The organism is Allocellulophaga tsushimaensis, assembly GCF_055383085.1.
This window is the reverse complement of sequence record NZ_AP039451.1, coordinates 2,595,215-2,652,885: the sequence shown is the minus strand read 5'-3', so window position 1 is coordinate 2,652,885 and position 57,671 is coordinate 2,595,215. Positions and strand designations below refer to the sequence as shown.

The window sequence follows — 57,671 nt, the reverse complement described above, 5'->3', positions numbered from 1 at the left end:
CTGTTTGTGTTCTTTCCAAACAACCAGATTCTTCAGCATTAACAAAATCATCCATACCAAAACCACTGGTGCCACCATTAATTGGTGTATTGGTACAAATAGGAATTGCCGTGCTACAGTCCGAAGATATTTGTGCTGCAACTTTATACTGCATAATTAAGAATGCTACACATAAATAGATTATTCTGTATTTCATTATAATAATTAGATAAGCTTTGGTACCTTAAAATTATAAACAACATTTTAGAGTTACCAATTTATGTTGTGTATGACTGTAAACATGATATTAAATAGCAGATTATGTATATCTTTGCAGCTACTAAGTAAGTATTTAAATGAATATTAGTAGTAACATAGAAAGTAGTACAGTTACCGCACAATATGGTGGTAAATTTAAAGAAGAGGCCACACGCCAAGAATTTTTGAATTTTATTAAATTAGATACTAAGTTTTAATAGTTTCTCATCTCCAAAGAATGCAATTATATAAAAATCAGAACTTAAGAGTTTATAATTCCTTATCAGGTAAAAAAGAAGTTTTTAAACCTATAAATGAGAGTCATGTAGGCATGTATGTTTGTGGCCCTACAGTTTATAGTAATGTACATTTAGGCAACTGCCGTACATTTATGTCTTTTGATATGATTTTCAGGTACTTAAAGCATTTAGGATACAAAGTACGGTATGTACGGAATATAACAGATGCGGGCCATTTAGAAAATGATGCAGAGGATGGAGAAGATAAGATTGCAAAAAAAGCACGTATAGAACTTATAGAACCTATGGAAGTTGTGCAGCGCTATACAGTAGATTTCCATACTATACTACAAAAATTTAATTTTTTACCACCAAGTATAGAACCTACAGCTACTGGGCATATTATTGAGCAGATAGAAATCATAAAAGATATTTTAGCTAAAGGCTATGCCTATGAAATAAATGGTTCTGTATATTTTGATGTACAGAAATTTAATGAAACAAATGAATATGGAAAGTTAAGTGGTAGAAAGCTAGAAGATATGATAGCAAATACCAGAGAACTTGCTGCACAAGATGAAAAGAAAAACCCACAGGATTTTGCGCTTTGGAAAAAAGCAGAACCAAAACATATTATGCGCTGGCCTTCCCCATGGGGAGATGGTTTTCCGGGTTGGCATTTAGAATGTACCGCCATGAGTACTAAATATCTTGGTGAAGCTTTTGATATACATGGTGGTGGAATGGACCTTAAATTTCCGCACCACGAATGCGAAATTGCTCAAGCGGAAGCCACTAACGGGAAATCACCTGTTAAATATTGGTTACACGCTAATATGCTTACGATGAATGGTAAAAAAATGGCAAAATCTACTGGAAATAATATTTTACCAAATGAAATATTTTCTGGAGAAAATACTATTTTAAGCAAAGCATTCTCGCCATCTGTTGTACGCTTTTTTATGATGCAAGCACATTACACTAGTATTTTAGATTTAAGTAATGATGCCTTACTTGCTTCTGAAAAAGGCTTTCATAAATTAATGGACGCCATAAAACATATAGATGCTATTGAAACATCTAATAGTTCTAGTTTTGATGTAACTACATGGAAACAGAAATGCTATGACGCTATGAACGACGATTTTAATTCTCCAATTCTTATCGCTAGCCTTTTTGAAGCTGTAAAACATATTAACCTCATAAAAGACAATAAAGAAACCGTTACAGAAGCTGATAAAATAGTTTTAAAAGAAACCTTAAATGCTTTTGTTTTTGATGTATTAGGCCTAGAAAATAAAACCGTAGCAGCCACTGGTGATTCAGACAAGCTCTCTGATGTAGTAAAGCTTTTAATACAGTTACGTAAAAATGCACGTGATAATAAAGATTTTGCTACTTCGGATGAAATAAGAGATCAATTGTTAGCTTTAGGCATACAGCTTAAAGATGGCAAAGATGGCACTACTTTTAGTGTATTATAACAATACTTTTTACCGTCTTGAAGATAACACTGAAATAAATTCAGCGTAAATGAAAAAAATACTTATAGCGCCATTCATTTTTCTAGTACGAATATATCAGCGTGTTATTTCTCCATTAACACCTCCAAGTTGCAGGTACTCTCCAACTTGTTCACAATATACCTTAGAAGCCCTAAAAAAACATGGGCTTTTTAAAGGCGGGTGGTTGGCTATAAAACGGATTTTTAGCTGTCACCCTTGGGGTGGTAAAGGCTATGACCCTGTACCCTAAATTTGTACTTTATTAACCATAGTGTTATTCTTCTCATAATTATTTATAGCGTGAAACTATTAAACAAATAAACTTTTTTATCTTAGCTTACTTAAAATAGAATACATGCACTTTTTAAGTTTTATATGGAATCCTGATGGCACATTATTTAAAATAGGATTTTTACAAATTAAATATTACAACCTTTTATGGATTGTGGCCTTTGCTTTTGGTTGGTTTATTATGAAAAAGATTTTCTTAAAAGAAAAGAAAACCGTAGAGCAACTAGATTCCCTTTTTATTCATTGTGTAGTTTCTATCATGCTAGGAGCTCGTTTAGGGCATGTCTTTTTTTATGATTGGGCGCATTACAAAAATAATCTTATCGAAATATTATTACCAATAAGAAAGCTTCCCAAAGGCTCTGAAGAAGCTTTATTTGGTTTCATAAAAGGTTATGAATTTACTGGTTTTACTGGCTTGGCAAGTCATGGTGCTACCATAGGAGCTATTATTGGGATCTATTTATTTGCCAGAAAACAGAAATTAAATTTTTTATGGGTAATAGACAGAGCTGTAGTTGCATCTGCAATTGGTACTTTCTGTGTGCGTTTAGGAAACTTTTTTAATTCAGAAATTGTTGGTACTACAGTAGATAAGTCTTTTATTTTTGCAACTCAATTTATCCGTAATTCTGATGATTTATCTGCTAGCGAGGCAAAGCGGCTTACTGGCACAAAAACGGCTAGTAAAGCATATGAACTTATTGAAACAAGTGAAAAATTTGCAGATCGGTTAGCTGAAATCCCCTATAGACATCCAGCGCAATTATATGAAGGAATCTGTTATGTTTTTATGTTTTTAATACTGTATTTCTTATACTGGAAAACTGATAAAAGTGAAAAACCAGGCTTTTTATTTGGAACTTTTTTAGTCTTACTATGGACCATCCGATTTTTTATAGAATATGTAAAAGAACGTCAGAACGATCTTGATCAAAGCATGGAGCTTTTAGCTATAGGACAATGGTTAAGTATCCCTTTTATTTTAATAGGACTTTATTTAATGTTCCGACCTGTAAAAAAATAGTTTACGTTTTAAAATGATTCATAAAACACTTTATTGCATTTGTATCCTATGTATCATTTTTGGTATTTCCTGTAAAGAAAAACAGAATTCAACCGTACAAACCGCTCCAATACACTTTAAAAAAGAAGGGGAATTACAGCTTTATAGCGCAACAAAAGATAGTTTAATCACTACTTTTAATATTGAGATTGCTGATACCGATTACGAAACACAAACTGGTTTAATGTACCGGAAAAGCATGAAGAAAAACAATGGAATGTTCTTTATTTTTCCAGACGAATCAGTACATTCTTTTTACATGAAAAATACAGAAATCCCTTTAGATATTATCTATATTGATAAAAATTTAAAAATAGCAAGCTTTCAAAAAAATGCTATTCCTATGGACGAAAGCAGTTTACCTTCTAAAGTTCCTGTACAATATGTACTAGAAATCAATGCAGGTTTAGCAGAACAACTATCACTAGAAGTGGGAGATCGTATTGTTTATAAAAGACTTTAAAATGAATTATCTTTTAGAAAATCAAGAAACTGAAAGATTATCATTTAGAAAATTACTGCCCTCAGATTTTGATGCTTGGTTAGCTTTTCATCAAGACCCTATCACCTCCAAATTTTGGAATGGGTTACCTCCAGATCCAATAAAAGCGTGTGAGCAAGATTTTGAGCGAACTTTTTATAGGTATCAGAATAATTTAGGTGGTAAACTAGCACTAATTTTAAAAAGCAGCAATACGCTTATTGGTTTAGCTGGTCTTTTAATCCAAGAAGTAAACAACAAAAAAGAACTAGAAATTGCATATTCCCTATTGCCTAGTTATTGGAAAAAAGGATATGCTACTGAAGCAGCTAAACAATGTAAAGTATTTGCTAAAACCGAGCAGTTAGCCAATTCTTTAATTTCTATCATCCACATGAACAATATCCCTTCTCAAAAAGTAGCTGTAGCTAATGGCATGTATTTAGATGAGGCTACTACGTACCATAATAATCCAGTTTATATTTATAGGGTTAAAATTTAAAATCATATTACTAATTATTATGGTAAAACCTATTAGAAAGCATTGGGCAATTTTTACTGATACAAATTCTGATATTGATTTTTTTACATGCCAGTTATTAAAAGGAGAATTTTCTGATGAATTTAAATCTCTAAAAAATAAGCGAGGAGTTTTATTTTCAAAAACAACAATAGATCTACTCATTAGAGAAGAAGAGATACACGATATTAAATTAGCAACAAAACATACAACACAGCGCTTAAAATCAATGTCTAGTGGTGAACAAAAGAAAGCTGTACTAAACTACATACTAACTAAAAAACCAAATTTTATCATTTTAGACAATCCTTTTGATCATTTAGACATCAGCTCTAGAGTACAATTAAAAACACAACTAGAAAAAATATCAAAAACAAAAACACTTATTCAATTGATCCATAGAAAAGAAGATCTATTAGTTTTTTGTTCAGAATTTATTTTTTTAAATCGTAAAAAGTTAGAAGTACATAATTCTATTAGCAGTATTTTTAAACAAAAAAAGAATTCTGTATTCCAAGGAAAAATACCTCCTCCACTAAAAAGTATTCCATATCATAATACTACTTTAATATGTTTAAAACTGGTTAATGTATATTATGATGATAAACCAATTTTAAAAGAAATTAATTGGGACATTAAACAAAGGGAATTTTGGCAGCTTATTGGACCAAATGGGAGTGGTAAAACCACATTACTATCTATGATTACAGGAGAAAATAGTAAAGGATACGGACAAGAACTTTATATTTTTGGAAAGAAAAAAGGAACGGGTGAGAGCATATGGGATATCAAAGAAAAAATCGGTTATTACTCCCCTTCAATAACTTATAATTTTAAAGGCAACCACACTGTAGCGCATATGCTAATTTCTGGTATAACAGATTCTATAGGCTTGTACCAGATACCAACTGAACTCCAAAAAAAATTAGCGCATAAATGGCTTGAAGTATTGGATATGCTATCGCTAAAAAATAAATTATTTAATGAATTAAGCATTGGAAAGCAACGTCTCATTATGGTTGCAAGAGCAATGGTGAAGCATCCTCTATTGTTAATTTTAGATGAACCTACAGAAAATCTGGACGACGCTTCTGCATTATTAGTTGTTACGCTCATAAACAAAATTGCCAAAGAAAGTAATACTGCTATTTTGTTTGTATCCCATAGAAAAGAAAAAAAACTAAACCCAGAATATATATACGAACTACAAAAAACTGAAACAGGTACAATTGGTCGTATGATACAAAACTAAAAAGAGCTGCAAATTGCAGCTCTTTTAGATCTATTAGCTTTTAAAAAAATTATTTCTTAACTGATACGCCTTCTTGTGTTTTTTTCTTTAAACTATCAAACATTATTGGTGTTGCAATAAATAAAGAAGAATATGTACCCACTACAATACCAATGATCATTGCAAACATAAATCCTTGAAGTGATTCGCCTCCAAAAGTAAATATGGCTAATAATACCACTAAAGTAGTTAAAGAGGTGTTTAAGGTTCTACTTAGAGTACTATTTAAAGCAGAATTAATATTCTCTCCTGCTTTCCAGCCTCTTTCCCTAACCACTTCACGAATACGGTCAAAGACCACCACGGTATCATTCAATGAATATCCAATTACGGTTAGTATTGCTGCAATAAACGCTTGATCTATCTCCATATTAAATGGCATTATTTTACCAAAAATAGAGAAGATTCCCAGTACTAATAAAACATCATGGAATACTGCCACTACAGCTCCTAGTGAGAACTGCCATCTACGGAAACGCAATAATATGTATAAGAATACAACTGCTAAGGAGCCTAATATCGCTAAAAATGCATTATTTTTTATATCATCCGCAATGGTTGGTCCTACCTTTTTAGACTGCATAATTCCAATGGTTTTTTCTTCCCCAGAATCTAGACCAAATTGCGCTTGTGTAATTCCATCTGGAAGGTATTTTTGTAATGCCGTGTATAATTTTCCTTGAATTTCGGTATCGACTTCAATTCCTTCTATATCAACTTTATAGGGCGTAGTAATTTTTAATTGATTAGCCCCACCAAATGTTTTTACATTTGTTCCACTTCCAAAAACAGCCTCATCGTTTAATACAGATGCAATTTCAGATGCATTCACATCATTCTCAAAACGCACCTGATACGAGCGTCCACCAATAAAATCTACACCTTGTTGCAAGCCTGGTCCAAAGAATAAAGAAAATAAGCCTATGCCTACTAATACAAACGAAAGTACATAAGCAATTTTACGTTTAGATAAGAAATTTACATTAATATTACGGAATAAGTTTTTGGTTGCACCGGTATAAAAATCTAATTTTCTGTCTTTTCCAGATAAGTACCACTCTATTAATAATCTGGTAATAAAGATTGCTGTAAATAATGAAGTAAGAATACCAATTATTAAGGTAGTTGCAAAACCTTTTATAGGACCTGAGCCAAAAATAAATAGAATAACTGCGGTAAGACCCGTAGTAATATTGGCATCTAAGATAGAAGATAATGCATTACTAAAACCATCCTCTATAGCCAAGGATTTTCCTTTTCCTTTAGCTATTTCTTCTTTGATACGTTCAAAAATAAGTACGTTTGCATCCACAGACATCCCTATTGTTAAAACAATACCTGCAATACCTGGTAAGGTTAATACAGCTTTTACACTTGTTAATACTCCAAATATTAAAAGAATATTGAATAATAAAGCAATATCAGCAAAAATACCAGCTCTACCATAATAAAATACCATCCATAGCAATACAATTGCCATGGCTATCATAAATGAATTTAAACCACTATCAATAGCTTCTTGTCCTAAAGAAGGTCCAACAATCTCTGATTCAATAATTTCTGCTGATGCTGGCAACTTACCTGCTCTTAATACGTTAGCAATATCTTTTGTTTCTGCAATTGTGAATGTACCTGTAATTTCGGTACCACCACCAGTAATACCCCCCACTACAGAACAACCTGGAGCAGTGTATACTTTATTATCTAAAACTACTGCTATACCAGTTCCGTTAACATTAGCATCACTAGTAAGTTTCTGCCATGATTTAGAACCCTTCGTATTCATACTCATGCTTATTGCTGGTCTATTACGCTGATCAAAAATATCTCTAGCACCACTAACCACATCTCCGCTCATCCTAGCTTTACCTTCTCTATTAGATTTTAAAGCATATAAACCTACTATAGTAACGCCTTCTGAGGGTCTTTCCCATGCAAATTTTGCGTATTGTAATTCTCTAGGTAACAAACGCTTAATCTCTGGCATTTCTAAATACTCACTTATCTTTTTAGTATTATTGATATCTGCTCTAATAAAAGCATAACTCCCTGGTGCAGGAGGAATCATTAATTCAAATAAAGGATTTACTTGTTTTGCAACATCTAAAGTATCTTCTACACTAGAAAGTAATGAATCTATTTCAGACTCTTCTTTCACTTCCTTTTCTGGAGTTTCAACCTCAACTAAGGTTTTTAATTTTTCATTAGCCGCTGCTAAAAACTGGCTTAATGCTGCATTTTCTGGCTTATACGTTTCCCAGAATTCTAATTCTGCTGTTGTAGATAGTAATTCTTTTATTCGTTTTACATCTTTAGCACCAGGTAATTCAACCAAGATACGACCAGAGGTACCTTCTCTTTGTATGTTAGGTTGTGTAACCCCTAAACCATCTATACGTTCTCTTAATACCTCAAAGGCAGAAACAATAGATTCATCTAACTTTTCTCTAATGACCCTTTTAGTAACCTCATCAGAGGTTTGGAAATTTATTTCGTCACTTAAGCCCTTATTTGCGAAAATTTCTGGTGATGCTAATTTGGTATCGCCAGAAATTTCATCAAAAGCTTCAAAAAACAGATTAATATAAGTATCATCATTATTTTTTGATGCTTCATCTGCTTTATCTAATGCATCATTAAAAATTTTATTGGTAGAATTATTTGCTAAGCCTTTTAATATATCTTTTACTGATATTTGTAGGGTAACATTTATACCACCCTTTAAATCCAGACCTTTATTAAGTGCTTTAGATTTAGCGGCATTATATGTAGTAAAACCAAAAGCAGTACTATCTCCAATAGATTGTAAATATTGTGCTGCTGATTCTTCTCTTAAATCTTTTAGTTGTTCTTTATTATCTTCTGTTTCAACAACATTTGTAATTGCTTGCGCAACTGCATCTTCTTCTATTTTATCTGTTATGTAAGTATATGATAACTGATAAATACTTACTAGTCCAAACAAAAAAGCGAAAAGCTTTATAAGTCCTTTATTTTGCATTTTATTCGTTTTTAAATTAAAGTATATCATTCAGTATCCATTAGGATATGAATTTCTTTACTAAATAATGTATGTATATGTGTAATATTAATCTCCGTAATGTCTTAGCATATTAATGCTAAGCATGTTTATTTTTAGCATGCTGTATTAACTTTTTATAAAAAAGTGAATGACTTAGCTAAAGGCAAAGGGGCCTGCCCTTACCTCTGGTATTTGATGTGAAGTATGATCTATTGCTATTGCAATAGCCCTATTTATTTTGTATGCAACTGTTGTAAAATTATCTTCTTTGCTGCTAACGCTATCAAAAAAGAATTGTAGTACAGGTGGGTTAGAAAACCTTTTGTAATCATCATTTAACTCAAAAGCAAATTTTCCATTTAAGCTTAATGCGTTATCAGATTGTTCTTTAAGATCATAAACTGCTAAACTGTAATTTTCAGGAGCTTCATCTTGAGGAATTTCATCAAGAGGTTTCGTTTTTAATGGTTCAGATCCTATTGATAGTCCTTCTTGGGTAAGCAATTCTTTAACACTAAGAGCATCTATATTACTGTAATAACGGATACTTAATGCTGCACGATCTTCATCTATTATTTCGATGTTGTCTATGCCTAATACTTGTAATTTTTCTGTGATTTTTGCTATGATATCATCATGAGCAGTAGAAGAAGTGTTTGCTACATCAGTAAATTCTAATAGAATCTGCTGATTAGCAAGCTTAGTTTGCTCTGTATTTAACCCTATTAAGGTTAAAATAATGATTAAAGTACTGATGTACCATTTTGCATTCATGCCGCAAATATAAAAATAAAGATTCTATAACATAAGATATTTGTTGTAATATGTATTAATTAAGTGGTCATAAAACAAAAGAGCTTCATATAATGATATGAAGCTCTTATATTATTTTTAATACTGAAATTTATAGATCCAACAAGGTGTTTGTTTTAGACACACCTGCTGCACTTTCTTGCATTTTAGCTTTCTCCGCATCTGTTAATTCAATTTCAACGATTTTTTCTATTCCGTTTTTCCCAAGTATTACTGGAACTCCAATACAGATATCATTTAAATGATACTCTCCTTCTAAAAAAGTTGAGCATGGAAACATTTTCTTTTGATCGCATGCTATTGCCTGTACCAATCCAGAAACAGCTGCACCAGGAGCGTACCAGGCACTAGTTCCTAATAAACCCGTTAAGGTTGCGCCTCCTACTTTTGTATCTTGTGCTACTTGTTCTAAACGTTCTTCTGACAAAAATTCAGAAACTTTAACACTATTTCTTGTTGCATGCCCAGTTAATGGAACCATTCCTTTATCACTATGACCTCCAATTACCATTCCATCTACATCAGAAATAGGTGCTTCTAAAGCTTCTGCCAAACGGTACTTAAAACGAGCACTATCTAAAGCTCCACCCATGCCTATAATTTTATGCTTAGGCAATCCTGTAGTTTTATGAACTAAATAGGTCATGGTATCCATAGGATTACTTACTATTATTAAAGTAACATTTGGAGATTGCGCTACTAAGCTTGCAGAAACAGACTTTACAATGCCAGCATTAATTCCTATTAACTCTTCTCTTGTCATTCCTGGTTTACGTGGAATACCAGATGTAATTACTGCAATATCACTTCCTGCAGTAGCAGAATAATCATTAGTAATACCCGTTATTTTTGTATCAAAGCCATTTAAAGAGGCTGTTTGCATTAAATCCATTGCTTTACCCTCTGCATAACCTTCTTTTATATCTAATAAAACAACTTCTGAAGCAAAATTCTTTATTGCAATATATTCTGCACAACTTGCACCAACTGCACCTGCTCCTACTACCGTAACTTTCATTTTTCTATATTTTTAAAATTGATTTTCTGCCATCAAAAGTACTGAATTATAATAGAAAAAAAATATGGATTTATGGTTTAAAAAAGATTTTAGCATAAGTTTCACTTAACCGATCATTCTATTTTGTTAAAAAAAATAGTAATTCAACGAAAAAAAATCAATCAAGCTGCATTACATCGAAAGAATTGTGCTTTATCTCCAAGCTTTTATATATTTATGATCCCAAATACATTTAAAACCTACTTATAATGAGAAAGTATTTCCCATACTTAGCAATTTTTGCTATACTTTTTTTTGCAAGTTGCACAAAAATTGAAGTCAACAATGACCCTATTATTGGCATTTGGTCTAACGAAATCAACAATACTACCAGTTCTAAGACATTACAAGGTCAATCTGAATGGATTTTTAATGATGCTTATTTAGGTAGACTTCATGTAAGAGAACAAAAAAAGATTGTATTGCAAACAGATTTCAGATGGGAAAGGGACGGAGATAATTACATTATATCATATCCTGGCACAGATTTACCAGATGATATTGTTATTATGGCTGATCAAAAATTACAATATGAAAATGGTTACATTTTAGCTATTAGACAATAGACTGATGAAACAATATACATAAAAGACCTATGAAGAATTATAGGTCTTTTATGTATATTGTTTTTCTTATCTAAAACCAAAATTAACACCTATAGATAATGTGTTAAATGCTGCTAAAGTGTAATCAGCATTTAATCTAAAAAAGCCTAATTTTAGTTTTGTACCAACATTAGCAGTAACACCATTTACAGATTTAGAAATTGAAATAGGATCACTTTCTGTTCTAGAGAAAGGACCAACTCCTACGGTATAATCCCCCAAAACATCAATTGTAGATTTTCCAGAAATATAACCTACTCCTCCGTAAAAATTAATTATAGGTAATTTAGTTGAAATTACAGCATTAAAGACTAATGAAGAAAAATTAAGCGCTATAATTTGATCTGAGCCTCCAATACCAGAAATATCGTTAATATTAAATTCACCATCTAAACTTGTATATCCAATGACGCCAGATATCGCAATTGGTAAAATTTTATCTGCTGGTAATAATGATGTAAAATCGTATTGCAAGCCAGCCCCAAATAAGCCTGCTTCTACATCGTCTGTATTTATTTTAGGAATATAACGTGCTTTTACTTCCAATCCCTTTATTAAACCTACACTAGCTTGTAAAAAGCCAGAAGGTAAAAAGTTTAGATTCTCAGCAGCTAAACCAGACGGAAGCGTAAATTGTTGTCTTTGAGTTCCTATACCTCCGGGACCTTCTGCTTCTACAAAAACTTCTATTCCTGTAAGATCTCCTAATACAGAGGCAACTGTTTGTGAAGTACTACCATCTACAAATTGTAAATTTTGGTAATCAGCAGTATTTAAAACAAAAGTCTTTTTATCTTCTTTATTTTTAAATCCTGTTACATTCCCAATAATAGAAATTTCGAACCCACCTAAAGGTTTAGATTTTCCAGAATTATACCAACCAGTAGAAATACCATATACAGTAGCTTCTGATAAAGGTGAGAAATAATCGTTTGCAAATTGATTTGCATCTTCTAAGCCAGCTGAGAAGATATCATTAAAATCTGCTTGAGCCATACTTAAAGAAGTAATACCCATAAAAATTAAGAAAAGTATTTTTTTCATGCTATAAGAATTTAAAATTATGATTATCAATTTAATTTTAAATGTAAAATTACCGTTATATGGTATTTGATCGTAATTTTTAATCCTTATAACCGATTTTTTTACTTCCTCAAAACTAAAAAACTCGTACCTATGGTACGAGTTTTTGTTGTGAAACTAGTATTATTTATGCATCAATGTTCGCATACACGGCATTTTTCTCTATAAACTCTCTTCTTGGAGGCACTTCATCTCCCATTAACATAGAAAAAACACGGTCTGTTTCTGTTGCATTATCTATTGTTACTTGTCTTAATGTCCTAAAATCTGGATTCATTGTGGTGTCCCATAATTGTACCGCATTCATTTCTCCAAGACCTTTGTAACGTTGAATATTTACACTACCATTAAAACTTTCTGCTATTTCATCTCGTTCTTCATCATTCCAAGCGTACCTTTTCTTAGCTCCTTTTTTAACTAAATACAGTGGGGGTGTTGCTATATAAACATGCCCACCTTCTATAAGCTCTCTCATATAACGGAAGAAGAATGTTAAAATTAAAGTTTCAATATGACTCCCATCTACATCGGCATCACACATAATAACTACTTTATGATACCGTAGTTTTTCTAAATTTAAAGCCTTACTGTCTTCTTCTGTTCCAATAGTTACTCCGAGCGCCGTATAAATATTTTTAATTTCTTCGTTCTCAAAGACTTTATGGGTCATTGCTTTTTCAACATTCAAGATTTTACCACGTAAAGGTAAGATTGCTTGAAACTTTCTATCTCTTCCCATTTTTGCTGTTCCACCTGCAGAATCTCCCTCTACTAGAAATACTTCACAAATTTCTGGATCTTGCTCTGAGCAATCTGATAATTTACCAGGCAAACCACCAATACTCATTACGGTTTTTCGCTGTACCATTTCACGCGCTTTAGTAGCAGCATGCCTAGCAGTAGCAGCAAGAACAACTTTCTGAATAATTACTTTAGCATCTTCTGGATTCTCTTCAAGATAGTTCGTTAACATTTCTGAAACTGCCTGACTTACCGCTGAAGACACCTCTCGGTTTCCTAGCTTTGTTTTTGTCTGACCTTCAAATTGTGGCTCAGAAACTTTTACAGAAACAATAGCAGTTAAACCTTCTCTAAAATCGTCTCCTTGAATTTCAAATTTTAGTTTATCTAGCATTCCAGAAGCATCTGCATACTTTTTAAGTGTACCAGTTAATCCTCTTCTAAAACCAGATAAATGTGTTCCTCCTTCATGTGTATTGATATTATTTACATATGAGTGCAAATTTTCTGTGTAAGATGTATTATACATCATTGCAACTTCAACAGGAATACCGTTTTTCTCGCCTTCCATAGAAATTACACTTTTAATAAGTGGTTCACGATTACCATCAAGGAATTTTATAAATTCCTTAAGCCCTTCTTCAGAGTAGAAGCGTTCGCCTAAGAAACCAGAATCACTTTCTTTGTCTTTTACTCTTTTATCAGTGATCGTAATAGCCACTCCTTTATTTAAAAATGAAAGTTCTCGCATTCTATTTGCAAGTGTCTCATAATTAAATTCTATTGTTTGTGTAAAAATAGTATCATCTGGATAAAAAGTAACTTCGGTACCTCTACTATCTGTTTCTCCAATACTCTTTACTGGGTATTGCGATTTACCTTGCTTATACTCTTGCTCATAAATAGTCCCATTTCTAAAAACAGTAGCTTTTAAATCTTTAGATAAGGCATTTACACAGGAAACACCTACACCATGAAGACCACCTGAAACCTTATAGGAATCTTTATCAAACTTACCTCCTGCTCCAATTTTTGTCATTACTACCTCTAGTGCAGAAATGCCTTCTTTTTTATGAATATCAACGGGAATACCACGTCCATTATCCCTAACCGTTAAAGAACCATCTTCATTAATCGTTACAGAAATAGTATCACAATGGCCTCCCATTGCTTCATCAATAGAGTTGTCAACTACTTCATATACGAGATGGTGTAAACCACGTACTCCTACATCCCCAATATACATGGATGGTCGCATTCTAACATGCTCCATTCCTTCTAGTGCTTGAATACTATCAGCAGAATAATTATTTTTCTTTTGCTCGTCTTTATTTGCTTCTTCGCTCATAAATTTAAGATTGTTATTTATACTCATGGTCGTTGCAAAATAAAAAACATAAGTTGATTATTTAAACTTGTGTTTTTTTGAAAATTTAGCAATCTTACAAATATAACGAATCCCCCATCCATTAAAGGGTTTGCATCAATACTACACCCTTAAGTTATCAACAAAAATTGTGGACAAAATGAACCTTAATTTCCTTTTTAAAATATGATTAATACTCTAAACAAAGAAACACCCTAATTGGGTGTTTCTTATGGACTAATTATAATTAAAACTGAATGAGGACAGTTGTTAATTCAAAAAAATAAAAATTTAATTTACATAAGCATCATCATGTACATTAGCTACTGCTCTTCCAGAAGGATCGTTCATATTTTTAAATGCTTCATCCCACTCTAATGCTATTTGTGTACTACATGCAACAGATGCCTCTTGCGGTACACAAAGAGCTGCTGCATCTGAAGGAAAATGCTCTTCAAAAATAGAGCGGTAATAAAATTCTTCTTTTGAGGTTGGTGTTTGCAATGGAAAACGGAATTTTGCATTGGCAAGTTGTTCATCAGAAACCGCTTCTTCTACCACTTCTTTTAAAGTATCTATCCAACTATATCCTACTCCATCTGAAAATTGTTCTTTTTGTCGCCATGCCACACTTTCTGGCAGCATATCTTCAAATGCTTTACGAACTACCCATTTCTCCATACGTTCGCCATTAATCATTTTATCTTTTGGATTAATGCGCATTGCCACATCCATAAATTCTTTATCTAAAAATGGCACACGTCCTTCAATACCCCAAGCTGCTAAAGATTTGTTTGCACGCAAACAATCGTACATATGAAGTTTGCTTAATTTACGTACTGTTTCTTCATGAAACTCTTTATCATTTGGCGCTTTATGAAAGTATAAATACCCTCCAAATAACTCATCTGCTCCTTCTCCTGATAAGACCATTTTTATCCCCATAGATTTTATAACTCTTGCCATTAAATACATAGGAGTTGAGGCTCTAATAGTAGTAATATCATAGGTTTCTAAATTATACACTACATCTTTTATAGCATCTAAACCTTCTTGAATTGTAAATTTAATTTCATGATGAACTGTACCAATATGGTCTGCTACTTTTTGAGCCGCTGCCAAATCTGGAGAGCCGTCTAAGCCTACTGAAAAAGAGTGTAATTGAGGCCACCAAGCATCTTTAGTATCATCTGATTCTATTCTTTTTTGAGCGTATTTTTTTGCTATAGCAGAAGTTACAGAAGAATCTAAACCTCCTGATAATAATACTCCATACGGCACATCTGACATTAACTGACGTCTTACAGCCGCTTCTAAAGCTTCTTTAATCTCTTTGATACTGGTTTCGTTTTCTTTTACTGCATCATATTCCATCCAATCACGAGCATACCATTTCTTTAATTCTCCATCTTTACTATGCAAATAATGACCTGGAGGAAAGAGTTCTATCCTAGTACATGTACCTTCTAAAGCTTTTAATTCTGAAGCCACATAAAATGTTCCATTCTTATCCCAACCCATATACAATGGTATAATACCCATATGATCTCGAGCTACAAAATATTCATCTTTTTCTGTGTCATAAATGGTGAAACCAAAAATACCATTCATTTCATCTAAGAAACTAGGTCCTTTTTCTTGATACAGTGCCAGTATTACTTCACAATCAGATTCTGTCTTAAAGTTATAGCTTCCATTAAATTGCTTACGCAATTCTCTATGATTATATATTTCACCATTCGCTGCTAGAACTAGTTTATTATCATCACTAAATAAGGGTTGTTTTCCAGAAGCGGGGTCAACAATAGCTAAACGTTCGTGTGCTAATATTGCTTTATCATTTGCAAATATACCACTCCAATCTGGCCCTCTATGTCTGATTTTTTTAGACATTTTTAATAACTGAGGGCGTAATACCTCCGTATTTTCTTTCACATCAAATGCACAAACTATTCCACACATAAAACTTATATTAATACAGCAAATATGCGTTTAATGTTTCATTTAAAAAACATAATTACCAAAAATGATTACAATATGAAACTATAATATGTATATTTATTAAAAAAAATAATTTAAAATCAAGTAATTAGCTATAAACCAAGTATTTTGTAAGTTGTACATTCAAGTACCGACTATACTGGTTAAAACAAAAAAATTAAATAAAAATAAAACAAACAAAAATGAAAAACTTACTTAAAATTGTATTTACAGCATTTGTAATGGTTTGCACTACGCAAATGAATGCTCAAAAATTTAGTGGATTAGATAAAAGCCCGGCTGATATTGTTTCTTATCCTAGTAGTTATAGAATTGCTGATAAGACTGTTAAAATAACATATAGTAGACCTCAATTAAAAGGGCGTTCTATCTCAGAACTTGCACCTTTGGGGAAAGTATGGAGAACTGGAGCTAATGAAGCTGTAGAAATTACATTTTACCATGATGCAACTTTTGGTGGTAAAGCTGTTAAAGCTGGCACCTATTCTTTATTTACTATACCTGGTGCAAATGAATGGACTGTTATTTTAAATACAAATTTAAATCAATGGGGGGCCTACTCATACCAAGAAGCTGCTGATGTATTACGTGTAAAAGGAAGTGTTTCTAATGGTGATGAAAGTTTAGAAGCCTTTTCTATGACTTTTAAAGATGTTGAAAACGGAACTCATTTAGTAATGGGGTGGGGAAAAACAAGAGTTTCTGTACCTATTTTAGTGACCAAAATGGATAAAAAAATGTAACATAAAGTATTTAATTACTTTATGACTTATAAAAAAACCAATGAATAACATTATTCATTGGTTTTTTTATTTTAATATATTTTACACTAAGCTTTACCAGGTGAAATCTAGCTTAGTTTATTTAAACTTTCTATTAATTTGGTTGCTTTCTCTTCTAGTTCTACTCTTACTTTTTTCAAATGCGTTTTACGATTATCTACATTTTTTTTGTTCACCTTTTCAATTAAATCATCAAAAATAGTAATAGCTTTATCAATGATTGCAGACCCTTCTTTTGAATTTTTTTTATTATTTGATGCTTCCCAGAAATATACAGCTTCTATAATATCTCCTAAAACGTAATTAATATCTTTTTTTAAATCTCTAATATTTGCCATTGTTATATAATTTATATGGTGCAAAAGTAATCATTGTTCATTATAACAAAATTATTTTTCACAACAAACTGTAATTCCTTAGATAGTAACTTCTAAAAGTGTCACCTCGTTCGTTTTTATTTGAATTTGATCTGTATTAGCTGGAACCAAAATAGTTTCTCCTTTTGCTATTGACGTTGTTGTATTAGAGGATGTTATTGAAGCCTTACCTGCTACACACATAAATATTGTAAATGAATCTCTATTAGATACATCTTTTACAGCATCTTTATCTAAATTTAAATAATTTGTGTTGAAATAGGGACAATTTACCATTTTATTAGTTTGGTTCTTTTTTTTAGTATAGTTTACCCTAAAATCGTCCTTCTTTTTGTAGTCTATTGCATCTAAAGCTAACTCAGTATGTAATTCTCTTAAATTACCCTCCTTATCTTTTCTATTAAAGTCAAAAACACGATACGTTACATCTGAAGTTTGTTGGATTTCCGCAAGAACTACTCCTGCTCCAATAGCGTGTATTTTTCCTGTGTTTATAAAAAAAGTATCTCCTTTTTGTACTTTTTCATAGTGTAACAATTCTAAGAGTGTATTGTTTTCAACACTATTTTGATATTCTTCTTTCGCAACATCCTTATTAAACCCAATAATTAAGTTGGCATCTTTTTCGGTATCCATAACGTACCACATTTCGGTCTTCCCAAAAGAATTATGCCTTTTTTTAGCCAAATCATCGTTTGGATGAAGCTGAATAGATAAGTCTTGCTTTGCATCAATAAATTTAATCAGAATTGGAAATTCTGTACCGAAGCGTTCTGCAACACTCTTTCCAAGAAATTCTTCTGGATACATATCTATCAACTCTTGTAAAGAAGTACCAGAGAAGCTTCCATTAGCAATTACAGAAACATCTCCTTTAACTGTAGATACCTCCCAACTCTCTCCTGTGTTATCAGCAGTAATAGGCTTTCCAAAAACATCTCCTAGCTTAGAACCACCCCATAAACGTTCTTTTAAAATAGGTTTAAATTTTATAGGATAAAAGTTCATTGTTAAAATGTATTAGTTCCCTGTAAAAGTTACGAAATTTCTTGGTGTCTCATACAAAACAACTTCAAGTTCATTTTTAATAGCAATATGCGGGCGTAATTTATTCCAAATAACAACAGCTATATTTTCTGCTGTTGGGTTTAATTCTTTGAAATCTGGAACATCAATATTCAAATTTTTATGATCAAAAGCATTTTCTATTTCACTTTTAATTAAATCTTTTAATATTTTAACATCTATAACAAATCCTGTTTCTTTATCTATTTCTCCAGTAACACTTACAATTAATTCATAGTTATGCCCATGAAAGTTTGGGTTATTACATTTGCCAAAAACAGCATCATTTTTTTCATTACTCCAATCCTTATGATATAATCTATGCGCTGCATTAAAATGAGCTCTTCTACTAACTTTTACTTTCATGATTAAAAATTATTTTGACTTATATGATTATAAAATTTTTCAAAAATAATTTTAAACCATGCTGTATAACGCTCAGGAGATTTGGCAATATCTTTTTGTATTGCTTCGGGTTTCATCCACTTCCAATCTGCTACTTCTTCTTTATTAATTATCGGTTTTTTCACATAATACCCCATCATAACATGATCTAGTTCATGCTCTGTAAGGCCATTATCAAAAGGGGCTTTGTATATAAATGAAAATAGTTCTTTAAGTTCTGTGGCAAAACCCATTTCTTCTTGTAATCTTCTTTTCCCTGCCTCTATATTAGATTCTCCTACTCTCTGATGACTACAACATGTATTGGTCCATAATAAGGGCGAATGATACTTATGTGCCGCACGTTTTTGAAGCATTGTTTCACCTCTATCATTCATTACAAAAACTGAAAAAGCCCTATGCAAAACAGCTTTTTCATGTGCTTCCATCTTAGGCATTATACCTAATTGCTCATCTAATTCATTAACAAGTATTACGTGTTCTTCTTTCAAATTATAATATTTTCATAGCTAAAACAACTCATTTGCCTTAATTACAAAAATAACATCTTTAAAAGTAGTATCAAATAATGTTTAAGATAATAAAATGGGAAAGTACTATTAAAAGAAACGTGGAGATTTTAATTTTCCTTTAGAACTTATAAAATCATATCGAAGGAGCACTTCAAATGAACCATTATTAAATGCAGTACTTCCTAATGCAGTTGTTTCTCGGTCATATGCTATTCCTATAAATAGGCCATCTTCTAATTGAAAGCCAACCATAGCACTTACTGCAGCATCCCATCTATATGCGGCACCTGCAATAAATTTTTCATTAAACATAAAATTTGCCGATACATCTACCTGAAGTGGTGCTCCTTGTACTGCCTTGGTAAGTATAGTAGGTTTAAATTTGGTAAACCTATTAATATCCCATACATAACCTCCTATAAAGTACAAATTCACTTGTTCTTTAGCTGCTGACAAAGAAGATTCATCAAAATGAGTGGTTTCTAGAAATCTAGGTACTGATAAGCCTAGGTAGTAGTTCTCAGTATGATAATAAACTCCTGCTCCAATATTAGGCGCAAATCTATTATCAATATTTTGTTGTAATAATTGATCAATTGGTACTGGGGGCAAAGAGGGATCCGTATTTGGTTCCCTAAATTGATTAAGTAATGAAAAATTAACATCTAAAAGATTAGCACTTGCTTTTAAGCCAAAACTTAACCTATCTTCTTTGGACGTCCAAATAGTGTATGAAAAATCTAAATCAAAATTTGTTTCTGATGATGGTCCAATTTTATCATCTACGATTGATAAGCCTAAGCCTACTCCCCTATATCCTATTGGAGAATGGACATTTATGGTTCTTGTTGATGGAGCACCGTCTAGACCTATCCATTGTGATCTGTGTAAAGCAGCAACACTGACATGACCACGAGAACCTGCATAACCAGGATTAATACTAACAGTATTATACATATACTGTGTATATTGCGCATCTTGTTGTGCAACTATTGCATTAGATATAAACAAGAATATACTACATACTATTGCTCTAATTAGCACTTTAAAAAAGTTATGTTGATTTACAATATTCATGTACTCTATTATCTGTTTATATATAAATATCCTGAAATTGATCTTCTATTTCCTAAGTCATCTCCAAAGTCTATAATGTAGAAATATGTACCTACAGGTAATTTATTATTTGGTTGCAATGTAACTCTACCTGTAGATGTACCATCAAAAACATTTCCTGTGGTATTATATGCTTTTGTAACATATACTAAAACGCCCCATCTATTATATATTTTAACCGTATTATCTGGGTAATTTTCTAAACCACGTATAGTTAACTCATCATGAACACCATCTCCGTTAGGGGTTATTACATTGAATACTTCAATATCTAAAGGTCTAGGATTTACATCTAAATAATCTGGTACTCCATTAGAATTTGAATCATCATTAGCATAATCGCCATCTAAATTCACATCTTCTTCTTCTGTTGGAATCCCATCATTATCATCATCTGTATCCCTATAATCTACTTCTTCATCACCATCTGTATTAGGTAAATCATTTATTGGATCATTTATTTCATCGTTAACATCATCATCTATAGCAATATCTCCTTCATAAGCATCATCTAATCCATCGTCATCTTTATCAGAAGCTAAATAATCTACATCAGAAACACCATCTTGATTAATGTCATTTGCTTCAATACGATCTGGAATATTATCATTGTCACTATCTGTATCTAAATAATCAGGAAGATCTTCTCCGTCTGTATTCTCTGGAATTATTCCAAGATTACCATCTTGTTCATATGCATCGTCTAACCCGTTGTTATTTGCGTCAACACCACTTGGCGGAACATAACCTGCTGTAGTTTGGGCTTCAACATTGTCAGGAATCCCATCATCATCACTGTCAATATCTAAATAGTCCGGAATGGTATCTCCATCAGAATCTGTAGGATTTGTAGCAGGATCGTTATCACCATCCAAGTTTAAATCTTCAAATGTGTCCAATATGCCATCATTATCACTGTCTAAATCTATTACATCTGTCACAATCACGGTAACTGTTGCTGTACTACAATTTGGTACAGGCATATTATCACAAAGTGTATATGTAAAAGTATCCGTTCCAAAATAACCTGGGTCTGGTGTATACGTTATTGTGTCATCCGAAATATCTCCTGGAGTACCATTATCATCTATATTAATAGTACCATTTGATGGATTAGTTGTAGTTAAAGTTCCAAGAGGAGGAACATCATTATCATTTGATAAAATAGAAATCGTTATCGCTGTATCTTCATCCGTTGTCACCATATCATCAATAGCATCAACTATTGGAAGTACATCCACATTCACAGTTGCGGTACTACAATCTCCTAATGAATCACAAACTGTATAGGTAAAAGAATCTGTCCCATTATAATCTGGATTAGGTGTATATGTAACAATATCATCTGATGGGTCATTAGGCGTTCCGTTATCAGCTACATTTACAGAACCATTTGCAGGTGCAGATGTTGTTAGTGTACCTGAAGTTGGTATATCACTATCATTATCAAATATAGGTACTACTATAGAATCGTCCTCATCTACTACTACTAAATCATTCATTAAGACAGCTGCTTGATTCATACAAACCACAGTAAAGCTTGGTAAATTACTAGTATTCCCTGCTTTTGTAATTGAAGCAGTATAACGAGTTACCGTTTGCGTAGCTATCACTACTGGCCGTAATTGATCTCCTGTTAAAATAGGAGTCCAATTTACTGTATTTGGATCTGTTACACTTGCTGAAATATCTAAAGTGACTTCGTTTTCTGGAGAAGTACAATCTGTTAAAATAAAATAGCTTGTGGCATTAGATCCACAAATGGTTCCATCATACACTGCAAAATATACTCCAGGTGTACTAACTTCATAAAAGAAATTGGTTCCTAAAACTGTATTTGTATCGGATGCATTATACCATCTGTAATTATTTTCATCTGTATTATTTGGTGCTTGCAATAGAAACTGAGCATTAGATACAATAACTCCAAATATTGTAAAAACAACACTTAAAAGTAAGGATTTATATGTAGGTTTAAATTTCAAATTTATTTGGTATATCGTTATACTAATTCAATTATTTTACTACAAATACTACATTAATTAATGAATTTAAATCTGCTGGAGATCCTACGATATCATAGGTTAACACACCATCTTCATCAATACTAAGATTTGCAAAAACTGCTGGATCTGCATAAGTAATATAATAGTATAATTCATCAGCTAAATAGGTAGGGATCGCTCCTGGAGCATTTGTACTTGAAGCTGTCAAAATTGGCAATCCACCTATAGTTCCTGGGTTAAGAGTATACTGATCTAAATATTGTTGATAAAGATCTATAGTTCTTCCTGTACCAGTTGTAGAAGCATCTACAGCAATTGATGGTGGATAGAAAATTCTGGCTGCCTTAGATGTAATTGGAGCTATTGCTTCAATTACTTCTTGCACCGTTGTTTCTGCTACACCAGCCGTTGCAGGGCCAGCTCCGTCTGGATCAACACCTAAATCACCATCAACATCTGTAGCTGTACTTAAGCTTACTTCTGTTGTATTTTGATCATCTGTATTGTCTAAGAAAGTACTTAGATCAACGTCTGTACCTGTTCCGTTTTCTATAGATAGTACCAAATCATTTCCTGATAACACAGCACTAGTTAAGTTCTGATTATCGGTACCTGAATTATTCAAAGTACTTAAATCTACACTTGTTCCTGTTCCGTTTTCTATAGATAGTACCAAATCATTTCCTGATAACACAGCACTAGTTAAGTTCTGATTATCGGTACCTGAATTATTCAAAGTACTTAAATCTACACTTGTTCCTGTTCCGTTTTCTATAGATAGTACCAAATCATTTCCTGATAATACTGCACTAGTTAAGTTCTGATTATCGGTACCTGAATTATTCAAAGTACTTAAATCTACACTTGTTCCTGTTCCGTTTTCTATAGATAATACTAAATCATTTCCTGATAACACAGCACCAGTTAAGTTCTGATTATCGGTACCTGAATTATTCAAAGTACTTAAATCTACACTTGTTCCTGTTCCGTTTTCTATAGATAGTACCAAATCATTACCTGATAACACAGCACCAGTTAAGTTTTGATTATCGGTACCTGAATTATTCAAAGTACTTAAATCTACACTTGTTCCTGTTCCGTTTTCTATAGATAAGACTAAATCATTTCCTGATAATACTGCACCAGTTAAGTTCTGATTATCCGTGTTGATACCTGCTATGTTTACTGTATTACCACCAGCAATACTTAAATCAGTACCACTTAATGCTAAGTTTTGACTATCCGTATTGTCTAGGAAAGTACTTAAGTCTACATCTGTACCTGTACCATTTTCTATAGATAAGACTAAACTGTTACCTGATAACACAGCACCAGTTAAGTTCTGATTATCGGTACCTGAATTATTTAAAGCACTTAAATCTACACTTGTTCCTGTTCCGTTTTCTATAGATAGTACCAAATCATTACCTGATAATACTGCACCAGTTAAGTTCTGATTATCCGTGTTGATACCTGCTATGTTTACTGTATTACCACCCGCAATACTTAAATCAGTACCACTTAATGCTAAGTTTTGACTATCCGTATTGTCTAGGAAAGTACTTAAGTCTACATCTGTACCTGTACCATTTTCTATAGATAAGACTAAACTGTTACCTGATAACACTGCACCAGTTAAGTTCTGATTATCGGTACCTGAATTATTTAAAGTACTTAAATCTACACTTGTTCCTGTTCCGTTTTCTATAGATAATACCAAATCATTACCTGATAACACAGCACCAGTTAAGTTCTGATTATCCGTGTTGATACCTGCTATGTTTACTGTATTACCACCCGCAAGTTTTGACTTAATTGTCTAGGAAAGTACTTAAGTCTACATCTGTACCTGTACCACTATAATAAGCTAAACTGTTTTGCACTCATCCGTATTTGTACCTCTAGGAAAGTACTTAAGTCTACATCTGTACCTGTACCATTTTTCTATAGATAAGTCTACTAAACTCTCTGTTAATCCTGATCATCACTGCTTACAAAACCACTTAAGTCTACCGTACCTTAATGTTCTGATTATCGGATACTACTAATATCGATGGTGTTTACCCACTAAGGAATATTCTGTGCATCCGTGTTATTTAAGTCTACTGTACCACCACTCTCTAAAGTAAGGATGTTCTAAACTAATCGCTTGATCATCACTTAAGTCTGTACCTCCATCTTCTAAGGTAATGATTCTAATCGCTTGGTCATCCGTGTTTTACTAATATCGATGGTGTTTAGATGGTACCAAATCACTGCTTACAAAACCATTATCCACTAAGTTATCCGTGTTGATGCTACTAATATCTATGGTGTTTCCACCGGCGATGCTTAAACTGTTACCACTAAGGCTAATATTCTGTGCATCCGTGTTATCTAAGAAGGTGCTTAAGTCTACTGTACCACCACTCTCTAAAGTAAGGATGTTACCACTTAAACTAATCGCTTGATCATCACTGCTTACAAAACCACTTAAGTCTACCGTACCTCCATCTTCTAAGGTAATGATGTTACCACTTAAGCTAATCGCTTGGTCATCCGTGTTGATACTACTAATATCGATGGTGTTTCCACCGGCGATGCTTAAACTATTGCCACTAAGGCTAATATTCTGTGCATCCGTGTTATCTAAGAAGGCGCTTAAGTCTACTGTACCACCACTCTCTAAAGTAAGGATGTTACCACTTAAACTAATCGCTTGATCATCACTGCTTACAAAACCACTTAAGTCTACCGTACCTCCATCTTCTAAGGTAATGATGTTACCACTTAAGCTAATCGCTTGGTCATCCGTGTTGATACTACTAATATCGATGGTGTTTCCACCGGCGATACTTAAACTATTACCACTAAGGCTAATATTCTGTGCATCCGTGTTATCTAAGAAGGCGCTTAAGTCTACTGTACCACCACTCTCTAAAGTAAGGATGTTACCACTTAAACTAATCGCTTGATCATCACTGCTTACAAAACCACTTAAGTCTACCGTACCTCCATCTTCTAAGGTAATGATGTTACCACTAAGCTAATCAGCGGTCTTGGTCATCCGTGTTGATACTACTAATATCGATGGTGTTTCCACCGGCGATACTTAAACTATTACCACTACTAATAATGGTGTTTCCACCACTAAGGATGTTACCAAAGGCTAATATTCTGTGCATCCGTGTTATCTAAGAAGGCGCTTAAGTCTACTGTACCACCACCTAAAGGATGTTACCATAAACTAATCCTTGATACAAAACCACTTAAGTCTACCGTACCTCCATCTTCTAAGGTAATGATGTTACCACTTAAGCTAATCGCTTGGTCATCCGTGTTGATACTACTAATATCTATGGTGTTTCCACCGGCGATACTTAAACTATTGCCACTAAGGCTAATATTCTGTGCATCCGTGTTATCTAAGAAAGTGCTTAAGTCTACTGTACCACCACTCTCTAAAGTAAGGATGTTACCACTTAAGCTAATCGCTTGGTCATCCGTGTTGATACTACTAATATCGATGGTGTTTCCACCGGCGATGCTTAAACTGTTACCACTAAGGCTAATATTCTGTGCATCCGTGTTATCTAAGAAGGCGCTTAAGTCTACTGTACCACCACTCTCTAAAGTAAGGATGTTACCACTTAAACTAATCGCTTGATCATCACTGCTTACAAAACCACTTAAGTCTACCGTACCTCCATCTTCTAAGGTAATGATGTCGCTTGGTCATCCTGTAAGCTAATCGCTTGGTCATCCGTGTTGATACTACTAATATCGAAACTTAAACTGTTTCCACTAAGGCTAATATTCTGTGCATCCGTGATCTCTAAAGTAAGGATCACTGCTTGATCATCTGCTTACAAAACCACTTAAGTCTACCTACCTCCAAAACTAATGATGTTACCACTTAAGCTAATTGGTCATCCTACTAATATTCTGTGCATCCGTGTTATCTAAGAAGGTGCTTAAGTCTACTGTACCACCACTCTCTAAAGTAAGGATGTTACCACTTAAACTAATCGCTTGATCATCACTGCTTACAAAACCACTTAAGTCTACCGTACCTCCATCTTCTAAGGTAATGATGTTACCACTTAAGCTAATCGCTTGGTCATCCGTGTTGATACTACTAATATCGATGGTGTTTCCACCGGCGATGCTTAAACTATTGCCACTAAGGCTAATATTCTGTGCATCCGTGTTATCTAAGAAGGCGCTTAAGTCTACTGTACCACCACTCTCTAAAGTAAGGATGTTACCACTTAAACTAATCGCTTGATCATCACTGCTTACAAAACCACTTAAGTCTACCGTACCTCCATCTTCTAAGGTAATGATGTTACCACTTAAGCTAATCGCTTGGTCATCCGTGTTGATACTACTAATATCGATGGTGTTTCCACCGGCGATGCTTAAACTATTGCCACTAAGGCTAATATTCTGTGCATCCGTGTTATCTAAGAAGGCGCTTAAGTCTACTGTACCACCACTCTCTAAAGTAAGGATGTTACCACTTAAACTAATAGCCTGATCATCACTGCTTACAAAACCACTTAAGTCTACCGTACCTCCATCTTCTAAGGTAATGATGTTACCACTTAAGCTAATCGCTTGGTCATCCGTGTTGATACTACTAATATCTATGGTGTTTCCACCGGCGATGCTTAAACTATTGCCACTAAGGCTAATATTCTGTGCATCCGTGTTATCTAAGAAGTGCTTAAGTCTACTGTACCACCACTCTCTAAAGTAAGGATGTTACCACTTAAACTAATCGCCTGATCATCATCCTGCTAATACAAAACCACTTAAGTTACCTCCATCTTCTAAGGTAATGATGTTACCATAAGCTAATCGCTTGGGATACTACTAATATCGATGGTGTTTCATTCCTAATATTCTGTGCATCCGTGTTATCTGATGCTTAAGTCTACTGTACCACCACTCTCTAAAGTAAGGATGTTACCATAAACTAATCTATGGTGTTAATTGTTGTACCTCCATCTTCTAAATCTAAGATGTCTACTTACCATAAGCTAATCGCTTGGTCATCCGTGTTGATACTACTAATATCGATGGTGTTTCTGTGCTTAAACTATTGCCACCTAATATTCTGTGCATCCGTGTTATCTAAGAAGGCGCTTAAGTCTACTGTACCACCACTCTCTAAAGTAAGGATGTTACCTTAAACTAATCGCTTGATCATCACTGCTTACAAAACCACTTAAGTCTACCGTACCTCCATCTTCTAAGGTAATGATGTTACCCACCATAAGCTAATCTTGGTCATCCGTGTTGGTCATCCGTGTTGATACTACTAATATCTAATCGCTTGATCATCACTGATGTACCTCCATCTTCTAAGGTAATGATGTTACCACTTAAGCTAATTCCATCCGGCGATGTTTAAACTTAAACTATTGCCACTAAGGCTAATATTCTGTGCATCCGTGTTATCTAAGAAGGCGCTTAAGTCTACTGTACCACCACTCTCTAAAGTAAGGATGTTACCACTTAAACTAATCGCTTGATCATCACTGCTTACAAAACCACTTAAGTCTACCGTACCTCCATCTTCTAAGGTAATGATGTTACCACTTAAGCTAATCGCTTGGTCATCCGTGTTGATACTACTAATATCGATGGTATTTCCACCGGCGATGCTTAAACTGTTACCACTTAAAGCTAAGGTTTGGTTATCGGTATTAATTATTGCAGCGATATCTGCTAGTGCTATTGAAAAGCTATTCGAGTCACTATCTGTAATCACTAAATTTGTATTTGTTGCATCAATAGCAAAAGAGGTAATTGTAGTATTTGTATCTGTAAATGAATCACTTAAAGAGTCTAAATTAACAATTATAGGACCTCCTCCATTTTGTACATCTAATGTAAGTTCGTTTGTAACAGCATTAAAACTAAAATCCTGAACTTGTTGATTATCACTAGAAGTTAACTCCCATGAATTACCATCCCAAAAGTAAATAACTCCTGTATTTGTATTTACATAAATGTCTCCAAGATCAGCACCAGCAGGAGTAATAGCTCCAGGTGCTGTAACGGCAGTTCCGCTTAAAACTTCGCAATTACATTGGTCTTCTAAGGTTACGGTAGTTTGAGAAAAAGTAAGACCGAATGTAAGAAGAAATAATAGTAATAATACCTTCTTGTTCATGGTGATTTGGTTTATGTTATTCTTAATCAATTTATTATCGTTGTTTAGGTAAATCATCTGAATAATATCTTCTGGAGAGTAACATGCAGATTCTTACACTCTACAAAATTAACTTTAGGTTAGCCATTGAGAAATATTTGTTGTGTAAGTGTTAAATAGTATTGCCTAAGTGTTAAAAAATGAAGTTTCAATTATTTTACAGCGCAATTTTTCGTCATATTTTATTCAGCAAGCCTTATATAGCAAGGCTTTTAATAAATTACTACGTGGGAAAAAACTTTCGTAAAATATTATTCTCAAAATACTTTCTGAACCATATATTTTGAATATTCTACAAATGGAAAGAGATTATTCTTTTATGAGTCTATATATTCTTTAAAAACAAAAAACTAATAATCGAATTCAAATTGAATAAAAAATATTAAACTTTAGAGCAAACCTCATACTTGATATAAGGAATCAACACAAGGATAGAAATATTAAAGATTATCATGAAAAGATTAAGATGAATACCAACTTAAAATCTTAAGCAAGTTAAGCTAACTTATAAAAATGAGTTTCATTAATGAGTACTATGAAACCTAACTATGAAATTTGTTAATTATGAAGAAACTTATAAAAAACAATTATTTAATTTTGTTAATTATATTATAATACAAAATTTTATTCTATAATAATAAACTCTGAACGTCTATTAAGTTCATGATCTTTTCGAGAGCACCTTACTCCATTACTACATTTATTTACCAATTTTGTTTCTCCAAAACCATCTCCTTGTAAGCGATCTTCTGAAATCCCTTTAGAAATCATATAAGAAACAGTAGATGCAGCTCTTTTTTGTGATAACCATAAATTATAAGAATCCTTTCCTCTACTATCTGTATGTGAATTAACTTTTATTTTTAAGGTTGGATATTTTTCCATTGCTGCAATTACTTTTTGGATTTCTACTTCAGCATCACTTCTGATGTTAAACTTATTTAAATCAAAATATATGGTGCTTAGCTGTAATAATTTTGATAAATCATCGCCAAATCCAGCTGTAACAGCATCCCTTTCTAAGTAAAAATCTATTTTCAATGGAGCACCTTCTTCAGATTTTTCAAAGTATTTTTCGGAGGGTATATAGCCATCTATTAAAGCTCTTACAAAATTCCCTTGATTACAATCTATAGTAAGTGTATAATTACCTTCAGCATCTGTTAAAGCACTTATTATTTCTTTATTATTTTCATCAATAACCATAACTGTTGCACCTACTAAAACTAAATTAGAAATCTTATCTCTTACAGTACCCGTTATTACTTGGTTACAATCTAACTCTAATGGCTTATTTTCAACAAAGCTATATATATCATCCATGCCTAAACCACCATCCCTACTAGATGCAAAATATCCTTTTTTTGTAGCATCATTTATAATAAAAGTAAAATCATCTGATTTACTATTAATAGGTTCTCCGACATTTGCTACAGTTCCATTAAAGGTATTGTTCTTTATTTTAGTAGCAAAAACATCAAGGCCTCCAAGTCCTGGATGACCATCAGAAGAAAAATATAAAACTTCATCACCACTCACAAAAGGAAACGTTTCCCTAGCTTCTGTATTAATAGTATTTCCTAAATTTTCAGGCGTTCCGTAAGTTCCGTCTTTATTTATAGTGACTTTAAAAATATCTGATTCGCCATAAGTACCAGGCATATCAGAAGCAAAAAATAATGTTTTTTCATCTAAGCTAAGTGCTGGGTGCGCAACAGAATAACTATCACTATTAAAAGGAAGTTCAACAGGCTCACCAAATGAACCATCTACAAACTCTGATTTATATATTTTTAACCGAATTACACCTTCTTCATCTTTTACTGGTTTTTTATCTTGAACATTATTTCTTGTGAAATAAATAATAGCACCATCTCTAGTAATAGCACTAGTAGATTCATGTAATCTTGTATTGAGATTCTTATTTAGTTTTGAAACTATATTTGTCTCATTTATTTTATATAAATCTAAAAAGTCTCTTGAATTCCAAGTATGCCTATAGCGTGCAAAATTCCCTGTATCTCTGTCTGAAGAAAATATTAATCCTTCTTTATAAAAGGAAGGAGCAAAATCTGAATATTTTGAATTGTATTGAAAAGGACCAATATTATATCTTCCAGAATTTTTTTTAATGTCTTTACGGTATTCTCTTTCAGATTTAAAAATTGTACCTCTAGAATCTTTTGAAGTAATTTCCGTAAACTTTAGCATTAGTTTATCCGCTTCATCATATGCCTCTAAAGTTCTAAGCGTTTGAGAATATCTAAAGTAAAAGTCTGGTGTTATTTCTGATTCATATTCAGATAGTAACCTTTTATAAATCTTAGAAGCCTCTTCATAGTTCGCATTAAAATAATATGAATTTCCTAGTTTTTTTAGTAAATCGGCTGATACATAGCCTTTATCTAATACTTTCTTATAGATATCAATAGCTGGACGAAAAGAATAGGTCTCATATTTATTATTTGCTTTTTCAAGCAGCTTATTATCTTGAGCAATAATGCTCTTAGATGCAGTTACAATTAGGACAAATAAAAGTATTTTTCTTATCATAATTACTATTTAGAAAAAGCGCGGTGATACTAATTTTTGAAAAGATTTAACTAATTCAAATCTTAAAAACACTTCAAAAGAGCCATCATTAAATCTTGTTGAACCTAATGCAGTAGTTTCTCTATCATAAGCCATACCTAGCATTATTTGATCACTAATCTGGAAACCCGCAAGTAAGCTTACTGCAGCATTCCAACGATATGCTGCGCCTAAAGAAAATTTATCATTAAATAAAAAATTAGCAGAAACATCTACTTGTAATGGAGCTCCGCCTACTGCTTTTGTTAAAAGTGCAGGCTTAAATTTAACTAAGTCGGCAACATCAAAAACATAACCTGTAATTAGATAAAAGTTAATTCTTTCTTGAGATAAAAAATTTATGTCTTCAGCATCTCTGTTAGCATTGTCAAAATAATCCACTTCTAATAAGTTTGGTGCAGAAAGCCCTAAATAAAACTTATTAGTATGGTAATAGACTCCTAATCCAAAATTAGGTGCAAATCGATTATCTATATTATTACCCTGTATAGGCTCTGAATCAAAATTCCGAAGTTTTGTAAAATCTAGATTTATTAAATTGAAGCCTGCTTTTAATCCAAAAGACAATTTTGCTGTTTGCGAAACATCTAAGGTATACGAAACTACTCCATCAAAATAGGTTTCTTGTATAGTACCATTTCCAATTTGATCATTTACTACAGATAAACCATATCCTAATTTGCTATTTCTAATAGGAGAGTTTAAGCTCAGTGTTTGTGTAACTGGTGATCCATCAACACCAAGCCATTGCGATCTGTACAATCCAGCTATACTTAATTGCCCCCTAGAACCTGCATAAGCAGGGTTTACACTTAGCGTGTTGAACATATATTGTGTATACTGTGCGTCTTGTTGTGCTGTAGAATTTTGCGTAAAAAAAAGCAATAATAGTAATGGCCCTAATAAAAAAACAGTTTTATTCATAATTATATAGTGTTCTCAATACTATTGATTATTTAATTACTAATGTAAATATAGCTACTATCTGTAATATTTCTGTTATTTGGAGTCTGATATTCAAAAATATAATAATATATACCTGCTGGCAGATACTCTTTACCACTAAGTGTAGACCTCCCTTTAGATCGACCATCAAATACATTTCTTTGATTATCATATCCTACAGCCTCAAAAACAACAACACCCCATCTATTAAATATCTTAAGTGTATTATTTAGTGCTTGATCAACATTTGTAATAAATAAAAATTCGTTCATGTTATCACCATTTGGTGTTACCATTTGATTTACTAAAATTACTGTATCGTCTAAATAATCTGGAGTACCATCATCATCTTCATCATCATTGGTTGGATCACCATCATTATCGCCATCTTCATCTGGAGTATTGGTCCCATCACCATCATCATCTAAATCTCTATAGTTTACATCTTCTGTACCATCGGTATCTGGTAAATCATTTGCTGGATCGTTGATCTCATCATTAACATCAAAGCCATCATTGATATCTGATCCTTCATATCCATCGTTTAATCCATCTCCATCGGCATCAGCACCTTCGATAAAGGTATCATCTGGAATACCATCAAAATTAAAATCGTTACCCTCGTTGTTATCCAACACTAAATCATCATCACTATCGATATCTGTATAATCTGGATTGTCCGTTCCAAAGGTGTTTACTGGTGTTAAACCATCTGGATAGGCGCTATCTAATCCGTTATTATCTGGACCTGCATCACCATTAGGGGCAATATAGCCACTCGTGGTTTGTGCCTCTACGTTATCTGGAATACCATCATCATCACTATCAATATCTAAATGGTTTGGAATACCATCATTATCCGTGTCTTCTGGATTGGTGTTTGGATCGTTATCTCCATCGGTGTTTGGATCTTCTTCTGTATCTAAGATACCATCGTTATCATCATCTAAATCCACACTGTCTGGTACACCATCGCCATCGGTATCTGGATCTTCTCTATCATCAATTGGATCTAAATAATCTGGAATACCATCATCATCTTCATCATCATTGGTTGGATCACCATCATTATCGCCATCTTCATCTGGAGTATTGGTCCCATCACCATCATCATCTAAATCTCTATAGTTTACATCTTCTGTACCATCGGTATCTGGTAAATCATTTGCTGGATCGTTGATCTCATCATTAACATCAAAGCCATCATTGATATCTGATCCTTCATATCCATCGTTTAATCCATCTCCATCGGCATCAGCACCTTCGATAAAGGTATCATCTGGAATACCATCAAAATTAAAATCATTACCCTCGTTGTTATCCAACACTAAATCATCATCACTATCGATATCTGTATAATCTGGATTGTCCGTTCCAAAGGTGTTTACTGGTGTTAAACCATCTGGATAGGCGCTATCTAATCCGTTATTGTCTGGACCTGCATCACCATTAGGGGCAATATAGCCACTCGTGGTTTGTGCCTCTACGTTATCTGGAATACCATCATCATCACTATCAATATCTAAATGGTTTGGAATACCATCATTATCCGTGTCTTCTGGATTGGTGTTTGGATCATTATCTCCATCGGTGTTTGGATCTTCTTCTGTATCTAAGATACCATCGTTATCATCATCTAAATCCACACTGTCTGGTACACCATCGCCATCGGTATCTGGATCTTCTCTATCATCAATTGGATCTAAATAATCTGGAATACCATCATCATCTTCATCATCATTGGTTGGATCACCATCATTATCGCCATCTTCATCTGGAGTATTGGTCCCATCACCATCATCATCTAAATCTCTATAGTTTACATCTTCTGTACCATCGGTATCTGGTAAATCATTTGCTGGATCGTTGATCTCATCATTAACATCAAAGCCATCATTGATGTCTGCTCCTTCATATCCATCATTTAATCCATCTCCATCGGTATCAGCACCTTCGATAAAGGTATCATCTGGAATACCATCAAAATTAAAATCATTACCCTCGTTGTTATCCAACACTAAATCATCATCACTATCGATATCTGTATAATCTGGATTGTCCGTTCCAAAGGTGTTTACTGGTGTTAAACCATCTGGATAGGCGCTATCTAATCCGTTATTATCTGGACCTGCATCACCATTAGGGGCAATATAGCCACTCGTGGTTTGTGCCTCTACGTTATCTGGAATACCATCATCATCACTATCAATATCTAAATGGTTTGGAATACCATCATTATCCGTGTCTTCTGGATTGGTGTTTGGATCATTATCTCCATCGGTGTTTGGATCTTCTTCTGTATCTAAGATACCATCGTTATCATCATCTAAATCCACACTGTCTGGTACACCATCGCCATCGGTATCTGGATCTTCTCTATCATCAATTGGATCTAAATAATCTGGAATACCATCATCATCTTCATCATCATTGGTTGGATCACCATCATTATCGCCATCTTCATCTGGAGTATTGGTCCCATCACCATCATCATCTAAATCTCTATAGTTTACATCTTCTGTACCATCGGTATCTGGTAAATCATTTGCTGGATCGTTGATCTCATCATTAACATCAAAGCCATCATTGATATCTGATCCTTCATATCCATCGTTTAATCCATCTCCATCGGCATCAGCACCTTCGATAAAGGTATCATCTGGAATACCATCAAAATTAAAATCATTACCCTCGTTGTTATCCAACACTAAATCATCATCACTATCGATATCTGTATAATCTGGATTGTCCGTTCCAAAGGTGTTTACTGGTGTTAAACCATCTGGATAGGCGCTATCTAATCCGTTATTGTCTGGACCTGCATCACCATTAGGGGCAATATAGCCACTCGTGGTTTGTGCCTCTACGTTATCTGGAATACCATCATCATCACTATCAATATCTAAATGGTTTGGAATACCATCATTATCCGTGTCTTCTGGATTGGTGTTTGGATCATTATCTCCATCGGTGTTTGGATCTTCTTCTGTATCTAAGATACCATCGTTATCATCATCTAAATCCACACTGTCTGGTACACCATCGCCATCGGTATCTGGATCTTCTCTATCATCAATTGGATCTAAATAATCTGGAATACCATCATCATCTTCATCATCATTGGTTGGATCACCATCATTATCGCCATCTTCATCTGGAGTATTGATCCCATCTCCATCATCATCTAAATCTCTATAGTTTACATCCTCTGTACCATCGGTATCTGGTAAATCATTTGCTGGATCATTGATCTCATCATTAACATCAAAGCCATCATTGATGTCTGCTCCTTCATATCCATCATTTAATCCATCTCCATCGGTATCAGCACCTTCGATAAAGGTATCATCTGGAATACCATCAAAATTAAAATCATTACCCTCGTTGTTATCCAACACTAAATCATCATCACTATCGATATCTGTATAATCTGGATTGTCCGTCCCAAAGGTGTTTACTGGTGTTAAACCATCTGGATAGGCGCTATCTAATCCGTTATTGTCTGGACCTGCATCACCATTAGGGGCAATATAGCCACTTGTGGTTTGTGCCTCTACGTTATCTGGAATACCATCATCATCACTATCAATATCTAAATGGTTTGGAATACCATCATTATCCGTGTCTTCTGGATTGGTGTTTGGATCATTATCTCCATCGGTGTTTGGATCTTCTTCTGTATCTAAGATACCATCGTTATCATCATCTAAATCCACACTGTCTGGTACACCATCGCCATCGGTATCTGGATCTTCTCTATCATCAATTGGATCTAAATAATCTGGAATACCATCATCATCTTCATCATCATTGGTTGGATCACCATCATTATCGCCATCTTCATCTGGAGTATTGGTCCCATCACCATCATCATCTAAATCTCTATAGTTTACATCCTCTGTACCATCGGTATCTGGTAAATCATTTGCTGGATCATCGATCTCATCATTAACATCAAAGCCATCATTGATGTCTGATCCTTCATATCCATCGTTTAATCCATCTCCATCGGCATCAGCACCTTCGATAAAGGTATCATCTGGAATACCATCAAAATTAAAATCATTACCCTCGTTGTTATCCAACACTAAATCATCATCACTATCGATATCTGTATAATCTGGATTGTCCGTCCCAAAGGTGTTTACTGGTGTTAAACCATCTGGATAGGCGCTATCTAATCCGTTATTATCTGGACCTGCATCACCATTAGGGGCAATATAGCCACTCGTGGTTTGTGCCTCTACGTTATCTGGAATACCATCATCATCACTATCAATATCTAAATGGTTTGGAATACCATCATTATCCGTGTCTTCTGGATTGGTGTTTGGATCATTATCTCCATCGGTGTTTGGATCTTCTTCTGTATCTAAGATACCATCGTTATCATCATCTAAATCCACACTGTCTGGTACACCATCGCCATCGGTATCTGGATCTTCTCTATCATCAATTGGATCTAAATAATCTGGAATACCATCATCATCTTCATCATCATTGGTTGGATCACCATCATTATCGCCATCTTCATCTGGAGTATTGGTCCCATCACCATCATCATCTAAATCTCTATAGTTTACATCTTCTGTACCATCGGTATCTGGTAAATCATTTGCTGGATCGTTGATCTCATCATTAACATCAAAGCCATCATTGATATCTGATCCTTCATATCCATCGTTTAATCCATCTCCATCGGCATCAGCACCTTCGATAAAGGTATCATCTGGAATACCATCAAAATTAAAATCGTTACCCTCGTTGTTATCCAACACTAAATCATCATCACTATCGATATCTGTATAATCTGGATTGTCCGTTCCAAAGGTGTTTACTGGTGTTAAACCATCTGGATAGGCGCTATCTAATCCGTTATTGTCTGGACCTGCATCACCATTAGGGGCAATATAGCCACTCGTGGTTTGTGCCTCTACGTTATCTGGAATACCATCATCATCACTATCAATGTCTAAATGGTTTGGAATACCATCATTATCCGTGTCTTCTGGATTGGTGTTTGGATCATTATCTCCATCGGTGTTTGGATCTTCTTCTGTATCTAAGATACCATCGTTATCATCATCTAAATCCACACTGTCTGGTACACCATCGCCATCGGTATCTGGATCTTCTCTATCATCAATTGGATCTAAATAATCTGGAATACCATCATCATCTTCATCATCATTGGTTGGATCACCATCATTATCGCCATCTTCATCTGGAGTATTGATCCCATCTCCATCATCATCTAAATCTCTATAGTTTACATCTTCTGTACCATCAGTATCTGGTAAATCATTTGCTGGATCATTGATCTCATCATTAACATCAAAGCCATCATTGATGTCTTCTCCTTCATATCCATCGTTTAATCCATCTCCATCGGCATCAGCACCTTCGATAAAGGTATCATCTGGAATACCATCAAAATTAAAATCATTACCCTCGTTGTTATCCAACACTAAATCATCATCACTATCGATATCTGTATAATCTGGATTGTCCGTCCCAAAGGTGTTTACTGGTGTTAAACCATCTGGATAGGCGCTATCTAATCCGTTATTGTCTGGACCTGCATCACCATTAGGGGCAATATAGCCACTCGTGGTTTGTGCCTCTACGTTATCTGGAATACCATCATCATCACTATCAATGTCTCTAAAATCTGGAAAAGGATCATTATCTGAACATACTGGTATTATTGTAGGTCCTTTTTTATAGTCTTCATACGCATCGTCAAGACCATTCCTATTTTTATCACTGCCTGATGGGGGGATATAACCACTCGTGGTTTGTGCCTCAATATTATCAAGCATACCATCATTATCAGCATCAATATCTCTAAAATCCTTAACGGTATCGCCATCCGAATCTATTGGACTAAGTCCTTCTCCCGCACCAGGAGTGCTTTCATATATGTCATCTAAACCATTTTGGTCGATATCTTTACCACTTGGTAATTTTAACTCTAGTAATGTTTGTGCTTCTCCTATATCAACAATACCGTCGTCATCTGAATCGAAATCTAAAAAATCTGGAATACCATCATCATCAGTATCTATTGGAGTTAGTCCATTACAACTACCCGGAGTATCTTCATAAGCATCATCTAGACCATTACCATCTTCGTCAATACCACTAGGTGCTATAAATCCTAAAGTAGTTTGTGCTTCTATATTATCTGGAATCCCATCATCATCTGAATCAATATCAAAACTATCTATAATACCATCACGATCTGTATCCTTATTACTTTCTACAATATCCAAGATACCATCTCCATCATCATCCATATCTATGTAATCTGGGACACCATCGCCGTCTCTATCTGTAACGACTTCCAAGTTTGGCATATCAGTAGCAAAACTATTATTTGAAAATAGTAAAGATGCACAAACTGCTATAATAAAAACAAATAATTTTGATAGAAAAAATGACTTTTTCTTACCAATTTTATATAAAGTAAAAATTCCCATATATGTTAGTTTTATATTAAACTAATCACCATGGCTGTAGGAAATATGTAAAAAGTAAGAAGTTGGGGCCTCTTTAAAATTTAATGCAAGATATGGCAAAAAATATATTGTAAATAGGAAATTTCTCTAGAAATTAATAAAATTCTTTAAAAAACATCTTTTCTCGGTAAAAAACAAATCTTGTAAGAATTTGCGTCTATCCAGTCTATATTTAAACCTATTTAACTGTATTTTATCCATTTTAAACTGAGCTAGATAATGTCTAATATGATTACAAACATCTAAAATATACTTCTATTTTTAGCATTAATTGGCTATTAACTGTGTTTATAAATATAATTTTTGCATGAAAACAAGTATAAATTTTAGCTTATTTTTGTGCAAATTTTTTTTATGAGTTTCGAAAATGAAATACAGCGTAGAAGAACTTTTGGCATTATTTCTCACCCAGATGCTGGAAAAACTACTCTTACTGAAAAACTATTATTATTTGGTGGAGCAATACAAGAAGCTGGTGCTGTAAAAAACAATAAAATAAAAAAGGGAGCCACTAGTGATTTCATGGAAATTGAGAGACAACGTGGAATATCTGTTGCAACTTCTGTTTTAGCCTTTATTTACCAAGATAAAAAAATTAATATCTTAGATACTCCTGGTCACAAAGATTTTGCTGAAGATACATTTAGAACATTAACAGCCGTTGACAGTGTTATTGTTGTTATTGATGTTGCAAAAGGTGTTGAGGAACAGACGGAAAAGCTTGTTGAAGTTTGTAGAATGCGAAATATTCCAATAATTGTATTCATAAATAAAATGGATAGAGAAGGTAAAGATGCTTTTGATTTATTGGATGAAGTTGAACAAAAACTTGGCCTAAAAGTTACTCCTTTAAGCTTCCCTATTGGAATGGGATACGATTTTAAAGGCATCTACAATATTTATGAAAGTAATATAAATTTATTTAGCGGAGATAGTAAAAAAAATATTGAAGATGTTATTGCTATTAGTGATTTAAAAAGTAGTGAATTAGATAGTGCTATAGGTGAAACAGCTGCAAATGAGCTTAGAGATAATATAGAATTAGTTGATGGCGTATATCCAAAATTTGATAGAGATGAATATCTAGCAGGAAAACTACAGCCTGTATTTTTTGGATCTGCTCTTAATAATTTTGGTGTTCGTGAATTACTTGATTGTTTTATTGAGATAGCACCAACCCCTAGACCTAAAATGTCTGAAGAGCGTCTTGTTGATTCTAATGAAAAAGAGTTTACAGGTTTTGTTTTTAAAATACATGCTAATATGGACCCTAAACATAGAGATAGATTAGCTTTTATAAAAATAGTATCTGGAACTTTTGAAAGAAACAAACCTTACCTACATGTGAGGAATGGAAAAAAAATGAAATTCTCTAGCCCCAATGCTTTCTTTGCAGAAAAAAAAGAAATTGTAGATATTTCTTATCCAGGTGATATTGTTGGTCTACACGATACCGGAAACTTTAAAATTGGTGATACGCTTACCGATGGAGAAAAGTTAAACTATAAAGGTATTCCAAGTTTTTCTCCTGAACACTTCAGATATATTAATAATGCTGACCCGATGAAGTCCAAACAACTTTTTAAAGGTATTGATCAGCTTATGGATGAAGGGGTAGCGCAATTATTTACTTTAGAAATGAATGGTAGAAAAGTAATTGGAACTGTAGGAGCTTTACAATACGAAGTGATTCAATATAGACTTGAACATGAGTATGGTGCGAAATGCACTTATGAAAACTTTCCTGTTTATAAGGCGTGTTGGGTAGCACCTCAAGATAAAAACAATGATGAGTTTAAGGAATTCAAAAGAGTAAAACAAAAATTTTTAGCAACTGACAAAAGAGGGCAATTAGTGTTTTTAGCAGATTCGCAATTTTCTTTACAAATGACACAGCAAAAATATCCTTCAGTAGATTTAAAGTTTACATCAGAATTTGATTAGAAGTCACCGTTATTTTTAATTAAAGTTTTAGCTATAAAAAAACCCGTGATATCTAATCACGGGTTTTTTATTATTTATGCTTCACCTGTTGGACCAAAATTAATTGGTATAGGTGGTTGTTCATAGTCTTTAATTGTGCCATGGGCTTTTTCAAAACGTTGCACATTATCATTTAATGCTTTTAAGAACTTTTTAGCATGCTGAGGAGTTAGTACTATTCTACTCTTCACTTTTGCTTTTGGAGCCCCAGGCATCATACTAATAAAGTCTACAACAAATTCTGATACAGAATGATTGATGATTGCTAAATTAGAATATGTTCCTTCAGCAGTTTTCTCATCAAGTTCTATATTGATTTGTTTCTGATTTTGATTATTATCGGCCATAGCTACTTATGAAAATTTAAACTCTTCTTTGCGAGCCATGATTTCATCATATTCTTCTTTAGAACCAACAATAATGCTATCATAATCTCTCATACCTGTACCTGCTGGGATTTTATGCCCAACAATTACATTTTCTTTCAATCCTTCAAGAGCATCTACTTTACCTGCTACAGCAGCTTCATTTAACACTTTTGTTGTTTCTTGGAAAGAAGCAGCTGATATAAATGATTTTGTTTGTAGCGAAGCACGTGTAATTCCTTGAAGTATTGGTGTTGCTGTAGCTGCAATTGCATCTCTAGCATCCACTAAATTCTTATCATTACGACGCAATATTGAATTCTCATCTCTTAGTTCGCGAGCTGTAATAATTTGACCCGCTTTTAAGGTATCAGATTCACCTGAATCAACTACAACTTTTTTACCAAAAATATTATCATTTTCAGCAATAAAATCTGCCTTATGTGCTAATTGATTTTCTAAGAATATGGTATCGCCTGGATCTTGTATACGTACCTTACGCATCATTTGACGAACTACAACCTCAAAGTGTTTGTCATTAATTTTCACCCCTTGTAAACGATATACTTCTTGAACTTCATTTACCAGATACTGTTGTACTGCAGATGGGCCTTTTATTGCTAAAATATCTTCTGGAGTTATTGATCCATCAGATAATGGCATTCCAGCACGAACGTAATCGTTCTCTTGTACTAATATTTGATTTGATAGTTTGACCAAGTATTTCTTGATCTCACCTAATTTAGATTCGATTATGATTTCTCGGTTACCTCTTTTAATTTTTCCAAAAGAAACGACTCCGTCTATTTCAGAAACAACCGCTGGATTAGAAGGGTTACGCGCTTCAAATAGCTCGGTTACTCTAGGAAGACCACCCGTAATATCACCTGCTTTAGCTGATTTACGTGGAATCTTAACTAATGTTTTTCCTTCTTTAATTTTCTCACCATCATCTACCATAATATGAGAACCAACTGGTAGGTTGTAAGAACGTAAAACTTCATCCTTATTATTCATAATCAATAAAGTAGGAATAAGCTTCTTATTTCTAGATTCAGAAATTACTTTTTCTTGGAAACCAGTTTGCTCATCTATTTCTACTTGATAGGTAACACCTTGATCTATATTTTCGTATGCAATTTTACCTGGGAACTCAGAAACAATCACACCATTGTAAGGATCCCATTGACAAATTACATCGTCTTTAGCAAGCTTTGCTTCGTTTTTAATAAATAGCTCTGATCCATAAGGAATATTATTTGTACTTAAAATAATACCTGTTTTGGCATCTACAATTTTAATTTCAGATGTTCTAGAAATTACTATTTCTGAAACACTACCATCTTCATTGGTGCTAGTTACTGTTCTTAAATCTTCAATTTCAGCAATACCTGCAAATTTAGCAGCTAGTTTATTATCTTCAGAAATGTTACCCGCAATACCACCTACGTGGAATGTACGAAGTGTTAATTGTGTACCTGGTTCACCAATAGATTGTGCAGCTACAACACCAACAGCTTCACCTCTTTGTACCATTTTATTAGTAGAAAGGTTTCTTCCGTAACATTTACCACAAATACCTCTTAGCGCTTCACATGTTAAAGCAGAACGTACTTCAATTTTTTCAATAGCAGAAGCCTCTACAATCTTAACATCAGCTTCTAATACTTCTTGACCAGCGCTCAATATTAATTCTTGAGTTAATGGATCATATACATCATGTAAAGAAACTCTACCTAGAATACGTTCTCCTAAAGTTTCTACAACTTCTTCGTTTTTCTTTAAAGCTTCTACTTCTATACCTCTTAATGTACCACAATCTTCTGTATTGATAATAACATCTTGAGAAACATCAACTAAACGTCTTGTTAAGTAACCAGCATCAGCAGTTTTAAGTGCTGTATCTGCAAGTCCTTTACGCGCACCGTGAGTAGATATAAAATATTCTAAGATTGATAAACCTTCTTTAAAGTTAGATAAAATTGGGTTTTCAATAATCTCACCACCACCTGCTGTAGATTTTTTAGGTTTTGCCATTAATCCACGCATACCGGTTAACTGGCGAATTTGCTCTTTAGAACCCCTTGCACCAGAATCAAGCATCATATATACTGAGTTGAAGCCTTGCTGATCTTCACGAATACGCTTCATTGCTAACTCAGTAAGCTGCGCATTGGTAGAAGTCCAAACATCAATAACTTGGTTATAACGCTCATTATTTGTAATAAGCCCCATGTTATAGTTTGCCATAATACCATCTACTTGGCCATTTGCCTCAGCAATCATGGTATGTTTTTCTGGCGGGATAATAATATCTCCTAAACTAAAGGACAATCCACCTTTAAAGGCAAATTCATATCCCATAGTTTTAATTTTATCTAGGAAGTCTGCAGTAGTAGGAACATCTGTTACTGCTAAAATTCCACCGATAATATCTCTTAAAGATTTTTTATTTAATACGTCATTAATATACCCCGCTTTCTCTGGCACCATCATATTAAATAATACTCTACCAGTTGTTGTGGATATAATTTGATTTACTAATTCTCCTTCTTCATTAAAATCTTTTGCTCTTACTTTAATTCCAGCATTTAAGTCTACCATTCCTTCGTTAAAAGCAATAACAACTTCTTCTGCAGAATAAAAAGTTAGCCCTTCTCCCTTAATACTTACTTCTGGAGTTGATTTACGTTCTTTGGTCATATAATACAGACCCAAGACCATATCCTGAGATGGTACGGTAATAGGAGAACCATTTGCAGGGTTTAGAATATTATGAGAAGCTAACATTAATAATTGTGCTTCTAAAATTGCTTCTGGCCCTAATGGTAAGTGAACAGCCATTTGATCCCCATCAAAATCTGCATTAAATGCAGTACATACTAATGGGTGTAAACGAATTGCTTTTCCTTCTATAAGTTTTGGTTGAAATGCTTGAATTCCTAAACGGTGTAATGTAGGAGCCCTGTTTAATAGCACTGGGTGACCTTTTAATACGTTTTCAAGAATATCCCAAACTACAGGTTCTTTTTTATCTATTATTTTTTTAGCAGATTTAACTGTTTTTACAATACCTCTTTCTATTAATTTACGAATTACAAAAGGCTTGTATAATTCCGCAGCCATATCCTTAGGAAGACCACATTCGAACAATTTCATTTCTGGTCCAACAACAATTACTGAACGTGCTGAATAATCTACACGTTTTCCTAATAAGTTTTGACGGAAACGACCTTGCTTCCCTTTCAATGAATCTGAAAGTGATTTTAATGGTCTGTTAGACTCTGTTTTTACTGCTGATGCTTTTCTTGTATTATCAAATAAAGAATCTACAGATTCCTGAAGCATACGTTTCTCATTTCTAAGAATTACTTCTGGTGCTTTTATTTCAACTAACCTTTTTAAACGGTTATTTCTAATAATAACTCTTCTGTATAAATCATTTAAATCTGAAGTAGCAAAACGACCACCATCTAATGGTACTAAAGGACGTAATTCAGGTGGAATAACTGGGATTACTTTCATAATCATCCACTCTGGTCTGTTTTCTCTATTCTCTTGAGACTCTCTAAGTGATTCAACTACCTGAAGTCTTTTTAATGCTTCTGTTTTACGTTGCTTAGATGTTTCTGTATTTGCTTTATGTCTTAAGCTAAAAGAAAGTTCATCTAAATCGATACGTGCTAAAATATCAATTAAACATTCTGCTCCCATTTTAGCGATAAACTTATTTGGGTCAGAATCTTCTAAATACTGATTTTCTACTGGTATTGATTCTAAGATATTAAGGTACTCTTCTTCTGTTAAGAAATCCATTTTATTGATTTCCTCACCTTCTGGTCCTTTTGCAATACCAGCCTGAATTACAACATAACGCTCATAATAGATAATCATGTCTAATTTCTTAGAAGGTAAACCTAAGAGGTATCCTATTTTATTTGGTAACGAACGGAAATACCAAATATGAGCTACAGGTACCACCAAATTAATATGCCCTACTCTATCTCTACGTACTTTTTTTTCTGTAACCTCTACACCACAACGATCACAAACAATACCACGGTAACGGATTCTCTTATATTTACCACAAGCACATTCATAATCCTTCACAGGACCAAAAATACGCTCACAGAAAAGCCCATCACGCTCTGGTTTATGTGTTCTATAGTTTATCGTTTCAGGCTTTAAAACTTCTCCCCTTGACTCTGCCAGAATAGACTCTGGTGAAGCCAATCCTATTGAAATTTTATTAAACCTTTTTTGTGTGTTATTATCTCTTTGTCTAGCCATAAGTATGGTGATAGTAAATTAAAAATGTTTGTGACTAATAGTATTTTCTATAAAACTTACTCTTAATTATTCTTCCAGTCTAATATCTAAACCTAATCCTTTAAGTTCGTGCATTAATACATTGAAAGATTCTGGTAAACCAGGTTCTGGCATTGTTTCTCCTTTAACAATAGATTCGTATGTTTTAGCTCTACCTACAACATCATCAGATTTAACTGTTAATATTTCACGTAACGTTGCAGATGCTCCATATGCCTCTAGTGCCCAAACTTCCATTTCTCCAAAACGCTGACCACCAAATTGTGCTTTACCACCTAATGGTTGTTGCGTAATTAAAGAATATGGCCCTATGGAACGAGCGTGCATTTTATCATCTACCATGTGTCCAAGTTTCAACATATAAATCACACCAACTGTTGCGGGTTGATCAAAACGTTTTCCTGTTCCTCCATCGTGTAGGTAAGTATGTCCAAATCTTGGAATACCTGCTTCATCTGTATAGGTATTAATTTGATCTAAAGTAGCTCCATCAAAAATTGGTGTAGCATACTTTTTCCCTAATTTAAGACCTGCCCATCCAAGAACAGTTTCATAAATCTGACCAATATTCATACGAGATGGTACCCCTAACGGATTCAATACAATATCTACTGGTGTTCCGTCTTCTAAGAAAGGCATATCTTCTTGACGTACTATACGGGCAACAATACCTTTGTTACCATGACGCCCCGCCATTTTATCCCCTACTTTTAGTTTACGTTTTTTAGCGATATATACTTTAGCCAATTTCATAATTCCTGCTGGTAATTCATCCCCAACAGAAATGGTAAACTTATCTCTTCTTAAGTTTCCTTGAAGATCATTAAGTTTAATTTTATAATTATGTAACAAATCAGCAACCATGGTATTTGTTTCCTTATCTGTTGTCCAGCTTCCACCCACTAAGTGCGCAAAATCGTCAACAGCATTTAACATTTTCATGGTATATTTTTTCCCTTTTGGAAGCACTTCTTCACCTAAATCATTAAGAACACCTTGAGATGTTTTTCCATTAACCAATGTAAATAGTTTTTCAACTAAAACATCTTTTAACTGTTGGAATTTTACTTCATATTCTAATTCTAATTTAGAAATTGCTTCTTTATCTTCAGAACGCTTACGCTTATCTTTTATAGATCTTGAAAATAATTTCTTATCGATTACTACTCCTCTTAATGAAGGAGAAGCTTTTAAAGATGCATCTTTAACATCTCCTGCTTTATCTCCAAAAATAGCTCGTAATAATTTCTCTTCAGGTGTTGGATCTGATTCTCCTTTAGGTGTAATTTTACCAATTAGAATATCGCCAGGTTTTACTTCGGCTCCAATTCTAATCATTCCATACTCATCTAAATCTTTAGTAGCTTCTTCAGAAACATTAGGAATATCATTCGTTAATTCTTCTGCTCCTAATTTTGTATCTCTCACTTCTAAAGAGTACTCATCTACGTGTATAGAGGTAAAAACATCTTCACGAACAACTTTTTCAGAAATTACAATTGCATCTTCAAAATTATATCCTTTCCAAGGCATAAATGCCACTTTAAGGTTTCTACCTAAGGCTAATTCTCCTTTTTCAGTTGCATATCCTTCACAAAGAACTTGTCCTTTTTTAACTTTATCACCTTTTTGTACAATTGGTTTTAAGTTAATACTTGTTCCTTGGTTAGTTTTTCTAAATTTAACTAATTCATACGTTTTAGAGTCTTCTTCAAAACTCACTAAACGTTCTTCATCAGTTCTATCATATTTAACCGTTACTTTAAGCGCATCTACATATTGTACTACTCCATCGCCTTCAGCATTTATTAGTACTCTAGAATCTGATGCTACTTGACGTTCTAAACCTGTTCCTACAATAGGAGATTGTGGCTTTAATAATGGCACTGCTTGGCGCATCATGTTAGATCCCATCAGTGCACGGTTTGCATCATCATGCTCTAAGAACGGAATTAAAGATGCCGAAATAGAAGCAATCTGATTTGGAGCAACATCCGTATAGTTAATATCCGTTGGGCTTACTACAGGGAAATCTCCTTCTTCTCTTGCAATAACTTTATCATTGATTATAGTACCATCTTCTTTTAAAGGAATATTTGCTTGCGCAATTTTCATCCCTTCTTCTTCTTCCGCACTTAAATAACCAAAATTCTCAGTATCTACTTTACCATTTTCTACTTTTCTATAAGGTGTCTCTAAGAATCCCATAGGGTTTACTTTAGAGAATACTGCTAATGAAGATATCAAACCAATATTTGGACCTTCAGGTGTTTCTATAGGACATAATCTACCATAGTGTGTATAGTGAACATCACGAACCTCAAAACCAGCTCTCTCTCTAGAAAGACCTCCAGGCCCTAATGCTGATAATCTTCTCTTATGTGTTATCTCTGCTAATGGATTAGTCTGATCCATAAACTGAGATAATTGGTTTGTACCAAAAAATGAATTAATTACAGAAGATAATGTCTTTGCATTAATCAAATCTATTGGTGTAAACACTTCGTTATCACGCACATTCATACGCTCGCGAATTGTTCTTGCCATACGTGCTAAACCAACACCAAATTGTTGTGATAATTGCTCCCCAACTGTTCTTACACGACGATTAGAAAGGTGATCAATATCATCAATCTCTGCTTTAGAATTAATTAATTCTATAAGGTATTTGATAATTGTTATGATATCTTCTTTGGTCAAAACTTGTTTGTCCATTCCAATATCAAGCTGTAATTTTTTGTTCATTCTATAACGACCAACTTCTCCTAAATTATAACGTTGATCTGAAAAGAATAATTTGTCTATAATACCACGCGCAGTTTCTTCATCTGGCGGTTCGGCATTACGTAATTGACGGTATATGTGTTCTACTGCTTCTTTTTCAGAATTCGTAGGATCTTTTTGTAGTGTATTATGAATAATTCCATAATCTGATTGTGCTGCGCTTTCCTTGTGTAAAAGAACTGTTTTTACATCTGCTTCAACAATCTGAGCTATATGCTCTTTTTCTAATACGGTATCACGATCTAAAATAATTTCGTTTCGCTCAATAGATACAACTTCACCAGTATCTTCATCAACGAAATCTTCGTGCCATGTGTTTAATACTCTTGCCGCTAGTTTACGACCAAGTACTTTTTTAAGTCCTGCATTAGAAACTTTTACTTCTTCTGATAAATCAAAAATTTCTAAAATATCTTTATCACTTTCAAAGCCAATAGCTCTAAATAAAGTAGTTACAGGTAATTTTTTCTTTCTATCGATATAGGCATACATAACACCATTAATATCGGTAGCAAATTCTATCCAAGATCCTTTAAAAGGAATAACTCTTGCAGAATATAATTTTGTTCCATTTGCATGAAATGACTGACCAAAAAATACACCAGGAGATCTGTGTAGTTGCGAAACAACAACACGCTCCGCACCATTAATTACAAAAGTACCACTCGGTGTCATATAAGGGATAGTTCCCAAATAAACATCTTGTACTATAGTTTCAAAATCCTCATGCTCAGGATCGGTACAGTAAAGTTTTAACCTAGCTTTTAGCGGAACACTGTGTGTAAGGCCACGCTCTATACATTCTTGGATTGAGTAACGAGGCGGATCTATAAAATAATCTAGGAATTCTAATACGAATTGATTTCTTGTATCCGTAATTGGAAAATTTTCCATGAAGGTATTATATAATCCTTCGTTTCCTCTCTCATCAGATTTTGTTTCTAGCTGAAAAAAATCTTGAAAAGATTTTACCTGAATGTCCAAGAAATCAGGATAATTAGGTATGTTCTTAGCGGATGCGAAATTTATTCTTTCAGTCTGATTTGTGAACATCAATGGACAAAATTTTGGTTATAATTACTAACTTTATGTTGTATGTTATTCTACTTAACATACATAAATAGGTTTAGGCCTTACCACTTTAAAGTGAAAAGACCTAAACCAAAATACTATATATGGCTTATATTACTTAAGCTCAACTTCTGCTCCTGCTTCTTCTAAAGCTTTTTGGATTCCTTCTGCTTCGTCTTTAGTAACACCCTCTTTAATAGCTTTAGGTGCGCTATCAACTATATCTTTAGCATCTTTTAATCCTAAACCTGTTAATTCTTTAACAGCTTTTACTACTGCTAATTTAGAAGATCCAGCTGCTTTTAATATTACATCAAATTCAGTTTTCTCTTCTGCAGCTTCTCCACCGCCAGCAGCTCCACCAGCAGCAACTGCAACAGCTGCAGCAGCAGGCTCTATGCCATACTCATCTTTTAATATAGTAGCTAAGTCATTAACTTCTTTTACAGTTAAGTTAACTAATTGTTCTGCGAAATCTTTTAAATCTGCCATTTTTCTATCGTTTAATAAATTTTTAAAATATAATTTGTTTTTAGTGCGCGTATGTTATCTTTCTGATAATGTTTTTATAATACCTGCTAATTTACCACCACCAGACTTAAGTCCAGAGATAACGTTTTTAGCTGGAGATTGTAATAAGGTAATGATATCACCAATTACTTCTTCTTTAGATTTAATATTAACTAAAGATTCTAATTGATCATCGCCAATGTATACAGCTTCTTCTACAAAAGCTCCTTTTAACAATGGTTTATCTTTGGTTTTAGCTCTAAATGCTTTTATTAATTTTGCAGGAGCATTACCAGTCTCTGCAAACATTAAAGAGGTATTTCCTTTTAAAACATCTGGAAGCTCACCAAATTCTTTATCAGAATCTTGCATTGCTTTTGCAAGAAGTGTATTCTTAACAACTGCTAATTTAACATTAGCTTTAAAACAAGCTCTTCTTAAATCAGAAGTAGTAACAGCATCTAAGCCAGAAATATCTGCTAAGTAAATCGTTGAACTATCACCTAATTGTGCAGTTAAATCTTTTATAACGTTTAATTTTTCTTTTCTAGTCATAATACCTTTGAATTAAACAGTTTTAGCATCTAATTGAACACTAGGACTCATAGTACTAGACATAAAAATACTTTTAATATAAATACCTTTTGATGCCGTTGGTTTTAACTTCACTAAAGTATCTATAAGTTCTTTTGCATTTTCATATATCTTTTCTTCGGTAAAAGAAACTTTTCCTATTGCCGCATGAACGATACCTGTTTTGTCTACTTTAAAATCAATTTTACCAGCCTTTACTTCGGATACTGCTTTTGCTACATCCATAGTTACTGTACCAGTTTTTGGATTAGGCATTAAACCTCTTGGTCCAAGAACTCTTCCTAAAGGTCCTAATTTACCCATAACACTTGGCATAGTGATGATTACATCAACATCTGTCCAACCGCCTTTTATTTTATCCAAATACTCATTTAATCCTACAAAATCAGCACCAGCTTCTTTAGCTTCTGCTTCTTTATCTGGAGTTACTAATGCTAAAACTTTAACATCTTTACCAGTACCATGAGGAAGTGTAACCACCCCACGTACCATTTGATTTGCTTTTCTTGGATCTACTCCTAAACGAACTGCTAAATCAATAGATGCATCAAATTTTACATTTGTGATTTGTTTTACCAAAGCTGAACCTTCTTTTACAGAATAGACTTTATTCTTGTCTATCTTAGAAAGCGCATCTTTTTGCTTTTTTGTTAACTTTGCCATTATAAATTGCTTTTATAAGATATTAAAAAGGTCTTGTTCCTGAAACTTTTAAACCCATTGATCTTGCAGTACCAGCAATCATACTCATTGCAGATTCTACAGTAAATGCGTTAAGATCCACCATTTTATCTTCTGCGATAGTTTTGATTTGATCCCAAGATACATTTCCATTTTTTACTCGGTTAGGTTCACCAGATCCTTTTTTAATCTTAGCTGCTTCCATTAGTTGAACGGCTGCTGGAGGTGTCTTTACAATAAAGTCAAATGATTTGTCTTTATAAACGGTGATCGCAACAGGTAATACTTTACCTTGTTTGTCCTGTGTACGAGCATTAAATTGCTTACAGAACTCCATGATGTTAACACCGGCAGCACCTAAAGCGGGTCCAACCGGTGGCGACGGATTCGCTGCACCTCCCCTAACTTGTAGTTTAACTACTTTACTTACTTCTTTTGCCATTGTTTTTAATTAAATTGAATTGTGTTTTTGGAAGCACACAATTTTATATGTAACACTTGTTATTATACTTTTTCTACTTGCATATAGCTAAGTTCTAATGGTGTTTTTCTTCCGAAAATTTTAACCATAACTTCTAGCTTACGCTTTTCTTCATTTACTTTTTCTACAGTACCATTAAAACCATTAAAAGGACCGTCTATTACTTTAACAGTTTCTCCTAAAACATATGGTATTGCCACACTATCTGTAGTAATAGTTAACTCATCTACTTTACCTAACATACGGTTAACTTCCGATTTTCTCAACGGAATAGGATCTCCTCCTTTTACCTCTCCTAAAAAACCAATTACATTAGTGATAGAACGGATAATATGTACCATCTCACCACCTAAATTAGCTTTTATCATAATGTAACCTGGAAAGTAAACCTTTTCTTTATTTATTTTCTTCCCATTGCGTATCTGAATAACTTTTTCTGTAGGCACAAGAACATCTTCTAAATAGTCAGAAAACCCTAATCTAGCAACTTCAGTTTCTATATAGCCTTTTATTTTGTTTTCTTGACCACTAACAGCCCTTACTACATACCACTTTTTTTCTAAAACTTCAGACATATTTCTTACTTTTTATTTGTTAAAAATGAAGAAACACCATAAAGAATTAGCAATGAAAGAATTATATACCATAGCAATTTCAATACACCTAGAAACCCAGAATCATCTAATACTTTTGTATAAAACTCTGGATCAAATAGATTCCCTGAAACAGCGTCAACAAAATAAGTATCAGCACCCCAAGTTGCTAACGCAAATAATACAGAAAAAACAGCTACAACAACCATAAGATTAGATGCTTCCTTTTTAGAAGGCAATGTAATATTAGTTCTTAGTTCTTCTATTGATTCTTTTATATATGTTAACATATCCTGAAAGATTAAACTTTATAATTATAATGGCGCAAAACCAAACATTTTTTTTATTGCACGGGAGGAGAGACTCGAACTCCCGACACCTGGTTTTGGAGACCAGTGCTCTACCAACTGAGCTACACCCGTATCTATTTACATCGAAAGGTATCCCGCTAAAGCGGGACACCCTCAAATGAAAATAATTTATATCTTGTGATTAATCTATAATCTCAGTTACCTGACCTGCACCTACAGTTCTACCACCTTCACGGATAGCGAAACGTAAACCTACACTTAATGCAATTGGAGATAATAAATCAACAGTAATAGTAAGGTTATCACCTGGCATTACCATTTCAACTCCATCAGGAAGGTTAATTGTACCTGTAACATCTGTAGTTCTTACATAAAACTGCGGACGATAGTTATTGTGGAATGGTGTGTGACGACCACCTTCTTCTTTTTTAAGCACATAAACCTCAGCTTTAAACTTTGCATGTGGTTTAACAGAACCTGGCTTACAAATTACCATTCCTCTTTTGATATCAGATTTTTCAATACCTCTTAATAAGATACCTACATTATCACCTGCTTCACCTCTATCTAATATTTTACGGAACATTTCAACACCAGTAATAGTAGAAGCTAATTTCTCAGCACCCATACCGATAATATCAACTGGATCACCTGTATTAGCAACACCAGTTTCTATACGTCCAGTTGCAACAGTACCACGACCAGTAATCGTAAATACATCTTCAACAGGCATTAAGAAATCTTTATCAACGTCTCTCTTTGGAAGTTCAATCCAAGAATCAACAGCCTCCATTAAAGACATAACAGTATCAACCCACTTTTGATCACCATTAAGTGCACCTAAAGCAGAACCAGCCACAACAGGACCGTTATCACCATCATACTCATAGAAAGAAAGCAACTCTCTAATTTCCATTTCAACAAGCTCTAAAAGCTCTTCATCATCTACCATATCCACTTTGTTCATAAAAACAACAATTCTAGGAATACCAACCTGGCGACCTAAAAGGATGTGTTCACGAGTTTGTGGCATTGGACCATCTGTAGCAGCAACAACAAGAATAGCACCGTCCATTTGAGCAGCACCAGTAACCATGTTCTTTACATAATCCGCGTGACCTGGACAGTCAACGTGAGCATAATGACGGTTAGCTGTAGAATATTCTACGTGAGATGTATTAATAGTAATACCTCTTTCTTTTTCTTCAGGAGCGTTGTCTATAGAGTCGAAACTTCTCAACTCAGACAATCCTGCGTTTGCCAAAACAGTTGTAATAGCGGCAGTCAATGTAGTTTTACCGTGATCTACGTGTCCTATAGTACCGATATTTAAATGCGGTTTGGAACGATCGAAAGTTTCCTTTGCCATGTGTATTGAATTTTAATCTTAGTTTATATTAGTGTACAATTAATGCTTATCTTAGAGCCAATGACGAGAATTGAACTCGTGACCTCTTCCTTACCAAGGAAACGCTCTACCCCTGAGCTACACCGGCAGGTTTGAATTAAAAAAGCATATCAATACCATTATAACCCAAAAGAACAACCTTAAACTCAAGGTTTTTTTGAGCGAGAGACCGGGTTCGAACCGGCGACATTCAGCTTGGAAGGCTGACGCTCTACCAACTGAGCTACTCTCGCATTACCTTATCTATAAAAATTATGACGGCAAATATAGTGTTATAATTTCATATAGTTTATTTTTTTTGTGGGGAGAGCAGGATTCGAACCTGCGAAGACGTAGTCAGCAGATTTACAGTCTGCCCTCGTTGGCCGCTTGAGTATCTCCCCAAAACAAAAAATTTCAATATTTCAAAGAGCCGATGGAGGGACTCGAACCCACGACCTGCTGATTACAAATCAGCTGCTCTAGCCAGCTGAGCTACATCGGCTTTTGCTACTTTTTTACTCAAAAAAAAGTCCGTTTTTCTAACGGACTGCAAATGTATATATATGTTTTATTTAAACAAAACATTTTTTGAAAAAAAATTACACTTCCTTATATAATTTTTATTCCCACTCTAAAAGACTCTTTTTAACGGACTAAAAACCACATTAATAATCTGCTCTAAAGACATATATCGCTTATCTATAATAAATTTATGTTTAATTATATAACGCTCTTTTTTCACTTTCAGACACCCTTAAAATCTTATCCTTTATAGCTACACGCTTTAAATTTATTAATCTATTTCAAATAAAAACGATCAGTTCTCTTCCATAAATAAAATTTACTGATAACATTTATACTATTTTATAAACAAATTTTTAGAGGCTGTTATTTAATTTTAAAAGTCATTTAGACTGTCTCTAATCTGACTTTATTTTTATTCTTTATTTCTCGGATGAGACAAAAGATGTACTTTTTTTAATTCTGCTATACTATTATGTGTATATACTTGCGTAGATGATAAACTTGCATGACCCAATAATTCTTTAACCGCATTAAGGTCTGCACCTTTATTAAGTAAATGCGTAGCAAAAGTATGCCTTAGAATATGAGGACTCCTTTTTGTTTTGCTAGACACCAAATTAAAATAATAATTTACAACTCTATACACAAGGGTTTCATAAATCTTAACTCCTTTCTTAGATAAGAAAACATGTAATTCAGATTTCTCCTTTTTCAATACACTTCTTTTCTCCAGATATTCATCAAATAACAACATAGTACTTTCTAATAAAGGTAATATCCTTTCTTTATTTCTTTTCCCAAGTACTTTTAATGATTTTTGACTAAAATCTAGATCTCCTAATTGTAAGTTTACAAGTTCAATTCTTCTGATTCCTGTTGTATAAAGCAATTCTATAATCAATTTATCCCTAGAGCCCTCAAAATCATCAGGGAAAGGAATTTGAGATAATAATTGTTCCATTTCTAATTCTGAAAAAGGAATCTCAATTTTTTTACTCGTTTTTAAAGCTTTATGCTTTGAAAGAGGATTTACCGAAATTACATTAATTTTGAGCAAAAATTTATAATACGCTTTTAAGGATGCTATTTTACGATTAATGGATCTATTGGTTATTCCATTATTCACTAAGGCAACTATCCAATTGCGTATTAAATTATAATCAACTTTATCTATATTAGAAATCTGAAATTCCTCTTTACAAAAACCACAAAATTCTTCTATATCTTTTTGATATGCATTAATAGTATGTTTAGAATAATTGCGTTCTAAAGAAAGGTATTCAATAAATGAAGTTATACTCATAATAGTATATAACCTTGGAGGAAACCCACAAGGTATTAAAAAGAAAATTAATATTGATTTCGACGCAAACGTCGGAGCATTTAAAATCTCAATTATTGAGTAAAGTTACATTTTTAGAATTAAGTAAGTAACCTATTTACGGTTAATTAAAACAAAAAAAGCCCTGCAATTGCAGAGCTTTAAATATATAATTTTAACGAATAGAACTATATTTCTTCTTGATCTCTTAGACCTTGAATATAATTAGCTTTCTGTATTTGAGCTCTTCGCTCTACAGAAGGTTTTGTGAACTGCTGGCGCTTTCTTAATTGACGCATTGTTCCAGTTCTATCAAACTTACGCTTGAAACGCTTTAAAGCTCTATCGATGTTTTCTCCTTCTTTTATTGGTATTATTAACATGGGCTACAACCTCCTTTCTTTAGTGATTAAGGCTGCAAATGTACAAAGTAATTTATAACTGACCATCAAAAAAATCAATAATTAAATTATTTTTTATGTTCATGAGTAAAAATCTAACTTGTTGCAGGCCTGTATTCTTTCTTGTCAATAATCATTTTGGCAAATTAAAAAAAACAATTTTCGTCAAAACGATAAACAATACCTAATTTGTTGCAGGCTTGTATTCTTTCTTGTCAATAATCATTTTGGCAAATTGGAAAAGTAATTTTCGCCAAAACGATAAACAACACCTAATTTGTTGCTGGTTTGTATTCTTTCTTGTCTATAATCATTTTGGCGATAATCTCTCTCAAGATTTCAGAAGTGCCCCCTCCAATTGGACCTAGTCTACTATCTCTTGATAATCTCGCCATAGGATAATCTTCCATATAACCATAACCACCTAAAAATTGCAAGCAATTATAAATTACTTCATCTGCCATTTTAGTAGATTTTAATTTAGAAATTGTAGCTTCTTTCACAACATACTCCCCCTTATCTAATCTTGCTGTAACTACATAGTTAAATGCTTTACAAACTTCCATATCTGCATACGCATCCGCTATGGTATGTCGTAAAGCCTGGAATTTATTAATTGACTGACCAAAAGCATGCCTTTCGGACATGTATTGCATAGCATACTCCAACGCAAACTCTGCTCTTGCATGTGCATTAACCCCCATTATTAAGCGTTCTAGTGCAAAATGCTGCATAATATAAGCAAAGCCTTTATTCTCTTCTCCCATTAAATTACTAGCAGGAATTGTAACATTATCAAAAGCTATTTCTCCTGTATCAGATGCTCTCCAACCTAACTTGTTTAATTTTGTTGCAGATACGCCAGGCGTATCTCTATCTACAATAAAGATACTAATCCCTTTATTCCCTAATTCTGGATTTGTTTTGGCAGCCACAATAATATAATCACTACAAACCCCATTTGTAATAAATGTTTTTGAACCGTTTATAATATAGGTATCTCCTTTTTTAACAGCAGTAGTTCTCATACCAGCCACATCACTACCACCAAAGGGTTCTGTAACCGCCATAGCCCCAATTAGCTCTCCTGTAATACTTTTTGTTAAATATTTTTGCTTTATTGCTTCACTTCCTTCTGCATTAACATGTGTCATTGCTAAATAAGCATGTGCCCACATAGCCGCAGCAAAACCACCTGAATTAATTTTTTGTAATTCTTCTAAAAATATTACGGTATAAAATAAATCTAAACCTAAACCTCCGTAGGCTTCAGGGTATGCAATACCAAAAAAACCCATTTCTCCAAACTTCTCCCAAATAAAACGATCTATAGTTCCACTTTGTTCCCATTTCTCTATATTAGGAACTACTTCTTTTTGTAAAAAACCTTTAAGACTTTCTCTGAATAATTGATGTTCTTCTGTGAAGTACATGCCTGTCATATCAATAATTTTATAGAGACAAATATAATGCTATTCTATCAATCTTTTC

At 33.7% G+C, this 57,671-nt stretch carries 41 protein-coding genes, 5 tRNA genes and 2 pseudogenes (2 of these 48 running past the window's edge); 10 read left to right on the top strand and 38 right to left on the bottom strand.

The genetic code is table 11. The features are described from left to right. Nucleotides 1–154, bottom strand: the 5' end (the start) of a protein-coding gene (locus ACZ451_RS11440; protein WP_464212511.1) for a T9SS type B sorting domain-containing protein. 1,637 nt of this gene lie to the left of the window's left edge; the window shows 154 of its 1,791 coding nt (coding positions 1–154); it begins with the start codon at nucleotides 152–154; the stop codon falls past the left edge of the window. Between the two features lie 196 nt (nucleotides 155–350). Here ACZ451_RS11440 and ACZ451_RS11435 point away from each other — a divergent pair. From ACZ451_RS11435 to ACZ451_RS11405, 7 genes and pseudogenes are all read left to right on the top strand, one after another. Continuing rightward, a pseudogene (locus ACZ451_RS11435) lies at nucleotides 351–455 on the top strand (GTP cyclohydrolase I FolE); the annotation flags it as partial. A 20-nt stretch (nucleotides 456–475) separates the two neighbouring features. Beyond that, nucleotides 476–1,960 carry a cysteine--tRNA ligase gene (gene cysS / locus ACZ451_RS11430; protein ID WP_464212509.1) on the top strand — a complete coding sequence of 495 codons (1,485 nt, stop codon included), beginning with the start codon at nucleotides 476–478 and terminating at the stop codon, nucleotides 1,958–1,960. 49 nt (nucleotides 1,961–2,009) lie between these two features. Beyond that, nucleotides 2,010–2,231, top strand: a complete 222-nt coding sequence (gene yidD / locus ACZ451_RS11425) for a membrane protein insertion efficiency factor YidD (protein ID WP_464212507.1) — start codon at nucleotides 2,010–2,012, stop codon at nucleotides 2,229–2,231. Nucleotides 2,232–2,336: 105 nt separating this feature from the next. After that, complete coding sequence (gene lgt / locus ACZ451_RS11420; RefSeq protein WP_464212505.1) at nucleotides 2,337–3,299, top strand: prolipoprotein diacylglyceryl transferase; 963 nt, start codon at nucleotides 2,337–2,339, stop codon at nucleotides 3,297–3,299. A 13-nt stretch (nucleotides 3,300–3,312) separates the two neighbouring features. Further along, a complete protein-coding gene (locus ACZ451_RS11415) occupies nucleotides 3,313–3,801 on the top strand; it encodes a DUF192 domain-containing protein (RefSeq protein ID WP_464212503.1) in 489 nt (162 codons plus the stop codon). Between the two features lies 1 nt (nucleotide 3,802). Continuing rightward, a complete protein-coding gene (locus tag ACZ451_RS11410) occupies nucleotides 3,803–4,321 on the top strand; it encodes a GNAT family N-acetyltransferase (RefSeq protein WP_464212501.1) in 519 nt (172 codons plus the stop codon). 19 nt (nucleotides 4,322–4,340) lie between these two features. Beyond that, the gene (locus tag ACZ451_RS11405; RefSeq protein WP_464212499.1) at nucleotides 4,341–5,591 is read left to right on the top strand and encodes an ATP-binding cassette domain-containing protein; all 1,251 of its coding nucleotides are present in this window, start codon (nucleotides 4,341–4,343) and stop codon (nucleotides 5,589–5,591) included. 49 nt (nucleotides 5,592–5,640) lie between these two features. Here ACZ451_RS11405 and secDF read toward each other — a convergent pair whose 3' ends face one another. From secDF to ACZ451_RS11390, 3 genes are all read right to left on the bottom strand, one after another. Next, on the bottom strand, nucleotides 5,641–8,631 hold the full coding sequence (gene secDF, locus ACZ451_RS11400; protein WP_464212497.1) for a protein translocase subunit SecDF: 2,991 nt from the start codon (nucleotides 8,629–8,631) through the stop codon (nucleotides 5,641–5,643). 174 nt (nucleotides 8,632–8,805) lie between these two features. Continuing rightward, nucleotides 8,806–9,426 (bottom strand): hypothetical protein, encoded by a 621-nt coding sequence (locus ACZ451_RS11395; RefSeq protein WP_464212495.1) that lies wholly within the window; start codon nucleotides 9,424–9,426, stop codon nucleotides 8,806–8,808. 130 nt (nucleotides 9,427–9,556) lie between these two features. Then, nucleotides 9,557–10,483, bottom strand: a complete 927-nt coding sequence (locus ACZ451_RS11390) for a malate dehydrogenase (protein WP_464212493.1) — start codon at nucleotides 10,481–10,483, stop codon at nucleotides 9,557–9,559. A 248-nt stretch (nucleotides 10,484–10,731) separates the two neighbouring features. Between ACZ451_RS11390 and ACZ451_RS11385 the strand changes: the two genes are divergently transcribed. Then, nucleotides 10,732–11,088, top strand: a complete 357-nt coding sequence (locus tag ACZ451_RS11385) for a hypothetical protein (RefSeq protein ID WP_464212491.1) — start codon at nucleotides 10,732–10,734, stop codon at nucleotides 11,086–11,088. 66 nt (nucleotides 11,089–11,154) lie between these two features. On the opposite strand, the gene ACZ451_RS11380 is transcribed toward ACZ451_RS11385, so the two are convergent. The 3 genes from ACZ451_RS11380 to asnB form a co-directional block, all read right to left on the bottom strand. After that, complete coding sequence (locus ACZ451_RS11380; RefSeq protein ID WP_464212489.1) at nucleotides 11,155–12,171, bottom strand: DUF6588 family protein; 1,017 nt, start codon at nucleotides 12,169–12,171, stop codon at nucleotides 11,155–11,157. A 166-nt stretch (nucleotides 12,172–12,337) separates the two neighbouring features. After that, a complete protein-coding gene (gene gyrB / locus ACZ451_RS11375) occupies nucleotides 12,338–14,299 on the bottom strand; it encodes a DNA topoisomerase (ATP-hydrolyzing) subunit B (RefSeq protein WP_464212487.1) in 1,962 nt (653 codons plus the stop codon). 309 nt (nucleotides 14,300–14,608) lie between these two features. After that, nucleotides 14,609–16,279, bottom strand: coding sequence for an asparagine synthase B (gene asnB / locus ACZ451_RS11370; protein WP_464212485.1), 1,671 nt, complete (start codon nucleotides 16,277–16,279; stop codon nucleotides 14,609–14,611). Nucleotides 16,280–16,500: 221 nt separating this feature from the next. Between asnB and ACZ451_RS11365 the strand changes: the two genes are divergently transcribed. Next, on the top strand, nucleotides 16,501–17,061 hold the full coding sequence (locus tag ACZ451_RS11365; protein WP_464212483.1) for a DUF2911 domain-containing protein: 561 nt from the start codon (nucleotides 16,501–16,503) through the stop codon (nucleotides 17,059–17,061). A 107-nt stretch (nucleotides 17,062–17,168) separates the two neighbouring features. Here ACZ451_RS11365 and ACZ451_RS11360 read toward each other — a convergent pair whose 3' ends face one another. The 12 genes from ACZ451_RS11360 to ACZ451_RS11305 form a co-directional block, all read right to left on the bottom strand. Next, nucleotides 17,169–17,438, bottom strand: a complete 270-nt coding sequence (locus tag ACZ451_RS11360) for a hypothetical protein (RefSeq protein ID WP_464212481.1) — start codon at nucleotides 17,436–17,438, stop codon at nucleotides 17,169–17,171. A 78-nt stretch (nucleotides 17,439–17,516) separates the two neighbouring features. Beyond that, entirely contained in the window at nucleotides 17,517–18,485 is a 969-nt protein-coding gene (locus ACZ451_RS11355; RefSeq protein WP_464212479.1) for a type I phosphomannose isomerase catalytic subunit, read from the bottom strand. A gap of 12 nt (nucleotides 18,486–18,497) precedes the next feature. Beyond that, entirely contained in the window at nucleotides 18,498–18,908 is a 411-nt protein-coding gene (locus ACZ451_RS11350) for a 6-pyruvoyl trahydropterin synthase family protein (RefSeq protein WP_464212477.1), read from the bottom strand. A 2-nt stretch (nucleotides 18,909–18,910) separates the two neighbouring features. Continuing rightward, nucleotides 18,911–19,438 carry an isopentenyl-diphosphate Delta-isomerase gene (gene idi / locus ACZ451_RS11345; protein WP_464212475.1) on the bottom strand — a complete coding sequence of 176 codons (528 nt, stop codon included), beginning with the start codon at nucleotides 19,436–19,438 and terminating at the stop codon, nucleotides 18,911–18,913. Nucleotides 19,439–19,546: 108 nt separating this feature from the next. Continuing rightward, entirely contained in the window at nucleotides 19,547–20,536 is a 990-nt protein-coding gene (locus ACZ451_RS11340) for a PorP/SprF family type IX secretion system membrane protein (protein WP_464212473.1), read from the bottom strand. Between the two features lie 8 nt (nucleotides 20,537–20,544). Continuing rightward, complete coding sequence (locus tag ACZ451_RS11335; RefSeq protein ID WP_464212471.1) at nucleotides 20,545–22,560, bottom strand: Ig-like domain-containing protein; 2,016 nt, start codon at nucleotides 22,558–22,560, stop codon at nucleotides 20,545–20,547. Between the two features lie 31 nt (nucleotides 22,561–22,591). Then, nucleotides 22,592–24,319 carry a beta strand repeat-containing protein gene (locus ACZ451_RS11330; RefSeq protein WP_464212469.1) on the bottom strand — a complete coding sequence of 576 codons (1,728 nt, stop codon included), beginning with the start codon at nucleotides 24,317–24,319 and terminating at the stop codon, nucleotides 22,592–22,594. A 1,291-nt stretch (nucleotides 24,320–25,610) separates the two neighbouring features. Continuing rightward, nucleotides 25,611–25,745 (bottom strand): hypothetical protein, encoded by a 135-nt coding sequence (locus tag ACZ451_RS11325; RefSeq protein WP_464212467.1) that lies wholly within the window; start codon nucleotides 25,743–25,745, stop codon nucleotides 25,611–25,613. Nucleotides 25,746–27,955: 2,210 nt separating this feature from the next. Continuing rightward, complete coding sequence (locus tag ACZ451_RS11320; protein ID WP_464212465.1) at nucleotides 27,956–28,744, bottom strand: hypothetical protein; 789 nt, start codon at nucleotides 28,742–28,744, stop codon at nucleotides 27,956–27,958. Nucleotides 28,745–29,407: 663 nt separating this feature from the next. After that, the gene (locus ACZ451_RS11315; protein ID WP_464212463.1) at nucleotides 29,408–31,336 is read right to left on the bottom strand and encodes an OmpA family protein; all 1,929 of its coding nucleotides are present in this window, start codon (nucleotides 31,334–31,336) and stop codon (nucleotides 29,408–29,410) included. 9 nt (nucleotides 31,337–31,345) lie between these two features. Beyond that, on the bottom strand, nucleotides 31,346–32,299 hold the full coding sequence (locus ACZ451_RS11310) for a PorP/SprF family type IX secretion system membrane protein (protein WP_464212461.1): 954 nt from the start codon (nucleotides 32,297–32,299) through the stop codon (nucleotides 31,346–31,348). A 32-nt stretch (nucleotides 32,300–32,331) separates the two neighbouring features. Then, nucleotides 32,332–38,802, bottom strand: coding sequence for a T9SS type B sorting domain-containing protein (locus tag ACZ451_RS11305; RefSeq protein ID WP_464212459.1), 6,471 nt, complete (start codon nucleotides 38,800–38,802; stop codon nucleotides 32,332–32,334). A gap of 393 nt (nucleotides 38,803–39,195) precedes the next feature. On the opposite strand from ACZ451_RS11305, the gene ACZ451_RS11300 reads away from it, so the two are divergent. Beyond that, nucleotides 39,196–40,785, top strand: coding sequence for a peptide chain release factor 3 (locus ACZ451_RS11300; protein WP_464212457.1), 1,590 nt, complete (start codon nucleotides 39,196–39,198; stop codon nucleotides 40,783–40,785). A gap of 74 nt (nucleotides 40,786–40,859) precedes the next feature. On the opposite strand, the gene ACZ451_RS11295 is transcribed toward ACZ451_RS11300, so the two are convergent. The 19 genes and pseudogenes from ACZ451_RS11295 to ACZ451_RS11205 form a co-directional block, all read right to left on the bottom strand. Further along, nucleotides 40,860–41,171 (bottom strand): DUF3467 domain-containing protein, encoded by a 312-nt coding sequence (locus tag ACZ451_RS11295; RefSeq protein ID WP_464212455.1) that lies wholly within the window; start codon nucleotides 41,169–41,171, stop codon nucleotides 40,860–40,862. Nucleotides 41,172–41,177: 6 nt separating this feature from the next. Continuing rightward, nucleotides 41,178–45,479, bottom strand: a complete 4,302-nt coding sequence (rpoC, locus tag ACZ451_RS11290) for a DNA-directed RNA polymerase subunit beta' (RefSeq protein WP_464212453.1) — start codon at nucleotides 45,477–45,479, stop codon at nucleotides 41,178–41,180. Between the two features lie 66 nt (nucleotides 45,480–45,545). Further along, the gene (gene rpoB / locus ACZ451_RS11285) at nucleotides 45,546–49,355 is read right to left on the bottom strand and encodes a DNA-directed RNA polymerase subunit beta (RefSeq protein ID WP_464212451.1); all 3,810 of its coding nucleotides are present in this window, start codon (nucleotides 49,353–49,355) and stop codon (nucleotides 45,546–45,548) included. 132 nt (nucleotides 49,356–49,487) lie between these two features. Further along, complete coding sequence (gene rplL, locus ACZ451_RS11280; RefSeq protein ID WP_464212449.1) at nucleotides 49,488–49,865, bottom strand: 50S ribosomal protein L7/L12; 378 nt, start codon at nucleotides 49,863–49,865, stop codon at nucleotides 49,488–49,490. Between the two features lie 54 nt (nucleotides 49,866–49,919). Beyond that, a complete protein-coding gene (gene rplJ / locus ACZ451_RS11275) occupies nucleotides 49,920–50,438 on the bottom strand; it encodes a 50S ribosomal protein L10 (RefSeq protein ID WP_464212447.1) in 519 nt (172 codons plus the stop codon). Nucleotides 50,439–50,450: 12 nt separating this feature from the next. Then, nucleotides 50,451–51,140 carry a 50S ribosomal protein L1 gene (gene rplA, locus ACZ451_RS11270; protein WP_464212445.1) on the bottom strand — a complete coding sequence of 230 codons (690 nt, stop codon included), beginning with the start codon at nucleotides 51,138–51,140 and terminating at the stop codon, nucleotides 50,451–50,453. A 22-nt stretch (nucleotides 51,141–51,162) separates the two neighbouring features. Next, complete coding sequence (gene rplK / locus ACZ451_RS11265) at nucleotides 51,163–51,600, bottom strand: 50S ribosomal protein L11 (protein ID WP_215954580.1); 438 nt, start codon at nucleotides 51,598–51,600, stop codon at nucleotides 51,163–51,165. Nucleotides 51,601–51,662: 62 nt separating this feature from the next. After that, complete coding sequence (gene nusG / locus ACZ451_RS11260; protein WP_464212442.1) at nucleotides 51,663–52,214, bottom strand: transcription termination/antitermination protein NusG; 552 nt, start codon at nucleotides 52,212–52,214, stop codon at nucleotides 51,663–51,665. A gap of 161 nt (nucleotides 52,215–52,375) precedes the next feature. Further along, a pseudogene (gene secE / locus ACZ451_RS11255) lies at nucleotides 52,376–52,522 on the bottom strand (preprotein translocase subunit SecE); the annotation flags it as partial. 59 nt (nucleotides 52,523–52,581) lie between these two features. Then, nucleotides 52,582–52,654: transfer RNA gene (locus ACZ451_RS11250), tRNA-Trp, on the bottom strand. A 70-nt stretch (nucleotides 52,655–52,724) separates the two neighbouring features. After that, nucleotides 52,725–53,912 (bottom strand): elongation factor Tu, encoded by a 1,188-nt coding sequence (gene tuf, locus ACZ451_RS11245; RefSeq protein ID WP_464212440.1) that lies wholly within the window; start codon nucleotides 53,910–53,912, stop codon nucleotides 52,725–52,727. 55 nt (nucleotides 53,913–53,967) lie between these two features. Beyond that, a tRNA-Thr gene (locus ACZ451_RS11240) sits at nucleotides 53,968–54,039 on the bottom strand. Between the two features lie 72 nt (nucleotides 54,040–54,111). Then, nucleotides 54,112–54,184, bottom strand: a tRNA-Gly gene (locus ACZ451_RS11235). Between the two features lie 68 nt (nucleotides 54,185–54,252). Further along, nucleotides 54,253–54,334 (bottom strand) — tRNA-Tyr (locus ACZ451_RS11230). Between the two features lie 27 nt (nucleotides 54,335–54,361). Then, a tRNA-Thr gene (locus ACZ451_RS11225) sits at nucleotides 54,362–54,435 on the bottom strand. 435 nt (nucleotides 54,436–54,870) lie between these two features. Further along, the gene (locus ACZ451_RS11220; RefSeq protein WP_464212438.1) at nucleotides 54,871–55,761 is read right to left on the bottom strand and encodes a tyrosine-type recombinase/integrase; all 891 of its coding nucleotides are present in this window, start codon (nucleotides 55,759–55,761) and stop codon (nucleotides 54,871–54,873) included. A gap of 206 nt (nucleotides 55,762–55,967) precedes the next feature. Further along, complete coding sequence (gene rpsU / locus ACZ451_RS11215; RefSeq protein WP_215954586.1) at nucleotides 55,968–56,162, bottom strand: 30S ribosomal protein S21; 195 nt, start codon at nucleotides 56,160–56,162, stop codon at nucleotides 55,968–55,970. A gap of 290 nt (nucleotides 56,163–56,452) precedes the next feature. After that, a complete protein-coding gene (locus tag ACZ451_RS11210) occupies nucleotides 56,453–57,622 on the bottom strand; it encodes an acyl-CoA dehydrogenase family protein (protein ID WP_464212435.1) in 1,170 nt (389 codons plus the stop codon). Between the two features lie 10 nt (nucleotides 57,623–57,632). After that, nucleotides 57,633–57,671, bottom strand: partial view of a ComEA family DNA-binding protein gene (locus tag ACZ451_RS11205; RefSeq protein WP_464212433.1) — the final stretch only. The gene runs 831 nt beyond the window's last position; only the last 39 of its 870 coding nucleotides appear in the window; its start codon lies beyond the right edge, outside the window; the stop codon is at nucleotides 57,633–57,635.

What these genes read in the sequence shown, in the direction of transcription:
- cysS (WP_464212509.1), top strand. Translation starts at nt 476, where the DNA reads ATGCAATTATATAAAAATCAGAACTTAAGAGTTTATAATTCCTTATCA.
- yidD (WP_464212507.1), top strand. Translation starts at nt 2,010, where the DNA reads ATGAAAAAAATACTTATAGCGCCATTCATTTTTCTAGTACGAATATAT.
- lgt (WP_464212505.1), top strand. Translation starts at nt 2,337, where the DNA reads ATGCACTTTTTAAGTTTTATATGGAATCCTGATGGCACATTATTTAAA.
- ACZ451_RS11415 (WP_464212503.1), top strand. Translation starts at nt 3,313, where the DNA reads ATGATTCATAAAACACTTTATTGCATTTGTATCCTATGTATCATTTTT.
- ACZ451_RS11410 (WP_464212501.1), top strand. Translation starts at nt 3,803, where the DNA reads ATGAATTATCTTTTAGAAAATCAAGAAACTGAAAGATTATCATTTAGA.
- ACZ451_RS11405 (WP_464212499.1), top strand. Translation starts at nt 4,341, where the DNA reads ATGGTAAAACCTATTAGAAAGCATTGGGCAATTTTTACTGATACAAAT.
- secDF (WP_464212497.1), bottom strand. Translation starts at nt 8,631, where the DNA reads ATGCAAAATAAAGGACTTATAAAGCTTTTCGCTTTTTTGTTTGGACTA.
- ACZ451_RS11395 (WP_464212495.1), bottom strand. Translation starts at nt 9,426, where the DNA reads ATGAATGCAAAATGGTACATCAGTACTTTAATCATTATTTTAACCTTA.
- ACZ451_RS11390 (WP_464212493.1), bottom strand. Translation starts at nt 10,483, where the DNA reads ATGAAAGTTACGGTAGTAGGAGCAGGTGCAGTTGGTGCAAGTTGTGCA.
- ACZ451_RS11385 (WP_464212491.1), top strand. Translation starts at nt 10,732, where the DNA reads ATGAGAAAGTATTTCCCATACTTAGCAATTTTTGCTATACTTTTTTTT.
- ACZ451_RS11380 (WP_464212489.1), bottom strand. Translation starts at nt 12,171, where the DNA reads ATGAAAAAAATACTTTTCTTAATTTTTATGGGTATTACTTCTTTAAGT.
- gyrB (WP_464212487.1), bottom strand. Translation starts at nt 14,299, where the DNA reads ATGAGCGAAGAAGCAAATAAAGACGAGCAAAAGAAAAATAATTATTCT.
- asnB (WP_464212485.1), bottom strand. Translation starts at nt 16,279, where the DNA reads ATGTGTGGAATAGTTTGTGCATTTGATGTGAAAGAAAATACGGAGGTA.
- ACZ451_RS11365 (WP_464212483.1), top strand. Translation starts at nt 16,501, where the DNA reads ATGAAAAACTTACTTAAAATTGTATTTACAGCATTTGTAATGGTTTGC.
- ACZ451_RS11360 (WP_464212481.1), bottom strand. Translation starts at nt 17,438, where the DNA reads ATGGCAAATATTAGAGATTTAAAAAAAGATATTAATTACGTTTTAGGA.
- ACZ451_RS11355 (WP_464212479.1), bottom strand. Translation starts at nt 18,485, where the DNA reads ATGAACTTTTATCCTATAAAATTTAAACCTATTTTAAAAGAACGTTTA.
- ACZ451_RS11350 (WP_464212477.1), bottom strand. Translation starts at nt 18,908, where the DNA reads ATGAAAGTAAAAGTTAGTAGAAGAGCTCATTTTAATGCAGCGCATAGA.
- ACZ451_RS11340 (WP_464212473.1), bottom strand. Translation starts at nt 20,536, where the DNA reads ATGAATATTGTAAATCAACATAACTTTTTTAAAGTGCTAATTAGAGCA.
- ACZ451_RS11325 (WP_464212467.1), bottom strand. Translation starts at nt 25,745, where the DNA reads ATGCACAGAATATTAGCCTTTGGTAACATCCTTAGTGGTGGAAACACC.
- ACZ451_RS11320 (WP_464212465.1), bottom strand. Translation starts at nt 28,744, where the DNA reads ATGAACAAGAAGGTATTATTACTATTATTTCTTCTTACATTCGGTCTT.
- ACZ451_RS11315 (WP_464212463.1), bottom strand. Translation starts at nt 31,336, where the DNA reads ATGATAAGAAAAATACTTTTATTTGTCCTAATTGTAACTGCATCTAAG.
- ACZ451_RS11310 (WP_464212461.1), bottom strand. Translation starts at nt 32,299, where the DNA reads ATGAATAAAACTGTTTTTTTATTAGGGCCATTACTATTATTGCTTTTT.
- ACZ451_RS11305 (WP_464212459.1), bottom strand. Translation starts at nt 38,802, where the DNA reads ATGGGAATTTTTACTTTATATAAAATTGGTAAGAAAAAGTCATTTTTT.
- ACZ451_RS11300 (WP_464212457.1), top strand. Translation starts at nt 39,196, where the DNA reads ATGAGTTTCGAAAATGAAATACAGCGTAGAAGAACTTTTGGCATTATT.
- ACZ451_RS11295 (WP_464212455.1), bottom strand. Translation starts at nt 41,171, where the DNA reads ATGGCCGATAATAATCAAAATCAGAAACAAATCAATATAGAACTTGAT.
- rpoC (WP_464212453.1), bottom strand. Translation starts at nt 45,479, where the DNA reads ATGGCTAGACAAAGAGATAATAACACACAAAAAAGGTTTAATAAAATT.
- rpoB (WP_464212451.1), bottom strand. Translation starts at nt 49,355, where the DNA reads ATGTTCACAAATCAGACTGAAAGAATAAATTTCGCATCCGCTAAGAAC.
- rplL (WP_464212449.1), bottom strand. Translation starts at nt 49,865, where the DNA reads ATGGCAGATTTAAAAGATTTCGCAGAACAATTAGTTAACTTAACTGTA.
- rplJ (WP_464212447.1), bottom strand. Translation starts at nt 50,438, where the DNA reads ATGACTAGAAAAGAAAAATTAAACGTTATAAAAGATTTAACTGCACAA.
- rplA (WP_464212445.1), bottom strand. Translation starts at nt 51,140, where the DNA reads ATGGCAAAGTTAACAAAAAAGCAAAAAGATGCGCTTTCTAAGATAGAC.
- rplK (WP_215954580.1), bottom strand. Translation starts at nt 51,600, where the DNA reads ATGGCAAAAGAAGTAAGTAAAGTAGTTAAACTACAAGTTAGGGGAGGT.
- nusG (WP_464212442.1), bottom strand. Translation starts at nt 52,214, where the DNA reads ATGTCTGAAGTTTTAGAAAAAAAGTGGTATGTAGTAAGGGCTGTTAGT.
- tuf (WP_464212440.1), bottom strand. Translation starts at nt 53,912, where the DNA reads ATGGCAAAGGAAACTTTCGATCGTTCCAAACCGCATTTAAATATCGGT.
- ACZ451_RS11220 (WP_464212438.1), bottom strand. Translation starts at nt 55,761, where the DNA reads ATGAGTATAACTTCATTTATTGAATACCTTTCTTTAGAACGCAATTAT.
- rpsU (WP_215954586.1), bottom strand. Translation starts at nt 56,162, where the DNA reads ATGTTAATAATACCAATAAAAGAAGGAGAAAACATCGATAGAGCTTTA.
- ACZ451_RS11210 (WP_464212435.1), bottom strand. Translation starts at nt 57,622, where the DNA reads ATGACAGGCATGTACTTCACAGAAGAACATCAATTATTCAGAGAAAGT.